The organism is Micromonospora sp. RTGN7, assembly GCF_033804645.1.
Lineage (GTDB): Bacteria > Actinomycetota > Actinomycetes > Mycobacteriales > Micromonosporaceae > Micromonospora.
Genome location: NZ_JAPZLF010000031.1, coordinates 1 through 42,844 on the forward strand (window position 1 = coordinate 1; position 42,844 = coordinate 42,844).

The 42,844-nt window shown below is 71.6% G+C and carries 40 protein-coding genes and 2 pseudogenes; 16 read left to right on the forward strand and 26 right to left on the reverse strand.

What is annotated here, in order from left to right:
- Window positions 1-220 precede the first annotated feature (220 nt).
- The 3 genes from SNR22_RS27835 to SNR22_RS27845 form a co-directional block, all read right to left on the reverse strand.
- Window positions 221-814 (reverse strand): GNAT family N-acetyltransferase, encoded by a 594-nt coding sequence (locus tag SNR22_RS27835; RefSeq protein ID WP_320069643.1) that lies wholly within the window; start codon window positions 812-814, stop codon window positions 221-223.
- Window positions 811-2,265, reverse strand: coding sequence for an APC family permease (locus tag SNR22_RS27840; RefSeq protein WP_320069681.1), 1,455 nt, complete (start codon window positions 2,263-2,265; stop codon window positions 811-813). The genes SNR22_RS27835 and SNR22_RS27840 overlap by 4 nt, the downstream gene beginning before the upstream one ends.
- A 103-nt stretch (window positions 2,266-2,368) precedes the next feature.
- On the reverse strand, window positions 2,369-2,995 hold the full coding sequence (locus tag SNR22_RS27845) for a GOLPH3/VPS74 family protein (RefSeq protein WP_320069644.1): 627 nt from the start codon (window positions 2,993-2,995) through the stop codon (window positions 2,369-2,371).
- Between the two features lie 281 nt (window positions 2,996-3,276).
- Here SNR22_RS27845 and hrpB point away from each other — a divergent pair, with 281 nt between their 5' ends.
- Entirely contained in the window at window positions 3,277-5,877 is a 2,601-nt protein-coding gene (gene hrpB / locus SNR22_RS27850; protein WP_320069645.1) for an ATP-dependent helicase HrpB, read from the forward strand.
- 97 nt (window positions 5,878-5,974) lie between these two features.
- On the opposite strand, the gene SNR22_RS27855 is transcribed toward hrpB, so the two are convergent.
- Window positions 5,975-6,703, reverse strand: coding sequence for a PP2C family protein-serine/threonine phosphatase (locus SNR22_RS27855; RefSeq protein WP_320069646.1), 729 nt, complete (start codon window positions 6,701-6,703; stop codon window positions 5,975-5,977).
- 221 nt (window positions 6,704-6,924) lie between these two features.
- Between SNR22_RS27855 and SNR22_RS27860 the strand changes: the two genes are divergently transcribed.
- A complete protein-coding gene (locus SNR22_RS27860; protein ID WP_320069647.1) occupies window positions 6,925-9,546 on the forward strand; it encodes a glycoside hydrolase family 9 protein in 2,622 nt (873 codons plus the stop codon).
- Window positions 9,547-9,584: 38 nt separating this feature from the next.
- Here SNR22_RS27860 and SNR22_RS27865 read toward each other — a convergent pair whose 3' ends face one another.
- The 4 genes from SNR22_RS27865 to SNR22_RS27880 form a co-directional block, all read right to left on the reverse strand.
- Window positions 9,585-11,765 (reverse strand): transglycosylase domain-containing protein, encoded by a 2,181-nt coding sequence (locus SNR22_RS27865; RefSeq protein ID WP_320069648.1) that lies wholly within the window; start codon window positions 11,763-11,765, stop codon window positions 9,585-9,587.
- A 189-nt stretch (window positions 11,766-11,954) separates the two neighbouring features.
- Window positions 11,955-12,776, reverse strand: a complete 822-nt coding sequence (locus SNR22_RS27870) for a hypothetical protein (RefSeq protein WP_320069649.1) — start codon at window positions 12,774-12,776, stop codon at window positions 11,955-11,957.
- Window positions 12,777-12,929: 153 nt separating this feature from the next.
- Complete coding sequence (locus SNR22_RS27875; protein WP_320069650.1) at window positions 12,930-14,036, reverse strand: SPFH domain-containing protein; 1,107 nt, start codon at window positions 14,034-14,036, stop codon at window positions 12,930-12,932.
- 4 nt (window positions 14,037-14,040) lie between these two features.
- On the reverse strand, window positions 14,041-14,514 hold the full coding sequence (locus SNR22_RS27880; protein ID WP_320069651.1) for an NfeD family protein: 474 nt from the start codon (window positions 14,512-14,514) through the stop codon (window positions 14,041-14,043).
- 110 nt (window positions 14,515-14,624) lie between these two features.
- Here SNR22_RS27880 and SNR22_RS27885 point away from each other — a divergent pair, with 110 nt between their 5' ends.
- Window positions 14,625-15,941, forward strand: coding sequence for a serine hydrolase domain-containing protein (locus SNR22_RS27885; RefSeq protein ID WP_320069652.1), 1,317 nt, complete (start codon window positions 14,625-14,627; stop codon window positions 15,939-15,941).
- 138 nt (window positions 15,942-16,079) lie between these two features.
- Here SNR22_RS27885 and SNR22_RS27890 read toward each other — a convergent pair whose 3' ends face one another.
- A complete protein-coding gene (locus tag SNR22_RS27890) occupies window positions 16,080-16,895 on the reverse strand; it encodes a DUF3097 domain-containing protein (protein ID WP_320069653.1) in 816 nt (271 codons plus the stop codon).
- A gap of 184 nt (window positions 16,896-17,079) precedes the next feature.
- Here SNR22_RS27890 and SNR22_RS27895 point away from each other — a divergent pair, with 184 nt between their 5' ends.
- On the forward strand, window positions 17,080-17,874 hold the full coding sequence (locus tag SNR22_RS27895) for a hypothetical protein (protein WP_320069654.1): 795 nt from the start codon (window positions 17,080-17,082) through the stop codon (window positions 17,872-17,874).
- Between the two features lie 38 nt (window positions 17,875-17,912).
- On the opposite strand, the gene SNR22_RS27900 is transcribed toward SNR22_RS27895, so the two are convergent.
- From SNR22_RS27900 to SNR22_RS27930, 7 genes are all read right to left on the reverse strand, one after another.
- A complete protein-coding gene (locus SNR22_RS27900; RefSeq protein ID WP_320069655.1) occupies window positions 17,913-18,692 on the reverse strand; it encodes an HAD-IIA family hydrolase in 780 nt (259 codons plus the stop codon).
- Window positions 18,693-18,743: 51 nt separating this feature from the next.
- Window positions 18,744-19,772 carry a ferrochelatase gene (locus SNR22_RS27905; RefSeq protein ID WP_320069656.1) on the reverse strand — a complete coding sequence of 343 codons (1,029 nt, stop codon included), beginning with the start codon at window positions 19,770-19,772 and terminating at the stop codon, window positions 18,744-18,746.
- A 104-nt stretch (window positions 19,773-19,876) separates the two neighbouring features.
- Window positions 19,877-20,650 carry an enoyl-ACP reductase FabI gene (gene fabI / locus SNR22_RS27910; protein WP_320069657.1) on the reverse strand — a complete coding sequence of 258 codons (774 nt, stop codon included), beginning with the start codon at window positions 20,648-20,650 and terminating at the stop codon, window positions 19,877-19,879.
- Window positions 20,651-20,688: 38 nt separating this feature from the next.
- Window positions 20,689-21,393, reverse strand: coding sequence for a beta-ketoacyl-ACP reductase (locus SNR22_RS27915; RefSeq protein WP_320069658.1), 705 nt, complete (start codon window positions 21,391-21,393; stop codon window positions 20,689-20,691).
- Between the two features lie 720 nt (window positions 21,394-22,113).
- Window positions 22,114-23,064, reverse strand: a complete 951-nt coding sequence (locus tag SNR22_RS27920) for a VWA domain-containing protein (protein WP_320069659.1) — start codon at window positions 23,062-23,064, stop codon at window positions 22,114-22,116.
- Entirely contained in the window at window positions 23,061-24,089 is a 1,029-nt protein-coding gene (locus tag SNR22_RS27925) for a DUF58 domain-containing protein (protein ID WP_320069660.1), read from the reverse strand. Before SNR22_RS27925 ends, SNR22_RS27920 begins: the two co-directional genes overlap by 4 nt.
- Entirely contained in the window at window positions 24,068-25,192 is a 1,125-nt protein-coding gene (locus SNR22_RS27930; RefSeq protein ID WP_320069661.1) for a MoxR family ATPase, read from the reverse strand. The genes SNR22_RS27925 and SNR22_RS27930 overlap by 22 nt, the downstream gene beginning before the upstream one ends.
- Before the next feature lie 240 nt (window positions 25,193-25,432).
- On the opposite strand from SNR22_RS27930, the gene SNR22_RS27935 reads away from it, so the two are divergent.
- Genes SNR22_RS27935 through SNR22_RS27945 form a run of 3 tightly spaced genes read left to right on the forward strand, consistent with a single transcriptional unit; the run spans window position 25,433 to window position 27,709 of the window.
- Window positions 25,433-25,663, forward strand: a complete 231-nt coding sequence (locus tag SNR22_RS27935; protein ID WP_320069662.1) for a hypothetical protein — start codon at window positions 25,433-25,435, stop codon at window positions 25,661-25,663.
- Window positions 25,664-25,685: 22 nt separating this feature from the next.
- Window positions 25,686-26,234 carry a PH domain-containing protein gene (locus SNR22_RS27940; protein ID WP_320069663.1) on the forward strand — a complete coding sequence of 183 codons (549 nt, stop codon included), beginning with the start codon at window positions 25,686-25,688 and terminating at the stop codon, window positions 26,232-26,234.
- Window positions 26,231-27,709, forward strand: coding sequence for a PH domain-containing protein (locus tag SNR22_RS27945; protein ID WP_320069664.1), 1,479 nt, complete (start codon window positions 26,231-26,233; stop codon window positions 27,707-27,709). The genes SNR22_RS27940 and SNR22_RS27945 overlap by 4 nt, the downstream gene beginning before the upstream one ends.
- A 54-nt stretch (window positions 27,710-27,763) precedes the next feature.
- Here the strand turns inward: SNR22_RS27945 and SNR22_RS27950 are convergent, their stop codons facing one another.
- Complete coding sequence (locus SNR22_RS27950) at window positions 27,764-28,834, reverse strand: phosphatase PAP2 family protein (RefSeq protein ID WP_320069665.1); 1,071 nt, start codon at window positions 28,832-28,834, stop codon at window positions 27,764-27,766.
- Between the two features lie 102 nt (window positions 28,835-28,936).
- Complete coding sequence (locus SNR22_RS27955; RefSeq protein WP_320069666.1) at window positions 28,937-29,860, reverse strand: XRE family transcriptional regulator; 924 nt, start codon at window positions 29,858-29,860, stop codon at window positions 28,937-28,939.
- 40 nt (window positions 29,861-29,900) lie between these two features.
- Here SNR22_RS27955 and SNR22_RS27960 point away from each other — a divergent pair, with 40 nt between their 5' ends.
- Window positions 29,901-30,044 (forward strand): GntR family transcriptional regulator, encoded by a 144-nt coding sequence (locus SNR22_RS27960; protein ID WP_320069682.1) that lies wholly within the window; start codon window positions 29,901-29,903, stop codon window positions 30,042-30,044.
- A gap of 170 nt (window positions 30,045-30,214) precedes the next feature.
- Here the strand turns inward: SNR22_RS27960 and SNR22_RS27965 are convergent, their stop codons facing one another.
- Window positions 30,215-30,826, reverse strand: coding sequence for a dihydrofolate reductase family protein (locus SNR22_RS27965; RefSeq protein ID WP_320069667.1), 612 nt, complete (start codon window positions 30,824-30,826; stop codon window positions 30,215-30,217).
- 251 nt (window positions 30,827-31,077) lie between these two features.
- On the opposite strand from SNR22_RS27965, the gene SNR22_RS27970 reads away from it, so the two are divergent.
- Window positions 31,078-31,923: an SDR family oxidoreductase gene (locus tag SNR22_RS27970; RefSeq protein ID WP_320069668.1), complete on the forward strand. Its 846-nt coding sequence runs from the start codon at window positions 31,078-31,080 to the stop codon at window positions 31,921-31,923.
- 356 nt (window positions 31,924-32,279) lie between these two features.
- Here SNR22_RS27970 and SNR22_RS27975 read toward each other — a convergent pair whose 3' ends face one another.
- On the reverse strand, window positions 32,280-32,462 hold the full coding sequence (locus SNR22_RS27975) for a hypothetical protein (protein ID WP_320069669.1): 183 nt from the start codon (window positions 32,460-32,462) through the stop codon (window positions 32,280-32,282).
- A gap of 461 nt (window positions 32,463-32,923) precedes the next feature.
- On the opposite strand from SNR22_RS27975, the gene SNR22_RS27980 reads away from it, so the two are divergent.
- The 6 genes from SNR22_RS27980 to SNR22_RS28005 all read left to right on the forward strand — a co-directional run bounded on the left by SNR22_RS27980 (window position 32,924) and on the right by SNR22_RS28005 (window position 35,804).
- A complete protein-coding gene (locus tag SNR22_RS27980) occupies window positions 32,924-33,808 on the forward strand; it encodes an aminoglycoside phosphotransferase family protein (protein WP_320069670.1) in 885 nt (294 codons plus the stop codon).
- Window positions 33,809-34,016: 208 nt separating this feature from the next.
- On the forward strand, window positions 34,017-34,292 hold the full coding sequence (locus SNR22_RS27985) for a type II toxin-antitoxin system prevent-host-death family antitoxin (protein ID WP_320069671.1): 276 nt from the start codon (window positions 34,017-34,019) through the stop codon (window positions 34,290-34,292).
- The gene (locus SNR22_RS27990) at window positions 34,289-34,546 is read left to right on the forward strand and encodes a Txe/YoeB family addiction module toxin (RefSeq protein ID WP_320069672.1); all 258 of its coding nucleotides are present in this window, start codon (window positions 34,289-34,291) and stop codon (window positions 34,544-34,546) included. The genes SNR22_RS27985 and SNR22_RS27990 overlap by 4 nt, the downstream gene beginning before the upstream one ends.
- Window positions 34,547-34,708: 162 nt before the next feature.
- Window positions 34,709-35,206 carry a helix-turn-helix domain-containing protein gene (locus SNR22_RS27995; RefSeq protein WP_320069673.1) on the forward strand — a complete coding sequence of 166 codons (498 nt, stop codon included), beginning with the start codon at window positions 34,709-34,711 and terminating at the stop codon, window positions 35,204-35,206.
- Window positions 35,101-35,661 (forward strand): IS630 family transposase, encoded by a 561-nt coding sequence (locus tag SNR22_RS28000; protein ID WP_320069674.1) that lies wholly within the window; start codon window positions 35,101-35,103, stop codon window positions 35,659-35,661. Before SNR22_RS27995 ends, SNR22_RS28000 begins: the two co-directional genes overlap by 106 nt.
- The gene (locus SNR22_RS28005) at window positions 35,586-35,804 is read left to right on the forward strand and encodes a hypothetical protein (protein WP_320069675.1); all 219 of its coding nucleotides are present in this window, start codon (window positions 35,586-35,588) and stop codon (window positions 35,802-35,804) included. Before SNR22_RS28000 ends, SNR22_RS28005 begins: the two co-directional genes overlap by 76 nt.
- A gap of 6 nt (window positions 35,805-35,810) precedes the next feature.
- Here SNR22_RS28005 and SNR22_RS28010 read toward each other — a convergent pair whose 3' ends face one another.
- The 5 genes and pseudogenes from SNR22_RS28010 to SNR22_RS28030 form a co-directional block, all read right to left on the reverse strand.
- A complete protein-coding gene (locus SNR22_RS28010; RefSeq protein WP_320069676.1) occupies window positions 35,811-36,230 on the reverse strand; it encodes a hypothetical protein in 420 nt (139 codons plus the stop codon).
- A gap of 484 nt (window positions 36,231-36,714) precedes the next feature.
- Window positions 36,715-37,026 (reverse strand): hypothetical protein, encoded by a 312-nt coding sequence (locus SNR22_RS28015; RefSeq protein WP_320069677.1) that lies wholly within the window; start codon window positions 37,024-37,026, stop codon window positions 36,715-36,717.
- 74 nt (window positions 37,027-37,100) lie between these two features.
- A complete protein-coding gene (locus tag SNR22_RS28020) occupies window positions 37,101-37,382 on the reverse strand; it encodes a hypothetical protein (protein ID WP_320069678.1) in 282 nt (93 codons plus the stop codon).
- A 337-nt stretch (window positions 37,383-37,719) separates the two neighbouring features.
- A pseudogene (locus tag SNR22_RS28025) lies at window positions 37,720-38,084 on the reverse strand (ISAzo13 family transposase); the annotation flags it as partial.
- 1,537 nt (window positions 38,085-39,621) lie between these two features.
- Window positions 39,622-40,869 carry an MFS transporter gene (locus SNR22_RS28030; RefSeq protein WP_320069679.1) on the reverse strand — a complete coding sequence of 416 codons (1,248 nt, stop codon included), beginning with the start codon at window positions 40,867-40,869 and terminating at the stop codon, window positions 39,622-39,624.
- 426 nt (window positions 40,870-41,295) lie between these two features.
- Between SNR22_RS28030 and SNR22_RS28035 the strand changes: the two genes are divergently transcribed.
- Window positions 41,296-42,195 (forward strand): ISAs1 family transposase, encoded by a 900-nt coding sequence (locus tag SNR22_RS28035; RefSeq protein ID WP_320069680.1) that lies wholly within the window; start codon window positions 41,296-41,298, stop codon window positions 42,193-42,195.
- 182 nt (window positions 42,196-42,377) lie between these two features.
- Here SNR22_RS28035 and SNR22_RS28040 read toward each other — a convergent pair.
- A pseudogene (locus SNR22_RS28040) lies at window positions 42,378-42,653 on the reverse strand (transposase family protein); the annotation flags it as partial.
- Window positions 42,654-42,844: the final 191 nt, after the last annotated feature.

Here is a 42,844-nt window from a genome sequence, read left to right on the forward strand (position 1 = left end):
GCCGGCCCGTAGGCGTCGGCGGCCGGGACGTCGGCGCGGCCGTCGTCGGGCCTGCGGAGGTCGGGGCCACGGGTGAGGGGGTCGGCGTGATCACCGCCGGGGTCGGCGGCGGGGGGGGGGCCCCCGCCCCCCCCCCCCCGGGGAACGCCCCCCCGGGGCCCACCGCGGGGGGGGCCCTTCCCACGTTCCGGCCCCACCGCGTCGAGGCGGGCGACGCGGGTCAGACTCCCGCCGGTTCCCGCCACATCGGATAGAAGGGGGTGCCGTCCGGCAGCCGGAAGACCTCCCGCGACCGGTAGCCGTGCCGGGCATACAGATCCCGGCCCGTCTCGCTGCTCGCCTCCAGGTAGCCGGGTATCCCGTTGGCGTCCAGCCAGGCGTGGTGGTGCCGCAGCAGCGCGGAGCCGAGCCCCTGCCCCTGCCGGTCCGGCGTGACGGCGAGGAAGGCCAGGTGATGGTGGTCGGCGTGCGGGTGGTGGTCGGCGAACAGTTCGTCGAGGTGACGGAACCGCTCGGTCCACTTTCCGCAGGCCGCCGTCAGCCGGGTGTCGTAGTCCGCCGGAGGAGGAACCTCCTCGCCGCGCTGCGGAAACCAGACGGCGACCGCCGCGCGGTCCGCGGTGGCGTGCACCTGGCCGTGCGCCATCGCGTGCCCGACCAGGATCTCGAAGTCGTCGGCCAGCACGGCCTCCCGCTCCGCGGCCTCCGGCACCAGCCAGTGGGTCGCCTTCAGCACCAGGAACGCCTCGGCGATCCGCTCGGCGGCCAGCCGGGTCTCGGCCGACCCCAGGCGTTCGACGCGCACGTCGCTCACCGTCGCCCCGCCGGAACAGGCTCGGACCCGGGGCCGGGCGGCGGTACGTCCATCAGGGCCGCGCTCTCCGCGCCCAGTCCGATCCGGGCGTAGGCGTCCGGCCGTCTGCCGCGCAGCACCAGCGCCCAGTGCAGGCCGACCAGCGCTACCACCGGGTACGCCGCCGGAATGGCCCAGCGCAGCGGGGAATTGGGCGCCACGCCGAGCAGGATGGCGAAGTTGTCCACCGCCAGGATGATGATGATGATCAGTGCAACGGCGGCCAGCCCGGGGGCGATCAACCGCCGCCACAGACTCTCCTCGGCCCGGGTGCGGGCGAAGTACGCGATCACCGCGACCGAGGTGATGGCGATCAGCACCAGCACGCCGAAGCCGCCACCCGTGCCGCTGTAGTAGAAGAGCTGGAGCACCGGGTCCCAGCCGTTGGCCGCGTACAACAGGATCACCAGCAGGCCGAGGGTGCTCTGCGCCAGCGAGGCGACCCGGGGCGACCCGGTGCGCGGCGAGGTCCGCCCGAACGCCGCCGGCAGTACCCGCTCCCGGCCGAGCGCGAAGATGTACCGGGCGGTGGTGTTGTGAAACGAGATCATCGCTGCCAGCACCGAGGTCATGAAGAGCGCCTGGCCGATGGCGACGGCGGAGTCGCCGAAGTGCGCCCCGGCCAGGTTGAAGATCAGGTCGATGCTCTGCTCGCCGGCCTGCTCGGCGACCTGGTCCGGGCCGGTGGCCACGGTCATGGCCCACGACGACAGGGCGTAGATCCCGGCGATGATCGCCACCGACAGGTAGGTGGCCATCGGGACGGTGCGCTTCGGGTCCTTGCTCTCCTCGCTGAACACCACCGCGGACTCGAAGCCGACGAAGCCGGTCGCGGCGATCACCAACAGTGCGCCCGCCCCCGGAACGAGCAGGCTGTCCGGGACCAGGGCGGTGAAGCTGACCGAGCCGCCAGCCGGGTGGCTGAGCTGCCCCAGGTCGAACACCAGGATCACCACGATCTCGGCGATCAGCAGCACCGCGAGCACCATGCCGTTGACGTCCACCCGGAGCAGGCCGAGCACGGCGACCAGGGCCCAGGCGACCAGGGCCACCAGCCACCAGGCGGGGGTGACGCCGAAGAGCCGGTCCAGCACCGGCGTCGCCGCCGCCCCGATCGCGCCGTACAGCCCGACCTGGAGCGCGTTGTACGCCATCATGGCCATCCAGGCCGTGCTGATGCCGGCCGGCCGGCCCAGCCCCCGGGTGACGTACGCGTAGAACGCGCCGGCGTTCTCCACCCGGCGGGCCATCGCCACGTAGCCGACGGAGAACAGGGCGAGCACCGCGCCGACCACGAGGAAGGCCAACGGCAGGCCGGTGACGCCGGTGATGGCGTACCCGGTGGTGACCACGCCGGCCACCACCGTCAGCGGTGCGGCGGCGGACATCACGAAGAAGATCACCGCCGGCACGCCGAGCCGGCCGCGGGCCAGCGCGTCGGTGACGTTGCTCGGTCGTTCGGTTGTCACTCTGCGGGACAAGGGTGTGCTCCGGAGGGGTGAAGGGCGTCGGCCGTCAGGGCATGCCGCGCAGCACGGCGGCGCCGACGGCAGCCTCGGTGTGTGCGACGAGCTCCTTCAACGGCGGGGGTAACGCCGGGATGAGGACGCTGAGCCGGTGGTGGGCACGGGTGCCGGCGCTCCACAGCACCTCGCGGGTAAGCCCGGTGGCGGCGACCAGACCGAACAGCAGCGCGTCCGGCACGTTCGGCGGCTCCGGCCGGTCGAGCAGGGCGCGTAGCCGGGTCGCCGGCCAGGCGACCGCGTTCAGATCGATCGGGACGTAGCTCACGCTGGTGCGCAGCAGGCGGCGGCCCTCATGCCGGCGCAGCACCCCGGCCCGGGCCAGCCGCTCCGCCACCGACGTCACCGCGCTCTGCCCGAGGAAGCTCAGCCAGGTGCGGACCGCCTGGTGCTGTGGTTCGCCGATCAACTGGTCGAGGACGGTGTGCGCGAGGGCATCGGCCGGTGGGCGCCGGTCCACCACCACCACGTTCCCGGCGGTGATGGTGACCTGCCCGAAGATGACCAACTCGCCGAGGAGCCCAGCCGCCAGGCCGATGTTCGTCGCGCTGGGGTGCAGCTTCGCCTTGCCCCGGCTGTCGTTGTGAGCGATCAGATAGAACTCGTCGGCGGTGAGCAAACGAGCCTCCCGAACAGATTGTCCACAACTGGTTGACGCCGGGTGAAAGGATGCACGCCCTCTGATGACAGCGCAACTCCCAGTTTCGGCAGTCGCACTCCGTGCACATGCGACCTGCGAATCTTGCCCCGGCCGACTCGGAGGGTGATCGCCGGGCCGGCCGCCGAGGCCACCGGCCGCCGCCGAGGTATTGCTGTCGAGCTCACCCGGGCGATCGCTTGCCGGCCTCGACGCGGCATGCCTCGGTCGGCGGCTGCAGGCGTTGGTGCGACAGTAGGACGATGCTCGCCGACGTACCCCTTGACCTGCCGGTCCGACCCGCGCTGCCGGCGCTGCTCGACGCGCTGCGCGCGACCGGCGGCGCAGTCCTGGTGGCGCCCCCGGGCACCGGCAAGACCACCCTCGCGCCGCTGGCCGTGGCCGGGGCGGTCGCCGGCCGGGTGGTGATCGCCCAGCCGCGCCGGGTGGCCGCCCGCGCGGCGGCACACCGGATGGCCGCGCTGCTCGGCGAGCGGGTCGGCGACCGGGTCGGGTACGCGGTGCGCGGCGAACGCCGGGTCGGCCCGGCCACCCGCGTCGAGGTGGTCACCACCGGCCTGCTGGTGCGCCGACTGGACCACGATCCGGAGCTGCCCGGGGTCGACGCGGTGCTGCTCGACGAGTGCCACGAACGGCAACTCGACGCCGATCTGGCGCTGGCGTTCACCGTACAGGCGCGGGAGACGCTGCGCCCCGACCTGTGGCTGGCGGCCATGTCCGCGACCCCGGACGCGGGCCGGTTCGCCGCGCTGCTCGGCGCCGACGGCGTGCCGGCCCCGGTGATCCGGGCCGCCTCGGCGCTGCACCCGGTGGCCCGGGTGTGGGCCCCGCCGACTCGGCCGGTCACCCCGACCGGGACCGGCCGGGTCGATCCGGCGCTGCTGGACCATGTGGCGGCCACCGTCCGCCGGGCCCTGGCCGAGCACGACGGCGACCTGCTGGTCTTCCTCCCCGGGGTGGGCGAGATCGCCGCCGTGACCGGCCGGCTGGCCGGTCTGCGGGACTCCGTCGCGCTGTTGCCGCTGCACGGCCGACTACGCGGCGCGGAGCAGGACGCGGCGCTGCGCCCGGCCGACCGGCGGCGGGTGGTGCTGGCCACCGCCGTGGCGGAGAGCAGCCTCACCGTGCCCGGGGTCCGGGTGGTGGTGGACGCCGGGCTGGCCCGGGTGCCCCGGGTGGACCTGGCCCGGGGGCTGGGCGCGCTGATCACGGTCCCGGTGTCCCGGGCGTCGGCGACCCAGCGGGCCGGCCGGGCCGGCCGGGAGGCCCCCGGGCACGTCTACCGCTGCTGGTCGGAGGCCACCCACGCCCGGCTCGCCGCGCAGCCGGAGCCGGAGATCGCCACCGCCGACCTCACCGGGTTCGCCCTGGCGCTGGCCGCCTGGGGCGACCCGGACGGCAGCGGCCTGGCCCTGCCCGACCCGCCGCCGGTCGCCGCCATGACGGTCGCCCGGGACACCCTGACCACCCTCGGCGCCCTGGCCCCGGACGGCCGGATCACCGCCCGGGGCCGGGCGATGGCCGGCGCGGGGGCCCACCCCCGGCTGGCCCGGGCGCTGCTCGACGGTGCGCCGGTGGTCGGTGCCGACCGGGCCGCCGAGGTGGTGGCGGTGCTCGCCGAGGACACCGTCGCCGGGCCGGGCGACGACCTGGCCGCCGCCTGGCGCCGGCTGCGCACGGGCACGGACCCGGGGGCCACGGCCCGCTGGCGAGCCGAGGTACGCCGGCTGCGGGCCGCCCTGCCCGACGGGACGGGCGCGCGACGGGCGGTAGGCCACGCCGGCCCTGCCGGGCCACCACCCGGTCCCGTCGGTGACCCGCTCGGCCGCCCACCGGCCCGGGAACGGCGGGCGGGCCGGCTGCCCGACGACCTCGCGGCCGGGCTGCTGGTCGGGTTGGCGTACCCGGAGCGGCTGGCCCGCGCCCGCCGGGCCGGCGGATCGGGGTACCTGATGGCGGGCGGGACCGAGGCGGAGTTGGCCCCGGGCTCGGGGCTGGCCGGCGTGGCGTGGCTCGCGATCGCCGTGGCGGACCGCTCCCCCGGCGCGCCGACCGCCCGGGTCCGGCTGGCCGCCGGCCTGGACGAGGCGACCGCCCGCGAGGCCGGCGGTCCGCTGCTGCGCTCGGTTCGGGAGGTGGCCTGGGCCGGCGGGGACGTGGTGGCCCGGGAGGTGGTCCGGCTCGGCGCGATCGAGCTGGTCGCCCGGCCGCTGATCCGGCCGGATCCGGCGCTGGTGACCGGTGCCCTGCGCGACGGGCTGCGCCGCGCCGGCCTGACGCTGCTGACCTGGGCCCCGGCTGCACGGGCGCTGCGCGAGCGGATGGCGTTCTGCCGGCACGCCCTGGGCGCGGACTGGCCGGACGTGAGCGACGAGGCCCTGCTCGCGGGGGTGGATGAGTGGCTCGGCCCGGAGTTGGCCGCCGCCCGCCGCCGCGCCGACCTGGCCCGGGTCGACGTGGCCAGCGCGCTGCGCCGCCTACTGCCCTGGCGCCAGGCCGCCCGGCTGGACGAGCTGGCCCCGGAACGGCTCGCGGTGCCCAGCGGCTCGCGGGTACGGCTGGACTACACCGACCCGGCCGCCCCGGTCCTCGCGGTGAAGCTCCAGGAGACCTTCGGCTGGGCCGACGCGCCCCGGATCGCCGACGGGCGGGTGCCGGTGCTGTTGCACCTACTCTCCCCCGCCGGCCGGCCGGTGGCGGTCACCGCCGACCTGGCGTCGTTCTGGCGCACCGGGTACCCGCAGGTCCGCGGCGAGTTGCGCGGGCGCTACCCCCGGCACCCCTGGCCGGAGGACCCGACCACGGCGGAGCCGACCCGCCGGGCGGCGCCACGCCGCCGCTGACCCGGGCGCTGACCCGGGCGTCCACGCCGCCGCTGACCCGGGCGGTCTGCTGGGCGTCGGTCGGCGGCGTCGGGAAGGTGCGTCGGCAGCGGCCGGATCAATCCTCGTCGACCACGTCGGCGATGACGACGGTGACGTTGTCGGGGCCGCCGGCCTGCAGTGCCAGCTCGATCAGCCGCCGGGCGCACTCGTCCCGGTCGGGGTGGGCGCCGAGCGCCTCGGCGAGGGTGTCCGAACGGACCACGTTGGACAGTCCGTCACTGCACAGCAGCCATCGGTCGCCGGCCCGGGGCACCATCGTCGCGTACGCCGGGGAGACCTCCTCGCCCTGCAACGCCTGGGTGACCACGGCACGGCGGGGGTGGCTCGCGGCCTGGTCGGCGGTGATCACCCCCTGGTCGACGAGCATCTGCACGAAGGTGTCGTCCCGGGTGATCTGCTTGAGCACCCCCTCGCGGTAGAGGTAGGCGCGGGAGTCGCCGACGTGGGCCAGCGCGAGACAGCTTCCGGTACGGGCGAAGAGCAGGGCGGTCAGGGTGGTGCCCATGCCCTGCCGTTCCGGGTCTTCCCGAACCGCCTGGCTGATCCCCGCGGTCGCCAACTCGATCCCGCTCTGCAGCGCGGCGACGAGGGCGTCCTCGGGGGTAGCCAGGTCCTGGGGCCCGATCGCGTCGATCGCGATCCGACTGGCCAGGTCTCCGGCGGCCATCCCGCCCATGCCGTCTGCGACGGCGACGAGCCAGGCCCCGGCGTGCAGGGCGTCCTGGTTGCCGCTGCGGATCAGCCCGCGGTGACTCGCCCCCACAGAACGCAGCTTCAGGGTCATGGGAGGCAGCCTGCCAGTTGGAGGGTGGAGTTGTCTCTAGGAGATCGCCACGACGTCGCGTGGCGCGGGGAATCTCACCTGACGGACCCGGACCGCCGACGATCCGACCAAGCCTTATTCAGACTCTTCAATTGACATGACGGGCACCCGCTGGAAACATCGGAGCGATACTGGGAGCGCTCCCAGCTCCGGTGCAGTCTGTCCCCTCGGAAGGAACCCCCGTGACGCCATCCCGACGCCGCCGATGCCGCCTCGCAGCGCTCGCCGCGGCGACCGCCCTCGCCCTCACCGGCACCACCGCCGGCGCGGCCCACGCCGAGGTCCCCCCGGACGCCCCCGAGCAACTGAAGAACGGCGACTTCAGCGCGGGCGTCACCCCCTGGTTCTCGTACGGCACCGGCCCGCTCGGCGCCACCGACGGCCGGGGATGCGCCACCGTCAGTGGCGGGCTGGCCAACCCCTGGGACGCCGGCATCGGCCAGGACGCCGTCCCGTTGACCGCCGGCGCCGAGTACCAGCTCTCCTTCGACATCTCCGCCACCCCCGGGGCGAACGTCCGGGCCGTGCTCCAACTCGGCGCCGCCCCCTACACGCAGTATGCGAGCGTGGACGCCGCCGCCACCAGCGGCAGCCAGCACTTCGCCACGACGTTCACCGCCGGCGAGGACAACCCGGCCGCACAGCTGATCTTCCAGGTCGGCGGGGCCGCCATCGAGCAGACGGTCTGCCTGGACAACGTCTCGCTGCGCGGCGGCGAGCCGCCCGAGCCGTACGAGCCGGACACCGGCCCCCGGGTACGGGTGAACCAGGTCGGCTACCTGCCCGGCGGCCCCAAGAACGCCACCGTGGTCACCGAGACCGCCGCCCCGCTCGGCTGGCAGCTCCGCTCCGCCACCGGCGCAGTGGTGGCCAGCGGGCGCAGCACCCCACGCGGGGTCGACGAGGCCTCCGGGCAGAACGTGCAGAACGTCGACTTCTCCGCCTACCGCACCCCGGGCAGCGGCTACACCCTCGTCGCCGACGGCGAGACCAGCCACCCGTTCGACATCTCCGGCGCCCTCTACGACCAACTGCGCAGCGACGCCCTCCAGTTCTTCTACATCCAGCGCAGCGGCATCGCCATCGACGGCGGCCTGGTCGGCGACGAGTACGCGCGCCCCGCCGGCCACCTCGGCGTCGCCCCCAACCAGGGCGACACCAGCGTGCCCTGCCAGCCGGGGGTCTGCGACTACTCCCTCGACGTGCGCGGCGGCTGGTACGACGCCGGCGACCACGGCAAGTACGTCGTCAACGGCGGCATCGCCACGTACCAACTGCTGAACACCTTCGAGCGGACCAAGACGGCGGCCACGGCCGACGGCGGCGCCGGCCTCGCCGACGGCACCCTACGGGTGCCCGAGCGCGGCAACGCGGTGCCGGACATCCTCGACGAGGCCCGCTGGGAGTTGGAGTTCCTGCTGCGCATGCAGGTGCCGGCCGGCAAGCCGCTGGCCGGGATGGTCCACCACAAGATCCACGACAAGAACTGGACCGGCCTGCCGCTCGACCCGGCCGACGACCCACAGCCGCGCGAGCTGCACCCGCCGTCCACGGCCGCCACCCTCAACCTGGCCGCCGTCGCCGCCCAGTGCGCCCGGCTCTTCGCCCCCTACGACGCGGCGTTCGCCACCCGCTGCGGCACCGCCGCGCGGACGGCGTACGCAGCGGCGAAGGCCCACCCGGCGGTCTACGCCAGCCCGGCCGACGCCACCGGCGGCGGCGCGTACGACGACACCGACGTCAGCGACGAGTTCTACTGGGCCGCCGCCGAGCTGTACCTGAGCACCGGCGGGACCGGGTACCTGACCGACCTGAGCGCCTCGCGGCACCACACCGGCGCGGTCTTCGGCGACCAGGGCTTCGGCTGGCAGGGCGTCGCCGCGCTGGGCCGCCTCGACCTGGCCACCGTGCCCAGCGGCCTGCCCACCGCCGACCGCAACCGGGTCCGCGCCTCGGTCACCGCCGCCGCCGACCGCTACCTGCAGATCCTGCGCGGCCAGGCGTACGGGCTGCCGATGCCGGGCCACGCGAACAGCTACTTCTGGGGCGCCAACGGCAACATCGCCAACAACGCGGTCGTGCTGGCCACCGCCTTCGACCTGACCCGGGACGCGACATACCGCGACGGAGCGGTGCAGGCGGCGGACTACCTCCTCGGCCGCAACGCGCTCAACATCTCGTACGTGACCGGCTGGGGCGAGCATGCCGCGCAGAACCAGCACAGCCGGATGTACGGCCACCAGTTCGACCCGACGCTGCCGAACCCGCCCGCCGGCTCGCTCGCCGGTGGCGCGAACGCCGCCCTCCAGGACCCCTTCTCGGCGAACCTGCTGGCCGGCTGCGAGCCGATGTTCTGCTACGTCGACGACATCAACTCGTACTCGACGAACGAGGTGGCCATCAACTGGAACTCGGCGCTGGCCTGGCTGGCCTCGTTCCTCGCCGACCAGGACGACGCGGCGGCCGTCCCCGCACCGACCTGCGCCGTGTCGTACACCAACTACGGCGCCTGGTCCGACGGCACGGGATTCACCGCTCAGGTGACCATCCGCAACACCGGCGCCGCCACGGTGAACGGCTGGACCGCCCGCTTCGCCTTCACCGGCGACCAGAAGGTGCGCGAGGCGTGGATGGCGAAGGTGACCCAGACCGGTGCCACGGTCACCGCCCGAAACGAGTCGTACAACGCCCGGATCACCCCGGGTGGCAGCGCCACCTTCGGCTTCAACGCCACCACCACCGGCGGCCCGAACCCCGCCCCCACCCTCATCACCCTCAACGGCACCCCCTGCACCCACCCATAACCCACCCACCCCCACCCCACCTCCACAGATCGCGCAGCTCAGCCGCGACTGCGGTCGGGACGGCGGGGTGGGTTTGGGGGGAGGGAGGGTTGGGTGGGGGTGGGGCGCAGGGTGGGGCGGTGTACCTCGCCGGCCAGCTCTCGGGTGGGCGGGGTGAAGGCGCGTACGGGTTGGCCGTTGACGGCGGTGCGGATGGTCCGGGCCACCGCGTCGATCACCTTCGCCTGCACGGCCGAGCCGACCGAGTCGCTCGGGTCGTCCGGGTTGGCGGCGATGCCGGCTACCGCGATCTGCGGGGTGAAGCCGACGAAGGTCTCGGTGGCGTTCTTCTCCGAGCTGCCGGTCTTGCCGGCAACCGGGCGGCCGACGATCCGGTCCACGGCGGTCGCGGTGCCGCCGTCGCACTGGTCGTACGTGGTCTGCTGGCCGACGGGGCAACGGGCGGCGTCGGTGGCGGCCCGGGCCACGTCGGTGTCGAGCACCTTGCGGCAGGACGGGTCGCCGACCGGAACCTTGTCGCCGTCGGCGGTGGTCACCGAGATCACCGGCAGCGGGGCGCAGTACGTCCCCTCTGCGGCCACCGCCGCGTAGGCGCCTGCCAGGTCGAGCGGGGTGGTGGCGGCCACGCCGAGGGTGAACGATCCCCAGTTGGCGGCATTGTCCGCCGCGAAGGCGGCGTCGGAGTCGGCCCGGAAGGTGATGCCGAGGCGCTGGGCCATCTCCACGACCTTCGCCGGGCCGACCTGCTCGGCCAGCCAGACGAAGTACGTGTTCACCGAGCGGCCGAAGCCGTCCCACATGGTGCGGTAGCCGTCCATCCACGCCGGGTTGGCGTTCGCCGGGCACCACCTGCCGTCGCAGCTGCCCTCGCCCTCGGCGGCGTACCGGGTGGACAACCGGCTGGGCGCGTCGAAGCCGGTGGCCAACTGCTTGCCGTTCTCCAGCGCGGCGAGCATGGTGAACAGCTTGAACGTCGACCCGGCCTGATAGCCGTCGACACCGCCGCCGCCGGAGATCAGCGAGTTCACCGTGTTGGGGTGGTTGGCCTGCCCGTCGGGGTTCTCCTCGAGGCTGTAGTGCCGGTTGACCGCCATGGCGAGCACCCGGCCGGTGCCGGGCTGCACCGCCGCGATCGGCAGGGCGCGCTTGTTGTCGTACCCGTACACGGCGGTGACCTGCTGGTGCGCGGTGGCCTGGATCTTCGGGTCCAGGGAGGTGACCACGGTGTAGCCGCCCCGGCGCAGCGCCTGCTCGCGCTCGGAGACGGTCTCGCCGAAGGCCGGCTGGGTGAGCCACCACTGGCGCAGGTAGTCGCAGAAGAAACCCCAGTCGTCGTGGCCGTCGGCTACCGCGGTGCAGCCGTTGGGCTGCTGGGTGGGGCGCAGGGCCAGCTTCTCGGCCCGGGCCGTCGCGGCCTGCTCGGCGGTGATCGCGCCGGTGGCGACCATCGCGTCGAGCACGTACCAGCGCCGGTCCAGCGCCGCGTCCGCGTCCCCGTCGATCGGGCTGTACGCCTCCGGGGACTGGACCAGGCCGGCGAGCAGGGCCGCCTCGGAGAGCGTCAGCTCGGCCGGGGACTTGGCGAAGTAGCGCTGGCTGGCCGCGGCGATGCCGTACGCGCCGGAGCCGAAGTAGGCGATGTTGAGGTAGCCGTTGAGGATCTCGTCCTTGCTGAGCCGCTGCTCCAGCGCCGTGGCGTACCGGATCTCCTGGAGTTTGCGCCCGACGGTCTGCTCGGTGGCCGCCTGCCGCTCTTCGGCGCTGCGGTTCGGGTCGGTCTTGAGCACGTTGCGGACGTACTGCATGGTCAGCGTGGAGCCACCCTGCTCGGTGCCGCCGCCGGTGACGTTCGCGACCAGGGCGCGGGCCAGGCCGCGCAGATCGGTGCCGCCGTGCGAGTAGAACCGCCGGTCCTCGGCCGCCACGATGGCCTGGCGCATCACCGGGGCGATCTCGGCCAACGGCACGTCGGTGCGGTTGACGTCGTAGAACGTGGTGATCAGCGTCGTGCCGTCGTTGGCGTAGAGGTACGAGCGCTGCGGGGTCACCGGGGTCCGCAGCGCCTCCGGCAGCGTGGCGTACGACCCGACGGCCGACTTCGCGGCGTAGCCGAGCAGCAGGTTGGCCGGCAGTGCCGCCACCGCGAGGGTGAGTCCGGCGAGCAGGCCGGCGAGCAGCACGGTGAACAGCCGCGACAGGGGGGATCGGGGTAGCGGCATGGAGCCAAGGATTGCTACGAAAGCCGCGATCCGGCCACCCCGGAGGGTGATTGTCAGCTAATTCACCACGCCCTGCCAGGCACTTCCCCGCTCGGGCGGCAGGATCCGGGACGAACCTCGCGATCGACCGCCGGAGTCAGCCTGCGGGGTCTCAGCCTGCGGGGGCCAGGGCGATGGGCCAGGCGCGGGTCAACCGGCGGCGAGCGGGCCGCTGCCGGAGCCCGGGGTCGTGCCGCCACCCGGGGCCGTGGCGGCGGTGGCGACGCTGGCGCTGGCCGCGTCCCGGGCGATCGCGGCGGGGACCAGGCGGCCGGAGCGGTACCCGATGCCGATCCCGGCGATCAGCACGAAGATCGCCCCGAAGGTCTGCAACGACCCGATCACTGCACCGCCGATGCCCAGCAACGGTGCGGCGATCATCAGCATCGTGCCGTCGCCGATGCTGAACATGCCGGAGCGGGCCACCGCCCAGCCGGTGAGCAGCCAGCCGGCGGTGTAGCAGGTGGCCCCGACCAGCACGAGGGTACGGGCCGTGGTGCCGAAGACCGGGGCCTGCTCGGTCAGCCCGGCGAAGGGCAGCATGAGCACGGTGCCGGCGATGCTGGCCAGCAGCCCGGCGACGGCCACCCGGCGGCTGCGGGTGGCCGCGAGCAGACCGGTGAGGGCCAGCAGGGCGAGCAGCCCGAGCCAGACGGCGGCGACCCAGCCGACCAGGTAGAGCTGCCCCCCGTCGGCCGGGTAAGGGTCATTGCCCACCCCGCCGGCGCTGGCCATCGCGACCAGGCCGTACAGGACCGCGTATGCCGGCAGCAGCCAGACGGCCGCGCGGCCGAAGCGGCGCAGTGACCAGGCCCAGGTCGCGTTGGTCGCCGGGGCGCCGGGCGTGGGCTCGGAGACGAACGGCAGCACCCCGAACCCGCCCCCGGTGCGCCGGGTGCCGAGCGGCCCGTCCGGGTCGTGCGCGCCGGGCGTGGGAGCGGCGGAGCGGTTCCTGTTCGTGGGATCCTTCATGCGTCACCTCGCTGCGCTGGTCGGCGGGGCCGGACGCGCCGCGGCGCCCCGGCTCCTGGTCACCACCGGCCCTCAGGACCGATCGTGTCAGGTGCCGGAGCGCCACATGAGGATTATTCGCATTCCTGCCCGGCCCTCTCGGCCGGCCGGCCGTCAGCCGCGTTCGCGCTGGTCGACCTGGTCGTTCAGCAGGCTCCCCGGGGAGACCGGCTCCGGGGCCGGCAGCCCACGCGGGACATTTCCGCCGGTGGCCTGCGCCTCGGCGACGCGTACCTCGTCGTTGATCTGCTGGGCGGCGGCGGCCGCGGCCTGGGCGGCCTCGGCAGCCTCCCGCTCGACGGCGCTCGCGTGCTCGGCCGCCTCGGGCGCCGGCTGGTCGCCGACCATCTGGCTCAGCCCGCCCAGGGCGCCGCCCATCCCCTCCAGTGCCTTGGTCAGCTCGGCCGGGATGATCCAGACCTTGTTGGCCGTGCCGTTGGCGATCTGCGGCAGCGCCTGGAGGTACTGGTAGGCGAGCACCTTCTGGCTCGGGTTCGACTGGTGGATCGCGTCGAAGACCGTCCGGATGGCCTTCGCCTGGCCCTCGGCCTGGAGAATCCGGGCCTGCCGGTCACCGTCGGCGCGCAGCACTGCGGACTGCTTGTCGCCCTCGGCGGTGAGGATCTGCGACTGCTTGTGGCCCTCGGCGGTCAGGATCGCCGCCCGGCGGTCCCGCTCGGCGCGCATCTGCTTCTCCATCGAGTCGCGGATGCTGGCCGGCGGCTCGATCGCCTTGATCTCCACCCGGGTGACCTTGATGCCCCACCGGCCGGTGGTCTCGTCCAGCACGCCCGAGAGGTGCCGGTTGATCTCCTCCCGGCTGGTCAGCGCCCGCTCCAGGTCCAGCGAGCCGATCACGTTACGCAGCGTGGTGACGGTGAGCTGCTCGATGGCCTGAAGGAAGTTCGAGATCTCGTACGTCGCCCGGGCCGCGTCGATGACCTTGAAGTAGAGCACCGTGTCGATTGAGACCACCAGGTTGTCCGAGGTGATCACCGGCTGGGGCGGGAAGCTGACCACCTGCTCCCGCATGTCGACCTTGGTGCGAACCGCGTCGATGAACGGGACCAGCAGGTTCAGGCCGGGGTTCAGGGTGCGCTTGTACTTGCCCAGCCGCTCCACCACGTCCTGGCGCTGCTGCGGCACGATCTGCACCGCCTTGAACAGGGTCACCACGACGATCAACGCTATGGCGACAAACAGCACCGTCAGAATTTCCATACCCTTACCCTCTCGCTTCGGGCAACTCACCCGCGGTGGAAAAGTCGTCATCCCAGACCAGGGCCGTCGCGCCCTGGACCTTTATCACCCGCACCCGCCGCCCGGGGACGAAGCTCTGCGTCACGTCGTACGACCGGGCGCTCCACATCTCGCCGCCGATCTTGACGAGGCCACGCTCGGCGTCGACCTGCTCCAGCACCACCGCGGTGGATCCCTCGATCGCCTCCACCCCGAACGACTGCTCGGCACTGGCCTCGCCGGAGCGGGCGTGCCGGCGGATCGCCGGCCGGGCCACCACCACGGTGAGCGCGGAGACCACCGCGAACACCCCCGCCTGCACGGCGGTCGGTGCGCCCAGGGCCGCTGCCCCGGCGGCGGCGAACGCGCCGATCGAGAACATGATCAGGAACAGCGTCGTCGTGAAGATCTCGGCGACCGCCAACACCACACCCAGCACGATCCAGAAAACCGCGTCCACCCACCAAGAGTGACACGTAAAAGCACGCGCAGCCCCTTTGCAAGATCAGTACGCTCGGCGGCAGCCGCCCGCGAGGGTGCCGACCCCGTCCCGCGAACCCTGGAGGAGCCGTGTCACTGCCACCCGAAACCATCCGAGAGGTCGACACCGCGGTCGCCAGGGCACAGTCCGTCGGGCGTACCCCGTCGCTCGTGCTCGGCGTGGTGCGTGACGGTGAGTTGGCCCACGTCGCCGCCGCAGGCGAGCATCCCCGCCCGAATGCCGACCTGCAGTACCGGCTCGGCTCGATCTCCAAGACGATGACCGCGGTGCTGATCATGCAGCAGCGCGACGCCGGCACGCTGGCCCTGCACGACCCCCTCGAGGCCCACCTGCCCGGCACCGGGGTCGGCACGCTCACCCTGCGCCAACTCCTCGGCCACGCCAGTGGCCTCCAGCGCGAGCCCGACGGCCCCTGGTGGGAGCGGGCCGAGGTCGGCGACCTGGCGTCCGTGCTGGCCGGCGTGGGCGAGCACAAGATCGCCTACCCGCCGCACCGGGTCTACCACTACTCCAACCTGGCGTACGGGCTGCTCGGCGGGGTGCTGGAGGCGGTCACCGGTACGAGCTGGTTCGACCTACTCCGGGAGCGGATCCTGGAGCCGCTGGGCCTGACCCGCACCACCTACCAGGCCACCGAGCCGTTCGCCCGGGGATACGTGGTGCACCCGTGGCACGAGACGCTGCGGGAGGAGCCGCGCACCGACACCGGCGCGATGGCCCCGGCCGGACAGCTCTGGTCGACGATCACCGACCTCGGCCGCTGGGCGGCGTTCCTGGCCGACCCCGACCCGGCCGTACTCGCCCCGCAGACGCTCACCGAGATGTGCGTGCCGGTGGCGATCAGCGACCTCGACTCGTGGACCAGCGGGCACGGCCTCGGCGTCGAGCTGTTCCGGGTCGGCGACCGGGTGTATCTCGGCCACGGCGGTTCAATGCCCGGGTACGTCGCCGGGCTGGCCGTGCACCGCCCCACCCGCACCGCCGTGGTCGGCTTCGCCAACTCGTACGGCCTGCGGGTCGGCCACCTCGGCGGCCTCGGCCGGGAGGTACTCACCACCGTCCTGGACTCGTGGGGAGACCCGGTCACGCCGTGGCGCCCGACCGACGCCCTGCCCCCGGCCGAGCTGGCCGAGCTGACCGGCCGCTGGTGGTGGATGGGCTCGGAGTTCGAGTTCCGCGCCGACGCCGCCACCGGCGAACTGGAGGCCGGCCCGATCGGCAACCCGATCATGCGGTTCACCCAGGAGGGCCCGGACCGCTGGCGGGGCCGCTCGGGCCCGGAGGACGGCGAAATCCTCACCGTGCTCCGAAGCGCCGCCGGCGACCCGGTCGCTCTCGACATGGCCACCTTCATCCTCACCCGCACCCCAACCGAACACCCCTAACCCCGCCCCCGCCCCCGGGGATCCCGGTGCCGGCAAATTCACGGAAAGCGTGGCTATTCCTCGTCGAATAGCCACGCTTTCCGTGCGCGGCCGGAGTGGGTGGGGGGTGGGAGTGGGTGGGGTGGGAGTGGGTGGGGGTTAGGGGTGGGGGGCGGTTACGAAGTCGATCAGTCGTTCCATTGCGTTGATCAGGGGGGTCTCCACGTCGGCGAAGGTGTTCACCCGGGACAGGACGAGGCGCCACATGTCGGCCGGCTCGGCCACCCCGAGGGCCGCGCAGACCCCTTCCTTCCACGGCCGCCCCGGCGGCACCACCGGCCACGCCGCGATGCCCAGCGCGGCCGGCTTGACGGCCTGCCACACGTCCACGTACGGATGACCCGTGACCAGCACGTGCGGGGAGTTCACCCGGGCCACGATCCGGCTCTCCTTCGAGCCGGGCACCAGGTGGTCGACCAGCACGCCGAGCCGCCGGTCCGGACCGGGAGCGAAGGCGTGCACCTCCGTGGCGAGCTCGTCGATGCCGTCCAGCGGCTCCACCACCACGCCTTCGACGCGCAGGTCGTCGCCCCAGATTCGCTCGACGAGGGCGGCGTCGTGCACGCCCTCGACCCAGATCCGGCTGGCCTTGGCGACCTGGGCGCGTACGCCGGCGACGGCGATCGAGCCGGAGGCGGTGCGCCGGCGGGCGGCCGGCACCGGGGCGCGGGTCGGCCGACGCAGCGTCACGGGCTCCCCGTCGCGCAGGAACGCCGCCGGCAACAGCGGAAAGTTGCGCCGCCGGCCGTGCCGGTCCTCCAGCACCACCGCGCCGGACTCGAAGCCGACGACCGCACCGCAGAACCCGGAGTCGGCGTCCTCGACCACGAGATCGGGCTCGGCGTCCACCTCGGGCACGACCTTGCGCCGCCGCCAGTCCCCCGCCAACACGTCCTCGCCGTAACGCCCCACCATCCCACCACGCTAACCCCGGCCCCGCCCGCCAGCGCGTCAGCCGCGCCGATCATGGAGCCGTGGTGCCCCGGGAAAGGGGCACGAGCGGAATACCCGGCCACCACGATTCCATGATCGGATCGATGGCGGACCGGGCGAGCGGCAGTCGAGACAGGGATGGGGCGTAGGACGTACCCTCTTCTGCATGTCCTCCCCCGCAACGGGCGCGGTCACGATCACGCCGCACCGGTCGAGCCGGTTCGTCGCCTGGGTGCGCGCGTGGCGTGCCGGTCTCGTGCCGTTCGACGAGGTCGCCGAGGAGATCGCCGGCGACGAGGAGCACCTCGTCGCGGACGCCCCCGGCACCTGGACCGACGTTTCGCTGCGCGACGCGCTGCCCACCCTGGCGAAGCTCTCCCCGGACGAGATCCGGCTGGTGCTGCCCGCGCCCGGCGACCCCCGGGGGCTGCCCGGTCCGGGCGACTTCGCCGGCACCGCGATGGTCACCGGCGAGGCGGTCGTGGCCGGCGGCCTCGGGCTGATCCCGCAGGTCCGCTCGCACACCTCCGGCTCGGGGATGACCTGGGAGACGGTGCTCTGGCGGTGTTACCCCCTGCCCGCCGACGCACCGGCCGCCTCGCTGATCTCGCCGGGGGCGGCCGAGGCGGAGGCCGAGCTGGCCAGCGCGCTCGCCGAGACCACCGCGGCGCTGACCCGGCTCGACGTGGCCCAGTGGCGGCCGGAGTTGGCCGGCGCGCTGGCTGCGCTGCGTCGGCCCGACGGCACCACCGACCTGCCGCCGGGCTTCGACCCCCGGTCGCGGCGGCTGTTCGCCCGCGCCGCCGTGCTCGACCGGGTGCTCGCGCTGGCCGGGCACGGTGCGCCGGGCGGGGCGATCAACAACTACGAGGCCCAGCAGCGCGACGCCGCGCTGCGCCCACTCACCACCGCCTGCCGGCAGGCCCTGGTCGCCGCCTGCAACGCACCGCTGCGCCCCTGACCCCGCCCGGTGGGTGGGTGTGACGTGGCGGCGGCGGGTCAGATCTCGTCCATCAGATCGGCGACGGAGTCGACGATTCGGGACGGGCGGTACGGGTAGCGCTCGGTCTCGATCCTGGTGCTGATCCCGGTCAGCACCAGGATCGTCTCCAACCCGGCCTCCAACCCGCAGAGGATGTCGGTGTCCATCCGGTCGCCGATCATGGCGGTCGTCTCGGAGTGCGCGTCGATGGTGTTCAGCGCCGAGCGCATCATCATCGGGTTGGGCTTGCCGATGAAGTACGGCTGCACGCCGGTCGCCTTCGAGATCATCGCCGCGACCGAGCCGGCGGCCGGCAACGCGCCCTCGACCGACGGGCCGGTCACGTCGGGGTTGGTGCAGATGAACCGGGCCCCCTCGTTGATCAGTCGGACCGCCTTGGTGATCGCCTCGAAGCTGTAGGTCCGGGTCTCCCCGAGCACCACGTAGTCGGGCGCGAAGTCAGTGAGCACGTAGCCGACCGCGTGCAGCGCCGTGGTCAGCCCGGCCTCCCCGATCGCGTACGCGGTGCCGCCCGGACGCTGGTCGGCGAGGAACTGGGCGGTGGCCAGCGCCGAGGTCCAGATGGCCTGCTCGGGCACCTCGAAGCCCATCCGGGTGAGCCGGGCCCGCAGGTCCCGTGGGGTGTAGATGGAGTTGTTGGTCAGCACCAGAAACGGCGTATCGGACGACCGTAGCCGGTTGATGAACTCGGGGGCGCCGGGCACCGGCTGCCCCTCGTGCACCAGCACGCCGTCCATGTCGGTCAGCCAGCTCTCCACCGGCTTGCGCTCACGCATTCGTCGCCCCAGGCATCGAAAGCCGGACCGTAGCAGGGCGGGCGGCGGCGGTCACGGGCGGCGGGCCGGTACGCAGCACACCGTCGGGCAGGTGTCCCACAGCGGCAGCTCGCCGAGACGGCGGCGAAGGCGTTCCCCGCCCGGCTCGGTGCGCTCGGCGACCAGTTCGCGCACCATGGCCACGAAGCGCGGGTCGGTGCCCGGGGTGCCGGCGCGGGCGAAGTCCAGCCCGACCCGGCGGGCCGTCTCCAGCGCCTCGGTGTCGAGGTCCCACACCACCTCGAGGTGGTCGGAGACGAAGCCGATCGGGCTGAGCACGACGGAGGTGGTGCCGGCCTCGGCGAGGGCGGTGAGGTGGTCGTTGACGTCCGGTTCCAGCCACGGCATCTGGGGCGGGCCGGAGCGGCTCTGCCACACCAGGTCGTACGGGAGGTCGGGGGCGGCGGCCGCGTGCACCAGCCGGGCGACCTCCGCCAACTGTGCGGTGTACCGGCCGCCGTGCGGGCCTGCGGCGGCCGCCGCCGAGATGGGGACGGAGTGGGCGGTGAAGACCAGCCGGGTGGTGGCCCGTTTCGCCGGGTCGAGTCGGCCAAGCGCGGCCCGCACCGCATCGGCGTGCGGCTCGACGAACCCCGGGTGGTCCCAGAACTGGCGCAGCTTCTCGATCACCGGCGCGTCCGGGCCGACCGCCGCGCGGGCCTTCGCGATGTCCTCCTGATATTGCCGGCAGGAGGAGTAGCCGCCGTAGGCGCTGGTGACGAACGCGAGGGCGTTGGTGACCCCGTCGTCGCGCATCCGGGCCACGGTGTCGGCGAGCATCGGGTCCCAGTTGCGGTTGCCCCAGTAGACCGGCAGGTCGACCCCGTGGGCGGCGAAGTCGTCCCGGACGGCGGCGAGCAGGTCCCGGCACTGCTGGTTGATCGGGGAGACCCCACCGAAGTGCAGGTAGTGCTCGACGACCTCCGCCAGCCGCTCCGGGGGCACGCCCCGCCCCCGGGTCACGTTCTGGAGGAAGGGCAGCACGTCCTCGGGCCGCTCGGGCCCGCCGAAGGAGACCAGCACCAACGCGTCGTACACCATGGGTCCATTCTTCCCCGCCCGCCGGTCGGCGGGGGCGACGCCCCCTGGTACGGGTGTCGAGAGGGGCCCCTGCTACGCCCTGGGCGTCGGCGAGGGGCCGCCGCTCATCGCGAGGCGCCGATGGCGTGGTATCCGCCGTCGACGTGGACGATCTCGCCGGTGGTGGCGGGGAACCAGTCCGAGAGCAGGGCCAGGCAGGCGCGGGCGGCCGGCTCCTGGTCGCTCAGGCTCCACTTCAGCGGGGCCTGCTCGGCCCAGGCGTTCTCGAACCTCTCGAAGCCGGGGATCGACTTCGCGGCCATGGTACGCAGCGGCCCGGCGGCGACCAGGTTGCTGCGGATGCCCCGCTCGCCCAGGTGCATCGCGAGGTAGCGGGAAGTGGACTCCAGACCGGCCTTCGCCACGCCCATCCAGTCGTAGACCGGCCACGCCTTGGTGGCGTCGAAGGTGAGGCCGACCACCGCGCCGCCCGGCGACATCAGCGGCAGTGCCGCCATGGCGAGGGACTTATAGGAGTACGTGGAGACTTGCAGAGCGGTGGCCACGTCCTCCCACGGCGCGTCGAGGAACCCGCCGCCGAGGCAGCTCTTCGGGGCGAAGCCGATCGAGTGCACGACCCCGTCCAGGCCGTCGACGTGCTCGCGGACCTTGTCGGCCAGCCCGGCGAGGTGTTCGGTGTCGGTCACGTCCAGCTCGATGATCGGGGCCGGCTCGGGCAGCCGCCGGGCGATCCGCTCGACCAGGGAGAGCCGGCCGTAGCCGGTGAGCACGACCTGCGCGCCGTTCTCCTGGGCGAGCTTCGCCACGGAGAAGGCGATCGAGGCGTCGGTGATGACGCCGGTGACCAGCAGCCGCTTACCGGCCAGCAGTCCGGACATGTGGGTGTTCCTCCGTTGAGTCGGTGCGATGGGGAGCGTCAGTGGCCCATGCCCATGCCGCCGTCGACCGGGATCACGGCGCCGGAGATGTAGCCGGAGGCGTCCGAGGCCAGCCAGGTGACCGCCTCGGCGACCTCCTCGGGCGCGGCGAGCCGGCCGGCGGGGATGGACTTGAGGATCGCGGTCCTGCGGTCCTCGGGCAGGGCGGCGGTCATGTCGGTGGCGATGAAGCCGGGGGCGACGACGTTGGCGGTGATGTTGCGCCCGGCCAGCTCCCGGGTCAGCGAGCGGGCCATGCCCACCAGGCCGGCCTTGCTCGCCGCGTAGTTGACCTGGCCGGGGCCGCCGTAGAGGCCGACCACCGAGGAGATGAAGATGATCCGGCCCCACTTGGCCCGGAGCATCTTCTTCGACGCGCGCTTGGCGCAGCGGAACGAGCCGGTGAGGTTGGTGTCCACCACCCGGGTGAACTGCTCCTCGGACATCCGCATGATCAGCGTGTCGTCGGTGATGCCGGCGTTGGCCACCAGCACCTCCACCGGGCCCAGTTCGGCCTCGATCGTGGCGAAGGCCGCGTCGACGGAGTCGGAGTCGGTCACGTCGCAGGCGACCCCGAAGAACCCCTCGGGTGCGCTGCCGCTACGGTGCGTCACCGCGACCCGGTCGCCCTGCTTGGCGAACGCCTGGGCGATGGCCAGGCCGATCCCCCGGTTGCCGCCGGTCACCAGCACGGTACGGGCCACGGGTCCCCCTCTGCTCTACCGATCCACGTCGCTGGGGAGCCTAGGCGTTACCGGCAGGTAAGGGCGAACGCGGGGGCGCGTGGCGCGGTGACCGCCGTCGGCCGTACCCCGGGCCTGCGACGATGCGTGGTGCCGGTGGACCGGTCCGGCGGCTCGGGAACGGCCCACAACCCTTACCCGGGGCCGGATCCCGGGATTTCCCGGCCGGCCCGCCGAGTACGGGCCTCGCGAGGGCCGGGTGTACGCTGATCCGCGTTCCGGCCAGGTCGACCGTAGGAGGTGATCGCTGTGCGAGATAGCGATCCTCCCAGTCGTGGCCGGGCCGAACGTCAGCCCCGCTGAGCCACGACTCAGCAGGTGAGCTGACCCAGCTCCGCTCCCCCGCACCGCCCGCCCCTCGGCCACCAGCCGGGGCGGCGAGCCGGCCGCGCCGTCCCGTCAGGACGGGGAGGGGGCACCCCGGTCACGACTTCGTGTGTGCGCCCCGCCTCCCCTCGCGGTTACCGCGCCAGCGCGGACCGTCCAGTCGCCACCGGAGCCTTCCCATGAGCCGTTACGTCGCCCCGCTGGGTTTCACCCTCGCCGCCGTCTGGGTGGCCGTCATCTTCGTGCTGGCCGGCAGCGGTCACTGATCGCGGGCGCCCGATGCCCGGCGGAATGCGCGTCGCCCCGCCACCCGTGGAGGGTGCCGGGGCGACGCGGGCGCGCGACAAGCAGCCGTCAGAGCAGCCGGGACGACCAGAGCAGGCTGGTGGCGCCCGCGCACAGGGCCAGCAGCAGGGCGATGCCCGCGTACCACTGGGTGACCTCGCGGGGCTCGGTGCGGAACCCGATCGAGCTGCCCATGTCCTGGTAGACCTTCTTGAGCTCGCTGACCGAGGCGGCCTCGTAGAAGTACCCCTTGGTGGTCTCCGCCAGCTCGGCCAGCGCCATCCGGTCCACCGGCACCCGCTGGAGCTGGCCGCCGATGTCGACCTGCCCGGTGTCCGTGCCGAACGCGATCGTGGAGACGGGCACGTTGGCCGCCTGGGCGCCGGCCGCCGCCTCCTCCACCGACCGCCCCGAGGTGCGGAACCCGTCGGAGAGCAGCACGATCCGGGCCGGCGGGATGCCCGCCGCGCCGTCGGCCGGCACCGACCGGATCGCCTCCAGGCAGGTGAAGACCGCCTCGCCGGTCGCGGTCGCCTCGGCCAGCACCAACCCGTCGATCGCGCCGGTCACCGCGCCCCGATCCTTGGTGGGTGACACCAGCACGTTCGCGGACTTGGCGAACGACACCAGGCCGAGGTTGTAGGTCTCCGGAAGCTCCGCGACGAACTGCTTGGCCGCCTCCTGAGCGGCCTCCAGCCGGTTCGGGGCCACGTCGTCGGCCTGCATGGAGAGCGACACGTCGATGGCGAGCATGACGGTGGCCCGTTCCAGCGGCTCCTTGGTGTCCATCGCCGGCCGGGCCAGGGCGGTGCCGAGCACCAGCAGGCTGAGCAGGAACGCCACGGCCGACACGTGCCGCCGCCAGCCCAACCCCTTCGGCGCGAGCGTGCGCAGCAGGTCCACGTTGGTGAACCGCATCGCGTACGCCCGGCGGTGCAGTTGCCGCCACCCGTACAGCGCGGCGAGGGCGAGCACCGGCAGCACGGCCAGCAGCCACCACGGTTGCAGAAAACGGATCATCGTGTCGTCCCCCGGGTGCGGGCGTGCCGCTGGGCGGCGACGAAGCGCACCATGTCGAGCAGCCAGTCGGTGTCGGTGCGCAGGCGCAGGTGGGCCGCGCCCGCCGCGCGGAGCTGGGCGGAGATCTCCGCGCGCTGGGCGGTGGCCGCCTCGGCGTACCGCCGGCGCAGCCGCGGGTCGGCGGTCTGCACCTCGTGCAGCTCACCGGTCTCCGGGTCGACCACCGGCAGCACCCCGACGTCGGGCAGCTCCAACTCACGCGGGTCGACCACCTCGATCGCCAGCAGGTCGTGCCGGACCCGCAGCTTGCGCATCGGCCGCGCCCACTGCTGTGGCGGCGCGAGAAAGTCGGAGATCACCACCGCGACGCCGCGCCGCCGGGGCGGCCGGTTGAGCATGTCCACCAGCGCGCCCAGGTCGCTGCGCCCGGCCCGGATCTCGGTGCCCGCGATCGCCCGCAGCAGCCCCTGCGCCTCCTTGCGCCCGGACCGGGCCGGCAGCCGGACCAGCCGGCCCGGGCCGGCCGGCGGTGGCGCCCCCCGCCCGCGCCCGGCCGGGGTGGCCGGGGCCGCGCCGCTGCCGACCACCGCCCCGATCCGGTTGCCACCACGCACGGTGAGGTGGGTCAGGGCGGCGGCCGCGGCGACCACCACGTCCCGCTTCAGCCAACGGCCGGTGCCGAAGTCGAGGCTCGCGGAGAGGTCCACCGCGAGCCACGTCTCCAGCTCCCGGTCGGCGACGGTGCGCCGTACGTGCGGCGTCGTCGTGCGCGCGGTCACCGGCCAGTCCATCCGGCGTACGTCGTCGCCGGGGCGGTACTCGCGCGACTCCCCCGCCTCGCTGCCCGGGCCGGGCAGCAGGCCGGCGTAGTCGCCCTGGAGCAGGCCGTCGAGCTTGCGGGTGACCATCAGCTGGAGCCGGGACAGCAGCGCGTCGCTGCGGGAAGCAACGGCCGGTGACGGTGACCACCGCGTACCCCGGGAGGGATGAGGGGTGGGTGAGGTCACGGCCGCTGCCCGGGCCATCCTGCGCCGGCCGCCGGCAGGCCGTTCGGGGTGGCCTGCTGGCGTGGCGTCACCGACGGCATCGGGATCGTCGACATCACCCGGTGCACCACGTGGTCGGCCGACACGTCGTCGGCCAGTGCGTCATAGCTGAGCACCAGCCGGTGGCGCAGGATGTCCGGCGCGATGTCCTGCACGTCCTGCGGCAGGGCGTAGTCGCGGCCGCGCAGCAGCGCCAGCGCCCGGGTGGCCCGGACCAGGCCGAGCGAGGCCCGTGGGCTGGCGCCGTACTGGATCAGCTGCGCGACGTCGGGCATGCCGTGTTCGGCGGGGGCACGGGTGGCCAGCACCAGCCGGACCGCGTAGTCGACCAGCGCGTTGTGCACGAAGACCTGGTCGGCCTTGCGCTGGAGGGCGATCAGCTCCGGGGTGTCGAAGACCCGCGCCGGCGTCGGCGGGGACACGCCCATCCGGTAGACGATCTCCCGCTCCTCGGCGTCGGTCGGATAGCCGACCACGATCTTCATCAGGAAGCGGTCCCGCTGCGCCTCCGGCAGCGGGTAGACGCCCTCCTGCTCGATCGGGTTCTGGGTGGCCATCACGAGGAACGGCTCAGGCACCCGGTGGGTCTGGCCGCCGATGGAGACCTGCCGCTCGCTCATCACCTCCAGCAGGGCCGACTGCACCTTGGCCGGGGCGCGGTTGATCTCGTCGGCGAGCAGGAAGTTGACGAAGACCGGCCCCAGCTCGACGTCGAACTTCTCGGTGGACTGCCGGTAGATCCGGGTGCCCATGATGTCGGCCGGGACCAGGTCCGGGGTGAACTGCACCCGGGCGAAGGAGCCGCCGACGACCTTCGCCAGGGTTTCCACGGCGAGGGTCTTCGCCACGCCGGGCACCCCCTCCAGCAGGCAGTGCCCCCGGGCGAGCAGTGCCACGAACATCCGCTCGACCATCCGGTCCTGGCCGACGATCACCCGCTTGATCTCGAACAGCGCCCGCTCCAGCAGCGTCGCGTCCTGGGCCGGGGTGGTCGTCGGCGTCGGTGGTGCCGGCGGGGACGGGGGTGTGTCCGGCGCGCTGCCGTTCGGCGTCGGGGTGTCGGGCGTGGTCGGCTGGGCCACCGGTCCTCCACAGCATGATCGGTTGTCGCGACGTGATGCGTACCAAGACTCGCATGCCTCGCTGAGAGCCGAGGCGGGGAGAAGCCCTTTTCCGCCACGCCGTCCGACCGCTCCGAATCGCCGATCACGGGTTTACACCAGGGGGGCCGGCGTGTGTACGATTCACCCCGTCGCCGGGCGGCTCCCCCCGTGGCCGCCCGGCGCTCACTTTTCGCTCCGCGCGCGCCTAGACTGGCTCGGATGAGCGTTCCCCTCCCCGCCGACGCGGCACCGATCTGCTCGGCCCGGGGCTGTCGCGGTTCGGCGCAGTGGGCACTGCGCTGGAACAATCCCCGCCTGCACACCGCCGACCGGCGCAAGACCTGGCTCGCCTGCACCGACCATCGCGCCTCACTCGGCGACTTTCTCGGCGCACGCGGCTTCCTCCGGGAGGTCACGCCACTGGCCGGATCGCCTACGCTCGACCTGTGAGCGCGCAGAGCGGACCCTCCCGGTGACCGACCACCCCGTCGGCGGCCCGCCGTCGCCCCCGCAGATCACGCCGCCGTTCCCGCCCGGGCCCCTGGAGCCGTGGCCGGAGACCGTCCGGTGGCAGTCGGTCTCGACCGACCTGATCTGGGTCGAGCTGCTGCGCCTGGCGGGGTTCCTCGGGGTGGTACTGATCGGGCTGGCGCTCGGTTGGGCGCTGTCCGGGCACTGGCTCTTCGGCGTCGCCCTCGGGGTGGCGGTGCTGGCCGGCGCGTGGCGGGTCGTCGCCATCGTGCGCGCGGTGCACGTCTGGGGGTACGCCCAGCGGGAGGACGACCTACTGGTGCGGCACGGGCTGCTGGTCCGCCGGCTCTCCATCGTGCCGTACTCGCGCATGCAGTTCGTCGACGTCAGCGCCGGCCCGCTGGAGCGGGCGTTCGACCTGGCCACGGTGCAGTTGCACACGGCCGCCGCGGCCAGCGACGCCCGCGTGCCGGGGCTGCGCCCGGCGGAGGCGTCCCGGCTGCGCGACCGGCTCACCGCGCTCGGCGAGGACCGAGCGGAGGGCCTGTGAGCCAGGGCCGGCCCGGCACCCCCCCGACTAGCGGCCCCGAGTCACCCCGACCGACGGCCCCGATCCCGACCCCCGACAGTGCCGACGATCGCGAAGGTGTCGCCGCCCACCCCGACGGGCCGGGGCGGCACCCCGCCGATCACCGGGCGGAGGGCGGGGACACGAATCCGGGTGGCGAACCGCGACAGCGGCTGCACCCGCTGAGCCCGGCGTTGCACGGGGCCAAGTCGCTGGCCGTGGTCATCGCCGGCCTGTCCTGGTCGACCCTGTCCCGGGTCGGCTTCGGCTGGTTCGCGGCGATGGTGGTCGTGCTGGCCCTCGGCGCGACCGTGCTCGCGGTGGTCAGCTGGTACAACACCGGCTACCACGTGGTCGGCCGGGAACTGCGGGTGTACGAGGGGCTGCTGTGGCGGCGCACCCGGGCCATCCCGCTGGAACGCCTCCAGGCCGTCGAGGTGGTCCGGCCCCTGCTCGCCCAGCTCACCGGGCTGGCCGAGCTGCGGCTGGAGGTGGTCGGCGGCGGGAAGACCGAGGCGCCGCTGGCGTACCTCAGGGTGGCCGAGGCCGCCGCTCTGCGGCAGCGGCTGCTCGCGCTCGCCGGCGGGGGGCCGGTGCCGCAGCCGTCGCCGACGGCGGCCGAGGCGACGGTCACGCCGACGCCGCCCGGGCAGGCGCTGCACAGCGTGGCAAATCGGCATCTGCTGGTCAGCCAACTGCTCACCCCGCAGGCGTTCCTGCTCCCCTTCGGCGTGGCCTTCGTCGTGACGCAGTTCCTCTCCGAGGGATCCTGGTCGTTCATCACGGTGGCGAGCACGCTGACCGCGATGGCCGGTGTCCTGCTGCAACCGATCCGCCGCGTTCTCGACGACTGGAACTTCCGGCTGGCCCGCGACGATGGCACCTTGCGGATCCGCAACGGCCTGCTGGAGACCCGGGCCCAGACCGTGCCGCTGAACCGGGTGCAGACGGTCGGGGTCACCTGGCCGCTGCTCTGGCGTGCCAAGGGCTGGCTGCGGCTACGGCTGGAGGTGGCCGGCTACGCCGCCGGCGAGCCCGACGACCGGAACCGGCCCGACCGGCTGCTGCCCGTGGGCGACCGGGGCACCGGGGAGCGGATCGTGACGGAGGTGCTGCCGGGAGTCCGGCTGGACGAGCTGGCGACAACCCTTCCGCCGGCCCGGGCTCGGTGGTTGCGCCCACTGAGCCGTCGGGCTGTCGGCGCCGGGCTCGACGAACGGGTCTTCGCCGCCCGTTCCGGGCTGCTCACCCGGCAGCTCACGGTTGTGCCGTACGCCCGGATCCAGAGCGTGCGGGTGACTCAGGGCCCGGCGCAGCGGCGGCTGCGGCTGGCGACCGTGCACGCGGACACCGCGGGCGGCGCCGGCGCCGCCGCACTCGACCGTGACCTCGCCGAGGCGTGGTGGCTGGCGGCGGAGCTGACCTCCCGGGCGCGCGTTGCCCGCCGGGCCGACTGAGCCGGCCCGCGAATCTCCCCCACGGGGCCGACTGAGCCGGTCACCGACCCGAGCTCAGCGGGTGGCCGGGACCGCCGGGGGTTCGTCGGCGGCGGCGGGCCCCGCCGGCTGTGGCTCCGGCTCGCCCGGCCCGTCCGGTCCGGCGTCGGCCGGCTGCGGCCCGACCGGTGTGCGGCGTGCCCGCCGGGCGGCCCACCAGCGCTCGGCCAGGCCGACCACGAGGAAGGTCATCCCCACGTACGCCCAGCCGACCAGCACGTCGATGACGTAGTGCTCCCCGGAGTAGACCAGGGTGAAGGTCATCGCCACCGGGTACGCCAGCAGCAGCGGCCACCACCGGCGGCGGGTCGCGTTCAGGAAGAACAGCACCACGAAGAGCGCCCAGGCGGTGTGCAGCGACGGCATCGCGGCCACCGGGTTGGCGGCGATCTGCCCGGAGTTGAGCAGGTTGCCCGCGCCGTGCATGCCGAACGCCTTCCATCCCCGGGTGGAGATCCGGGCCACCTCGGTGAGCAGGCCGTTCTGCGCCGCCCACCAGGGCGGGGCCGCCGGGTAGAGGAAGTACGTGACCAGCCCGGCGGCGCAGAGGAACCCGAAGCGCCGCATGTACGCGGCCCACCGGCCCCGGTCCCGCATCCAGAGCACCCCGGCCGCGGCGAAGGCCACCACGAAATGGGAGAAGTAGACCCAACTGGCGGCAACGTCCCACCAGTGCACTGCGGGGCGGTAGAAGTGCTCCTGCAACCAGATGGTCGGCACCTCGCCGCCGGTCGCCCAGCCGAACATGAACCGGTCGGCGACGATCAGCTCCATCGCGTGCGGGGTGGCCCCGTTGTCCGCGAACCCCCGGGAGAGGTTGTAGGCCACGAGCAGCACCACCACCGGCACCCAGTCCAGGACGAACCGCAGGTGGCTGCGCCACGGGCGGTGCGAGTTCCAGGCGATCGTGGCCAGCCAGATCCAGAGGAACGCGTACGCCGGGTCGGTGGGCAGGCCGATGCCGAGCCAGCAGGCCACGAAGGCGACCGCCCAGAGCGACATGGCGACCACCCGGCGGCGACCCTGGTCGGGCGCGGGAGGGGGTTCGGAGGGGACGGGGAGTTGGGGGTCAGTCACGACGGCCATCGCCGTCCAGATTAACGGCGGCACCGCGACCGGCTGACGCCGGTGTAAGGAGGGGCACCCTGTTAACGCTTACGGTATAGAAGGGCACCCTTCTCACCACCGTCAGGCGACGCGGAGGACGGCGGCGAGGCGTGCCACACCCGCCGGGGCGGCGGCGGACCGCGCCACGACGGCGACCAGTTCCCGTACCGCCGGCCGGTCGTGCACTTCGCCGCGCGCGGTGCGTTCCGCCTCCAGCACCGTCCGGCCCGCCCGGAGCATGTCGCCCGTCTGCGCGTACGCGCGGGCGACGTCGAGGAGGTAGGCGGCCCGGTGCTCGGGCGGCAGCCACCGCCACTCGTCGCCGGCCACCAACTGCTGGTGCCGTACCGTCGCCGCCGCGACGTCGCCGAAAGCGAACCCGGCCACCACCCGGGCAGCCTCGACCGCCGCCGGGCCGCCACGCCCGCCGCCGGCCCCGGCGTCCAGGGCGGTCCGCGCGGCCCGGTCGAGCAACTCCCGGGTGGTGCGTTCGTCGCCCCTGCCAGCGGCAGCGAGGGCCGCCTGAAGCAGCAGCGTCCCGTGCGGGGACGGGTCGGCCAGCGGATCGTCGCCGGCCCGGCACGGCATGACGCGGTGGGCGGCGACCACGGCAACCTCCGCAGCGGACCGCCGCCGGCCGGCGGCCCGCAGGGCCTGACTCAGTGGTACCGCGGCGACGGCGGCCACCCGTGGGGCGTCTGTGGTCAGCGCCACGGCCATCCCCCGGTCGGCGGCCAGCCAGGCCAACTCCCTCTGGTCGACCTTGACCAGCGCCAGGGCGATGAGCCCGTACGCGCGCACCAGCAGACCGTCGGTCGCCCGACCGGGGCGGATGACCCTGGCCGCGCGGGCGGCGTCGAGCAGGCCGGGCAACAGGGCGAGCAGCTCCGGGTACCGGGCGTGCCGGTAGCTCTGCTCCGCGTGGTCCAGCCGGGCCCGCACCTGCGCGATGTCGGACGGCCGAGCCGACGCCTCGATGTGATACCGGGCCAGGGCCGATGTCACGGCCTCTATCCGTGCGGGCACGCTCCACGCCGGCGACAAACTGCCGTCCATCGCCGAGCTACGCGAGCAGTACCAATCGAGCGCCTGGCCGGTTCGCTACGCCCTCCGAATCCTGGAGGAACGGGGCTGGATCGTCACTCGGCAGGGCAAGGGCTCGTTCGTTGCACCGGAACCGCCCGCCTGAGTCCCGTGTCCACGTAGGCGTCGGCGCCCCCGCCTGGCACCGCCCGCCCCGTCAGGCTGCTCCGTGACTGTCCATGATCGTCTGCTGTGCACGGGCAACTCGGCCGGCGTGTCGTGCCGGTCATCAGCAGACGATCATGGCGAAACGCGTCAAGCCCGAGGGCGTGGCGGCTACCCAGCGGGCACCTGATCCTTGACGTCGTCGTAGCCGACCTTCGCGGGCTCGGCGTTCGGCGAGTAGTTCACGCGGATCACGCCCGTCGGGAACGCCTCCGTCGCCACCACCCGCAGGTGGTACGGCACGTCGCCGTCGTCGAAGAGCTTGCGTCCCTTACGCGCCGCCACTGGATGCACCAGCAGGCGCAGCTCGTCGACCAGCCCTGCGGCGAGCAGTTGCTGCACCACGGAGATCGACCCGGGGATGAGTATGCCCCTGATGCCGGCGTCGGCCTTGAGAACGGTAACGGCATCGACGAGATCGCCCTGGATCAGCTCGGAGTTCCGCCAGGAGAACTCCAGCCGCTGGCGCGAGACGACCACCTTGCGCATGTCTCCGAGCTGCTTGGCGAACGCCGCGTCCTCCCCGCCCGCAGCCTCGCGGTCGGGCCAGGCTCCGGCGAAGCTGTCGTAGGTCTCGCGGCCGATGAGCAGCACGTCGGCGGTGTCGTAGTCCTCGCCGACGGCGCGGCCCATGTTCTCGTCGAAGTACGGGAAGTGCCAGTCGGGGTCGATCTCGGCTACCCCGTCGGCCGAGATGAACAGCGTGGAGACAACCTTGGCCATCGCCATGATCCTTTCGAGTCTGTCAGCAGTGATCAGGTGTGCCGGACGCGGTCGAAGCGCCCGCGAGCAGCTCGCTACGGAACCCGTCCGTGCACGACATGGCCGCATCCTCGCGTACCCGTCTGACAGTCTCGCCGGCCGTCACGCCGCAGGCCGGCTTTCCGCGCCGAAGCGACCACCAGATGTCAGCATCCGGCGAGACTGAACGGGCTGGGTTCGACCGACTGCTGGCGGAAAAGGAGGGAACCGACATGGGCACGTACGCGGTGACGGGTGCCGCCTCGGGCATGGGCAGGGCCGCCGCCGAGCGGCTGCGCCACGACGGGCACGCCGTCGTCGGCGTGGACCTGCGGGACGTCGAGGTCATCGCCGACCTGTCCACACCGGCGGGGCGCGGGACAGCGGCGGCCGAGGTGCTGGAGCGCGTCGGGGGCCGGCTCGACGGCGCGGTCTGCGCTGCCGGGCTGGGCGGTATTCCGGGGCGGGACCGCGTCGTGCAGCAGGTCAACTTCTTCGGCGTCGTGGATCTGCTGGAGGCGTGGCGGCCCGCGCTGGCCGCAGCCGGCAACAGCAAGGTCGTGGTGTTCGGCTCGAACTCCGTCACGCTGACCCCGATGGTGCCGGAGGGCGCCGTGCGGGCCCTGCTCGGCCGGAACCCCGACAAGGCGCTGCGTGTGGTGGGGCGCTTCGGCAAACGCTCGGCGCCCTTCGCGTACGCCAGCTCGAAGATGGCGGTGACACGGTGGGCGCGCCGCAGCGCGGTCTCGCCACAGTGGGCCGGTGCCGGCATCCGGGTCAACGTCCTCGCTCCCGGAATCATCGCCACGCCGCTGCTCGACGAGCAGATCGCCCGGGGCGAGAAGGAGTCGGTCGAGCAGTTGGCCGTGCCGATCGGCGGACGCGGCAAGCCGGCGGACGTCGGCGAATGGGTGGCGTTCATGCTGTCGCCGGCCGCCGACTTCCTCTGCGGCTCGGTGATCTTCCTGGACGGCGGCTCCGACGCCTACTTCCGCACCGACGACTGGCCCGCCTCCACCGGCCCGGCCGGAGTGATCCACTACCTGCGGCGCGCCAAGAAATGGCGGGCCCGGCACTGACCCGGCCGTTGGTGTTGCCGGAGGTGTCCCAGCGGAAGACGTGGTAGCGGCCGTGGGGCTCCTGGGCCGCGTACATCTCGTTGTTGAATCCGACCTGGTGCGGCCACCTCGTGGTCGAGGAGGTGCTGTCGACAAAGAAGGAGAGCGAGACCGCATTCGAGCACTTGCGGTATTGGTGATAGCCGGCGTGGGCAGCGCCGCCGGGAACCGCTACGGCGCCCAGGAAGCGGCGCCGTACCGCCTTCGCGAGGACGAGCAGGCGGCGGCGTAGCGGCCGTTGATGGGTCTGATCCAGGGAAGATGGCGACAGCACCTTCCCTGGATAAGCATTCGCCATTCAAGTTACCGCGTTTAACTCACTCGCGCATGCTCCGATAGATCGCCAGCCCCACGAGCGTCGCAAGAAGTCCTCCAAGCACCGTTACCGCGACGAGCGCCCGGTCAACTGTCGGCCAACCCGCGGTTACAGCCTGAAACAGAACGCTGCCGGCCAGGCCGACCACAAATACGGTAAGCATGAGCTTCACGTTGAATTTCATAGGACCAATCATCATCGCTAATTGACGAGGTTGCCAGCAATACCCGCAATGCCCCAGATGCTATTGAAGGCAGCATCCTCAGGATCGCCGCCGGTCAAGAGCGCAGTGGTGACACCGCCGAGCATCCCAAACGTGGCCCCCCCGACTGCCCCGCCAGCAGCACAGGCCAGGAGTGTAAATCACATGGTTACCGTCGCGCGACCCAGGCAAGCATTCTCGACGGTCTTTCAAGGGGCCATGGTTCGCGGCCCATCGGCATCCCGAGCCTCCTTTGTTCACACCGCTCCATCGCGTGGGTACGACGGCGAGGCAGCCGAGGTGTTCGCCGGTCGGATGCACACCGGTGGCGGACCCGGCGGGTTCGCCACCGGGGCCGAGGTACAAGCGGTCGATCCCGCGCACGGTTCGCCGTGATCCGAATTCGATTGACAGGATAATCGAGCGGGTTCTACGGTCCCGCGATGCGCCCTGGAGAGATCATCGTCGCTGTCGAGCAGGTACGCGCCCTGATCGACGAGCAGTTCCCCGAATGGTCGGACCTGCCGATCGTTGCGCAGCCGTTGAACGGCACCGACAACGCACTGTTCCGGCTGGGTGATTCCCTGACGGCACGGCTGCCGCGGGCGCAGTGGGCGGTCGACCAGGTGGCGACCGACGCGACCTGGCTGCCGCGGCTGGCGCCGCATCTTCCGGTGCCGGTGCCGGTGCCGGTCGCGGTCGGCCGGCCGGGCAGGGCGTATCCGTGGCCGTGGACGGTCGTCCCGTGGCTGGACGGGCGCAATCCGGAAGCCGGGCAGGACCTCGTCGACCTCGCCGTCGACCTCGCCGGCTTCGTGCGCGCGATGATCGCGATCGACCCGATGGGCGGGCCGGTCAAGGAGGGGATTCAGCGCGGCGTACCTCTGGTGCAGCGGGACGAGCTGACCCGCCAGTCGATCGCGGCGCTGGGCGACCGGATCAACGGGCGGGCGGTGACCGCGGCGTGGGACGAGGCGATGGCGGCGGACGAGTGGCCCGGACCGCCGGTATGGCTGCACGGTGATCTCCTGGAAGGCAACCTGCTGGTCGACCGGGGCAGGCTCACCGGGGTGATCGACTTCGGCGGTCTCGGCCGCGGCGATCCGGCGGTCGAGGTGCGGCCGGGCTGGAGCCTGTTCGATGCCCGCGCGCGGGTCGCCTATCGGGAGGCGCTCGGGTTCGACGAGGCGACCTGGGTGCGCGGGTGGGCCTGGATGCTGTCCGGCTCGCTCTACTGGCTGGCGGACCTGTGGGACTCGATCAGCGAGGACGACCGCGAGAACACGATCCGCTACATCGACTACATCGTGCATCACCGCCACGACTGACCTGCGGTTCCCAGTACCCGACCCGCAGCCGGAGTAGCTGGTCTTCTGGACCCGGTCGTCCTTGCTCCACTCGTGGGTGGTGGTGCATCCGCCCTGGGTGAGACGGATCGCCTCGCCGAGGGCCGCACCGCCGCATCCGCCCGAGGCCGCCCGAGCGAGCGCACGGCCACCTTAGGTACAGTTTTCTGTACTTGCCCTGGAGGTGGTTATGCGGACCGTCAACTTCACCCAGCTTCGACAGAATCTGGCCGCCGAACTCGACAGCGTCATCAACGACGCGGAGGAAGTGGTGGTGACCCGTTCAGGCCACGAGCCGGTGGTCATCGTGCCGCTCGCGGAGTACGAAGCGATGAAGGAGACCGAATACCTCCTCCGCAGCCCGAGCAACGCCGCAATCCTGCGCCGGTCGATCGCGGAGCTTGAGGATGGCGACGCCGCCGAGCGGGAACTGATTGACCCGGCCACCGTTCGGGACGTCGCATGAGGCTGGTCTTCACAGCAACCGCATGGAACCAGTACCTGAGCCACCCGGACCGCAAGCTGGTCAAGCGCATCAACGACCTGATCGCGGATGTGATGCGCAACGAATACGAGGGCATCGGCAAGCCGGAACACCTCCGTGGGGAGCTGTCCGAATTCTGGTCACGCCGAATTGATCGCGAGCACCGGCTGGTGTATCGGATCACCAAGGAGGATGTCGAAATCATCGCCAGCCGGTACCACTACGGCGAGAGATAGCGGCTGACGCCAGCGTAGTCGCTGTTGCTATTGGGCCCGGCGCGCTCGCCTTTATCGGCGGCCCGCGGACACCACACACCTCTCAGGCCGCTTCGGCTAATCTAGCGTAATGGAGATCTTTTACGTTGGTTGGTGTTGCTTCGTGGTGGTTGACTTTGGCTTGTGGGGTTGACGCGGCGGCAGCGGGTGGAGTTGTCGAGCCTGGTTGGTGACCGGCGGGTCGATGCGGTGGTGGCGGGACGGGCGCGGATGGTGCTGTGGCGGGACGAGGGCCGCAGCGCGGAGGAGGTCGCGGTCCTGGCTGGTGTGTCGCGTCCGACGGTGAACACCTGGGTACGCCGCTACCACGACCACGGGGTGGCGGGTCTCGCCGACCGGCCCCGGCCGGGCAAGCCGACCGAGGTCCCCGGGTCGGTGCGGGCGCGGATCCTCGCGCTGACCCGGATGACACCGCCGGAGGTCACCGGGCTGACCCACTGGTCGAGCCGCGAGATGGCCGCCTATCTGGCCCGACACGAGAACATTCGGGTGTCGCACAACTTCATCGCCGACCTGTGGCGTGCCCACGACCTGCGACCGTACCGGTCCGGTGCCTTCAAACTGTCGAAGGATCCGGCGTTCGCCGACAAGGTCGTCGACACATCGTCGGCCTGTACCTGAACCCGCCCGACGGGGCGGTCGTCCTCTGCGTCGACGAGAAGACACAGGTCCAAGCCCTCGACCGGACCCAGCCGCTGCTGCCGATCGACTTCTACCGCAGCGAGAAACGCACCCACGACTACGTCCGGCACGGCACCACGCACCTCTTCGCCGCCCTGGACGCCGCTACCGGCCAGGTCACCGCCCGCTGCTTCCCGAAACGACGCGGCAGCGAGTTCCTGACCTTCATGAAGACCGTCGCCGCCGCCTACCCCGACCGTGAGCTGCACGTCGTCGTCGACAACCAGTCCACCCACACCACCGACGAGGTGAAAACCTGGCTCGCCCGGCACCCCCGGATCGTCTTCCACTTCACCCCACCGGTTCTTCGTGGTGGAAGATGGTCGAGATCTGGTTCGGGGTCATCACCCGGCAGGCCATCCGACGCGGCACCTTCACCTCGATCACCCGCCTGACCAGAGCGATCACCGACTACGTCACCGCCTGGAACACCGACGCGAAGCCGTTCATCTGGACCGCGACCCCCAGCGAGATCCTGACCAAGGTCTGCTGGGTCCACATCGAAGTCCGCAAACTCCTCACCAACAACACCACGTAAACAAACTCAATTACGCGACACTAGGCCGATTACAACACCTGCGCAACCAGCTGCCAGAAGCGCCATGCCGGTCTTCTGAGCGAGTCCGGACCCCAGGATGCCGAACAACCCCCCGATCGCCACCAGTGCGCCAGAAAGAAAGATAATGATTCGAGCGTACCGCTTTTTGTTCACGCGCAAACCCTTCCCGTGCAGGTGGCCCGGCGCATCTGACGGGCCACCTGTGCCAATTACCGACTTTTGCTGCCGCATCCAACGTGGCACCAAGATCGCAACGGCGATCGCCACCAGCAGTGCGGTGACGCCAATGGCGACGCCCTTGGGCACACCGGTCACACCGAGCACGAATCCCACGATAGCGATGAGCACGACCGCGACGATCGCGGTGCTTCTGCCGATGGGGAATTTTGCGGATTCAGGAGTCATGGCTACCACGGCAAACAGTCATGTTCTTTGCAAACCCTTCCGGTCGAATATCCAAGCCCGGCGACCGCCCCGATGCCCCCGCCGATCAGCCGCACCAGCGCCCGCGCCTTCGATGCATCCCGCCAAGAACGTCACGATGCAACCGACCAACCCCCCGCGCCGGCTCCGGCACCGGCAAAGTTGGCCGTCGTGCCGATGATGTACTCCAGATCATTGGGTTCCGGGGCCAGTCCCGTGGGGGCCGATCAAGCTGGCCCTACGGATCCTCGACGAGCGAGGCTGGATCGAGGTGCACCACGGCAAGGGCTCGTTCGTGGCACCGCACCCGCCTGCCTAGATTTCGGGCTGCTGCGGAAAGGGGTTGACCCGGGTGTGTTGCGCAACGGCCAGCACCGGTTGGTGAACGAATCACCGCCCTCCGCATCAGCACGCGCCGATACGGAGGGCGGTCATTGATCCGGACTGGGCTAGGCCACGCCGAGGGCTACGAGCAGGGCCGGACCCAGGCGGTGCTGACCCAACCGTTGGTGTCGCCACTGTCGTTCCAGAGGGAGACGTGGTAGCGGCCGTTGGCTTCCTGCGCCGCGAACATCCGGGTGTTGTAGCCGACCGAGTGCGGCCACTTCGTGGTGGACGAGGTGCTGTCCACGAACACGGACAGGGTGGTGGCGGTGGAGCACTTGCTGTACTGGTAGTAGCCCGCCTGCGCGGCGCCGCCGGTCGCCACGGTCGTGCCAAGGCTGGTCAGGGCGGTCACCGTCAGAAGGGCGAGCGCACGCTTGCTGGTCGTACTCATGGGTGCCTCCGCGTCGTCGGTTGTGGGTGTCCAGGCCGCGCCGGTGTCGCGGCGGATTGCCGTGGGTCGGCCCTTCAGCAGGCTCGGACCCAGGCCGTGCTGACCCAGCCGTTGGTGTTGCCGGAGGTGTCCCAGAGGGAGACGTGGTAGCGGCCGTTGGCCTCCTGGGCCGCGTACATCTCGTTGTTGAATCCGACCTGGTGCGGCCACTTCGTGGTCGACGAGGTGCTGTCGACAAAGAACGAAAGCGAGACCGCGGTCGAGCACTTACGGTATTGGTAATAGCCGGCCTGAGCAGCGCCGGGAACCGCAACGGCGCCCAGACTGGCGAGTGCGGCACTTGCCAGTAGGGCCACGGTACGAGACTTTAGCCGATCCATCCTGCCTCCACATCACGATCAGTCAATGTTCAACTCGACCCTACGCACACCGTGATGTCCTCGCAACAGGGGCTCCCCACAGCTACCGGCCTGCCCCAGATCCGGGGTCTCGCACGAATAATATTCGGCTTCCTCCGCTACCCGCACACCTGCTCGCCCGGCTCGCATCGCTGATCTGAACTGGGACAACCGTTCCCCGCACAAGCACCAACCGACCCTGATTGAGGCGTGACGATAAGCCCGATCCCGCCCGCCAGCGGCACATGCTCAACCGAGGGTGCGGGTGCTGAGAGACCGATACCACGGGCGCGGTTGCGAGATTCCGGGTCCATTTCGTCGTCCAGCGCAGCGGCGACATCGGATCCCCGCGCACATCCGGCTCGACAAGTGCCAGCAGCGCGGGTCGCAGACCTCGGTCCACGTCTACGGCCTTCTTCCGACTGCCGCCGGGCCGGCGCACCCGCCCCAGCGGTTCCTCGCCGGCCTCCAACTCGTCCACACCCTTACGCACCGTTGTCTCACTGACCCAGCCGCACGCGCGACCGCCCGGATCCCGCCATGTCCCAGGACCCGGGCCTCGGCCCCCATCAGCAGCCGCCGCTGCCGCTCGTCCAAATGCGCGAACAACACCTCAAACTTCACCGAGAGTTGGCGACAGACCGAACCGGAGATGCACATACCACACCAACGAGCCGAGTCACCGGAAGCAACAGGTTGATTCTCTGCGAGCCCTTACTCAGGCTAAAGGTGCGGCCACAGATGACGCCCTTGAACTGTTTGACGTCTTCGAGCTGATCGGGCGGAACCGGGCCGGGCGATTCTGTTGAATCGCCCGGCCCAGACCGACGTCAGCCGTTCACGCGGTCAGGAGCCCATTCCGGCGCCTCGGCACGACCTCGACCGATTAGGAGTAGGCTGTCTACGACTTGACGGTGGGATCCTTTGCTCGCCTGATCCAGAGCGTTATTGCTGCCCAGATGGCGAAGCAGGCGGTAAAAATTCCGATAGCGAGATCTAGTGGACCGTCTATGCCGTCGAGCATTACCGAGATAAATATCGATAAGCTTGAAATTAGCATCGCCCAGAGTGAAAATCTTGGAAAGCGATCCAAGTCAGCCATTCCGTTTCCCTGAGAGCCATTCGAAGGTATTTAGAACATTCCGCCGATTGGCTCTCGGTTGTCGTCGTAACACCCATCCAATACCCCGTAAGTCGACATTCCGAGCAACGCGACCGCTCCCACGAGACCCCAGCCCGTGGCAGCTAGGCCAGCAACTCCTGCGAAATACCCGATGGCGCTGAAAGTACACGTCAGCCAATCAGGACCGAACGGACGGGTCTGCTGCACCGGTAGGTGACCATACATCGCCCTCCTTGTTAGCCGAGCCCCGAGTACCCAGCGTGGATCAGCGCCAATCCAGTGCCGACGGTGTAGCCAATCAACCCTCCTGGGCCTGCTCCGACGAACCCGACGCCAGCTCCGGCAGCCGCGCCGATACCGCAGGCCGTCGCCACAAAACCAGCGTCACTCTTGAAATCTTCCCAGCTGCACAGACGGGCCTGTCAGAAACTTGGCTCTGGTTCACTTTCGGTGGTGACATTCTGTAGCGACGTCGCGGGCGTGCGCGCGAGTCTCTGACGTCGGCATTCCGGGGCTGGCCGGTTTCGTGTGAAGGCTGCAACTATCGATCCGCTACGCCGTTTGCCCCAAAAATACAGATTCAGACAGCGCTGCCGTCCAGCCGGCAGGGACGCTACTCTCTGCTACCACCGAATGTGAGCCAGAGCCGAATATGAGACAGAGCCGTTAGAATCCACACGCCCCCCACACCGTCGCCTCGCCAGGAGTTCGAATGTTCAGCGATGCGCCTCCTCTACCGATGTCCGCACGTCGTGAGCGGATGTCCGGTCACCGCACAGCCAGCGACGTCAAAACGTGGGCAGCGGTAAATGGAAAGGAAATCAATGGCGCCAATGGGCGCTGGCATGATCAGCGAACGCTGCCGAATCAATGCCGGGCGAGCCGAGTGTAGTGGGACGTATTGCGTCACCACTAGACGATTCTGCTCATCGTGGGTCGTCTCAACCAATGTCCCGCCGGCGGGACAACAGCCGGAAACAGGTGCCTTGACGCCCTATTTCTGGTCCATTACTTTGGCCCCCCGCGGCGGGGCGCTTTCCCGGCAGGGAAAAGCCGGTCCGGATCAGACCCGGCTCACCGCTGCGAGGTGGCCTCGGCGGCCTCGCCGGCCGCGGGCCCGGACATCTCGGGTGCCGTACGGCTGCGCAGCCCGCGCACCGCCGGCACCGCGAGAATGAGCGAGTTGGCCAGCAGTTGCCAGATCACGCCAGCCGCCAGGACGGCGGAGATGCTGGTCGCTTCGGCAATGGGGCCGGCCAGCGCCAGGCCGATCGGGCCGACCGAATAGGCGCCGAAGGCCACGAAGGACATCACTCGGGAGATCGCCTCGCTCGGCACATGCTGCTGGATCGTCGTCAACCACAGCCCGTTGAAGACCGAGTTGGCGATGCCGGCCGGTATCGCCGCCAGGCACACCACGGCCAGCGGCGCCTGCAGAGCAAGCGCGGCCGACGGCGCCGCCCAGGCGAACGTGACGAGGGTCGTGACGACGAGCGGGCGTTGCGGACGCCTGCCGAGCAGGAACAGGCCGCCGACGATGGAGCCGGCGCCGTACAGCGCCACGATGGCGCCCCAGGCGCCGGCTCCCCCGTAGTTGCGATCCGCGGTGGGCGGCCCCAGCACCAGGTACGGCGCCCAGACCACGAGGTTGAACAGTGTGAACTGCAGAGTGACCGTCCAGAGCCAGGGATAGGACCAGAACAGTCGCCATCCTGACCGCAGGTCGTGCAGCACCGAGGACTTGAACTGCGGCCGGGTGTCCGGGAGCCGGAGGATCAGCAGCGACACGATGCTCGGCAGATAGCTGAGCCCGTCCACCACCAGCACGACGCTCGGGTTGGTGAGGGCGACCAGAACACCGGCCAGCGCCGGGCCTCCCACGTTCGCCGTCGACTGGCACAGCCCCAGAAGCGCGTTCGCCTCCTGCAGCCGGCCGGCCGACACCAGCGAGGGCATCAGCCCGTCGAAGGACGGGCGGAAGACTGCCTCCCCCAGCCCGCCGAGGCCGACCAGCGCCAGCAGCGCCCAGAGCGGGGGCGTGCCCACGATGAAGAGGGTGGCGACCCCGCCCTGGGCCAGGGCGCGCAGGCAGTCGGAGTACAACATCACCGTCCGCCGTGGAAGCCGGTCGCCCAGCACGCCGCCGCCGATGAGGAACAGCACCATCGGCACGATCCGGGCGGCCATCACGAGGCTGAGATCGGTGAGCGAACCGCCGTCCTCGAGCACCGCGAACGCGAGGACCACCGTGGCCATGGACGTGCCCACGGCGGAGGTGGAATAACCCAGGATAAAGACCCGGAAATTGCGCTCCCGCAGCACCTGGAGCTTTCCCCGAAAAGCCTGTCCCGTGCGCAGTGGCTTCAACCTTTCCCGCGACAGCGGCTACAACCCGGACAGCCTGCCATACTCGGACAGACCCGGGCAGCCCGCGGGGATACGGCAGCAATCCGGCCCCAGGGCGGTTGCGTAGTCGATCGGCGGGTGCCCTGAGCTGGCTATGTGCGCAGTGAGTGGCCTGGGTGGAGGCCGGAAGAGCGGGTGAGATCGCGTCGGTGATCATGGAGTTCTCTAAGCTTCACGACACCCCGAGGACCTCACCCGCCGATGTCATCATGCCCGATCCCCGCACTGTCCGCCGTCGCCGGCGGCACCCCTGACATATCACCAGCTGCAGTCACCGACAGTGAGTGCGCGGGGTTGATGCAGGCCCTGTCGGCGGTCCCAGATCCCCGCGACCCGCGTGGGGTGCAGTATCCGCTGTCGGGTCTGCTCGCGGTCGCGGTGTGCGCGGTCCTGGCGGGGGCATCGTCGTTCGCCGCGATCACCGACTGGCTGCACGACCTGGACGAACAGGCCCGCGACCGGCTCGGGTTCGATCATGGGGTGCCGGTGGGCACGACGGTGTGGCGGCTGCTGACTCGCCTGGACGACGGTCTGCTGTCTACCGTCCTGGCCGGTTGGCTGACCGCCCGCGCCCAGCCGGCGACCATACCCCGGCCACGCCGGTATCGGACGGTGATCGCCGTGGACGGGAAAACCCTTCGAGGCGCCCGCCCCGGCGACGGCGGCCAGGTCCACCCGCCCTCCGCGCTGGACACCAGCACCGGCATCGTCCTGGCCCAGGTCACCATCGCCGCGAAGTCGAACGAGATCCCCGCGTTCGCGCCGCTGCTCGACGCGGTCGAAACCGTGTTGGGCACCCTGACCGGCCTGCTGTTCATCGCCGACGCGCTGCACACCCAGACCGCCCACGCCGAGGAGATCGCCGCCCGCGGCGCCCACCTGATGATCCCCACGAAAGGCAACCAGCCCACCCTGTTCGCCCAGATCAAAGCCCTACCCTGGCCCGACGTCCCACTCGGCGACCGCCGCCGCGACACCGGCCACGGCCGCCACGAGACCCGCACCGTCAAAGCCATCACCGTGCACACCCCCGGCGGAATCGGATTCCCCCACGCGCAGCAGGCCATCCGGATCCTCCGGACCCGCACCCCCGGCGCGAAGACCAGCCACGAGACCACCTACTACACCATGTCCCCACCCGCCGAGCAGGCCCAACCCGCCCGCCGACCTACAGGACTGGGCCCGCCGCGAATGGCACATCGAGAACCGCGTCCACCACGTCCGAGACGTCACGTTCCGTGAAGACCTCCACCAGGCCCACACCGGCACCGGACCCGCCGTCCTGGCCACCCTACGCAACACCTCGATCGGCTACCCCCGCACCAACGGCGAGGCCAACATCGCCCGCGCCACCCGACGCGCCAACCGCCCCCACACGACCTCATCACCGCCGTGACCAGCACCTATCCGACAACGCAATGACCCTGGTTCAGGACCCCGGGCAGTTGTTCCCGCAACGTTCGACGGCAGCCCCACGTCGGGCACACCAGCCGACGTATGCGTACCCGGACCACCACCGGCCGGACATCGACCGGCACGTCCGCGACGGTCCGCTGGTGATACCCGTGCACCCGGCCCGACAACGCCCCGTAGCCCGGACAGGCCACCGGCCCCTCGGGAGTCCGAGCCCGCACCAGGATCCGTTCACCCTCATCCGTCACGTCGTCGATCACCAGCGGCAACAGCCCCGAGAACACCATCTTCGTAAGATCATCAATCTTGCACACATGATCTCAACGACATCGACTACTTTCGGTCACCACCGAAAGTGAGCCAGAGCCAGAAACTTTGTGGTTGATCTTGGTGTGGTCCGTTAGGTCGGGTAGGAAGCCCGGCCAGAGGGGATCACGTCATGTCTACGAATCATCGCGCTGAGCAGCCGGAAGGCGAG

What these genes read in the sequence shown, in the direction of transcription:
- hrpB (WP_320069645.1), top strand. Translation starts at nt 3,277, where the DNA reads ATGCTCGCCGACGTACCCCTTGACCTGCCGGTCCGACCCGCGCTGCCG.
- SNR22_RS27855 (WP_320069646.1), bottom strand. Translation starts at nt 6,703, where the DNA reads ATGACCCTGAAGCTGCGTTCTGTGGGGGCGAGTCACCGCGGGCTGATC.
- SNR22_RS27865 (WP_320069648.1), bottom strand. Translation starts at nt 11,765, where the DNA reads ATGCCGCTACCCCGATCCCCCCTGTCGCGGCTGTTCACCGTGCTGCTC.
- SNR22_RS27870 (WP_320069649.1), bottom strand. Translation starts at nt 12,776, where the DNA reads ATGAAGGATCCCACGAACAGGAACCGCTCCGCCGCTCCCACGCCCGGC.
- SNR22_RS27875 (WP_320069650.1), bottom strand. Translation starts at nt 14,036, where the DNA reads ATGGAAATTCTGACGGTGCTGTTTGTCGCCATAGCGTTGATCGTCGTG.
- SNR22_RS27890 (WP_320069653.1), bottom strand. Translation starts at nt 16,895, where the DNA reads ATGGTGGGGCGTTACGGCGAGGACGTGTTGGCGGGGGACTGGCGGCGG.
- SNR22_RS27895 (WP_320069654.1), top strand. Translation starts at nt 17,080, where the DNA reads ATGTCCTCCCCCGCAACGGGCGCGGTCACGATCACGCCGCACCGGTCG.
- SNR22_RS27900 (WP_320069655.1), bottom strand. Translation starts at nt 18,692, where the DNA reads ATGCGTGAGCGCAAGCCGGTGGAGAGCTGGCTGACCGACATGGACGGC.
- SNR22_RS27905 (WP_320069656.1), bottom strand. Translation starts at nt 19,772, where the DNA reads ATGGTGTACGACGCGTTGGTGCTGGTCTCCTTCGGCGGGCCCGAGCGG.
- fabI (WP_320069657.1), bottom strand. Translation starts at nt 20,650, where the DNA reads ATGTCCGGACTGCTGGCCGGTAAGCGGCTGCTGGTCACCGGCGTCATC.
- SNR22_RS27920 (WP_320069659.1), bottom strand. Translation starts at nt 23,064, where the DNA reads ATGATCCGTTTTCTGCAACCGTGGTGGCTGCTGGCCGTGCTGCCGGTG.
- SNR22_RS27925 (WP_320069660.1), bottom strand. Translation starts at nt 24,089, where the DNA reads ATGGCCCGGGCAGCGGCCGTGACCTCACCCACCCCTCATCCCTCCCGG.
- SNR22_RS27935 (WP_320069662.1), top strand. Translation starts at nt 25,433, where the DNA reads ATGAGCGTTCCCCTCCCCGCCGACGCGGCACCGATCTGCTCGGCCCGG.
- SNR22_RS27950 (WP_320069665.1), bottom strand. Translation starts at nt 28,834, where the DNA reads ATGGCCGTCGTGACTGACCCCCAACTCCCCGTCCCCTCCGAACCCCCT.
- SNR22_RS27965 (WP_320069667.1), bottom strand. Translation starts at nt 30,826, where the DNA reads ATGGCCAAGGTTGTCTCCACGCTGTTCATCTCGGCCGACGGGGTAGCC.
- SNR22_RS27970 (WP_320069668.1), top strand. Translation starts at nt 31,078, where the DNA reads ATGGGCACGTACGCGGTGACGGGTGCCGCCTCGGGCATGGGCAGGGCC.
- SNR22_RS27975 (WP_320069669.1), bottom strand. Translation starts at nt 32,462, where the DNA reads ATGAAATTCAACGTGAAGCTCATGCTTACCGTATTTGTGGTCGGCCTG.
- SNR22_RS27980 (WP_320069670.1), top strand. Translation starts at nt 32,924, where the DNA reads ATGCGCCCTGGAGAGATCATCGTCGCTGTCGAGCAGGTACGCGCCCTG.
- SNR22_RS27985 (WP_320069671.1), top strand. Translation starts at nt 34,017, where the DNA reads ATGCGGACCGTCAACTTCACCCAGCTTCGACAGAATCTGGCCGCCGAA.
- SNR22_RS27990 (WP_320069672.1), top strand. Translation starts at nt 34,289, where the DNA reads ATGAGGCTGGTCTTCACAGCAACCGCATGGAACCAGTACCTGAGCCAC.
- SNR22_RS28005 (WP_320069675.1), top strand. Translation starts at nt 35,586, where the DNA reads ATGGTCGAGATCTGGTTCGGGGTCATCACCCGGCAGGCCATCCGACGC.
- SNR22_RS28010 (WP_320069676.1), bottom strand. Translation starts at nt 36,230, where the DNA reads ATGACTCCTGAATCCGCAAAATTCCCCATCGGCAGAAGCACCGCGATC.
- SNR22_RS28015 (WP_320069677.1), bottom strand. Translation starts at nt 37,026, where the DNA reads ATGAGTACGACCAGCAAGCGTGCGCTCGCCCTTCTGACGGTGACCGCC.